Consider the following 56,127-nt stretch of genomic DNA (forward strand, 5'->3'; position numbering starts at 1 on the left):
GCAGGCCCAGCGCAAAGAGCACGATGCCGATCGCATACATCATCGGGCGGGCACAACCTCCTGTGCGACGATGCGCCGCGCCCGGTCCCGGGCCCAATCCTGCGCATCGAGTACGTCCTCCACGGTACTGGGTTCGGCGGCCCATTGATCCGCGGCGCCCAGGACGTCAGCAACAGTCCGCACGATCGCCGGGAACCTGATCCGGCCGTCGAGGAACGCTGCCGCGGCCTCTTCGTTGGCGGCGTTGTAGACCGCGGTCAGACAACCGCCGCGGGTACCGGCCTCGCGGGCCAGCCGGACCGCCGGGAAGACATCGTCGTTCAGTGGCTCGAACTCCCAGGTCGAGGCCGTGGTCCAGTCGCACGCCAGGGCGGCGCCCGGGACGCGCGCCGGCCAGCCCAGTGCCAGCGCGATGGGCAGCTTCATGTCGGGCGGGCTGGCCTGCGCGAGCGTCGAGCCGTCGGTGAAGGTGACCATCGAATGCACGATGGACTGCGGGTGCACCACGACGTCGATGCGGTCGTAGTCGATGCCGAACAGCAGGTGGGTTTCGATGAGCTCGAGCCCCTTGTTGACCAGTGACGCCGAGTTCAGGGTGTTCATCGGCCCCATGGACCAGGTGGGGTGGGCACCGGCCTGCTCGGGGGTGACGTCCTCGAGGTCCTTGGCGGCCCAACCGCGGAACGGTCCGCCCGACGCGGTGAGCACCAGCCGGGCCACTTCGTCACTCGTGCCGCCGCGCAGGCACTGGGCCAGCGCCGAATGCTCCGAGTCGACGGGCACGATCTGGCCGGGCTTCGCCGCCTTGAGCACCAGCGGTCCGCCGGCGACCAGCGATTCCTTGTTCGCGAGGGCAAGGCGGGCACCCGAGTGCAGCGCCGCCAGCGTCGGCTTCAGCCCGAGCGCGCCGACCAGGGAGTTGAGGACGACGTCGGCGTCGGTGTCCTCGACCAGCCGAGTGGCGGCGTCGGCGCCCGCGTACGTGACGTCCCCGATGCGCTCGGCCGCGGCAGCGTCAGCCACCGCGATGTTGGTGACGCCCGTCTCGGCACGCTGCCGGGCCAGCAGTTCGGCATTGCCGCCGCCGGCCGCCAGGCCGACGATCTCGAACCGGTCGGGGTTGGCGGCGATCACCTCCAGGGCCTGGGTACCGATCGACCCGGTACTGCCGAGCACCAGGACTCGTAGCCGCTCACTCACGTCTCTATTGTGCCGCCCCGGCCGGGCTTCGGCGCCGGTGGTGGCACATCAGATCAGCAACGACGGGTCGCGGGGACGAGGCACCGCGTCAGGCCGGCACGGTCGTGGCGCGCCGGATGGTGATGTCGCCCGAGGCGGTCCGGGCATGCACGGCCAACCGCCGGTCGTCGTTCTCGGGTCCTGCCGCGGGAGTCAGGTCGCTGCGCACGGTCCCGGACCGGCTGTCCAGATCGAGGTTCGCGGCGGTCCCCTGGGCCACGCCGACCTCGACGTCGCCGCTGGCGGTCGCGGCAGAAATCGATCCCGACTCGGCGCCGGCCACGGTCAGCGATCCGGACGCGGTCCGGCCGTGCACGCTCCCGCGCAAGGTGCCGACGGTCGCCGAGCCACTGGCTGCCTGAAACTTCAGGCCGCCGTCGAGGCCGTCGATCGACAGCTCCCCCGAAGCCGTGGACACGTTGGCATTGCCCAGCACGCGGCGGACTGCCAGGTCACCGGAAGCGGTGGCGGCCTTGATGTTTCCCTCGACAGCGTCGAGGGCGGCGTTGCCACTGGCGGCGTCGAACCGGCAGTCGCCGACTGTTCCGTCGACCCGCAGGTCCGCTGATGACACCGCGACCGCGAGCCTCGACAGCGACGGCAACGCGATGTCGACGTTGACCGCACCGCGCGACAGCGACAGCAGCTTCTTGCCGACGGTCACCGTCAGCGCGCCGTTGGCGAAATCGATGTGCGCCTGTTCGGCCGCCCGGACGTCGGCCGCCCGCAGCGGGTCACGCGGCGTGACACGCACCTCGGTGTCAGCGCGGTCGGCGGCGGTGACGCGCACCGCGCCGGCGCCCAGTTCGATCGTGGCGGTGATGGGGCCGGGCGTGGGAAAAGTTCGCATTGGGGTCTCCGATCGGTGGATGGGTTTTCTTCTGTTCGGCGTCGTCAGCGGACCCAGCCGGTGACGTTGTTGCCGCGCTTTCGATCGCGTGGCGTCGACCCGCCGAGGGCGGCGCCGACCGCGCGGACCAGCCAGGCGTTCACCGACAGCCCGTCGCGTCGGGCGGCAGCATCCACGCCGCCGCGCAGGCCCTCGGGCAACCGGAGGGTGACGCGCCAGGTTCCGCCGTCGTCGCCGGCCGGCACTGCGTCCCCGTCGGGAAGGTCCGTATCGGCAGGGTTCGCACCGCGCGGATCGGCATCGGCCGTCGGCCCGGTCACGGCGAACTCCGGGTCTCGGCCGCGCAGGCGCACGTCGACCGACGCGGGCGCCAGTTCGCGGGTGATGTGCTCGGCCGCTTCGGACAGCGCCTCGAGCAGCGCCAGCCGCAAGGCGGAGTCCAGTGGCGCGGTGAGCCGTTCGGCGAGCTCAGCTGCTTCCTCACCACCGGCCGCCGCGGCGATTTCCAGCTCCAGCCGAACCCCGTCGACATACGGTTGCAGATCCATGACACCAATATGACACCACAGTGGTGTCATCGCAAGTGTCATCTTGACGCCACGCATCGCGGCGAACGCACCGACTACACCTGACCCGCCGCACTCCTCCGCACGAATACGACCGAGCGTCGTATGTAAGAATGTCGGCAATCCATCGGATCGTTAAGGAGTAGCCGTGGCCACCACCGAGGTCGAACGAAGCACCGGCGTCGACGTCGAGGACGTCCCCTCTGCCGAGTGGGGCTGGTCCAAGATGAACCGCGGCGTGATTCAGGCCGGTGGCATCCTGTCTGCCATCTTCTTGCTGGTGATGCTGCGCGGCAACCACGTCGGCCACGTCGAGGACGCCTGGCTGATCGGCTTCGCCATCCTGCTCCTGGTCATCGTCGTGCGTGGCTGGTGGCTGCGGCGCCGCGGCTGGATCCGCTGACCTCAGTCTTTACGAAAAGGCCACGAACTCTTGCGAGTTCGTGGCCTTTTCATTTGCCTTCCATTGCCGCAGTTCGTCAGCTCACGGGCGTCAGGTCCGGACCCTCGGGCGGATACCACGAGCCACAGCTCCGGAACTCCTCCGCCAGGCCGGCCGACGTACACGACGACCCGGACGCGGCAAGGGCATGCGACTTGAACGCCCGGGCGGCCCCGCTCAGCCGGTGCCGGTTGATCGCCAATCGGCCGGCCAGCGCGCCGGCCGGCATGGTCCCCCACACGGTCAACTCCAAACCGCTGCGATCGACCGCCCGTAGCACCTCGGCGCGCAACGCCTCGTTTGCATCGAGGAACTCGGCCGAGATCGCCAGCGCCGCCGACGTCGACCGCACCAATGCGATCAGATCGGTATCCGCCGGCAGCAGGCGCACACCCAGAACCCCAGCGGCCGCGGGCGCCGCGGTGGCGGCGGTGAACATGCCGACCTTCCACCCAGCCAGCACCCGGTCGCACAACCAGCCGCCGGCCGCCCGCACGACATCTTCGGCATCGCTCGCGATGACCGTCAGGTCGTACTCCAAAAGACTTGCCGCAGAACGCCTCACCCCGATCCGGTCTCGATCGGCGATCACGATCGGGCCGTCGATGTCAGCGGTATGTGCGGTCATCGTGTCACTTCCTCCGAATGCGGTTGCTGGGCCGTGGTGCGGGCGTGAGACCTCGGGTGACATCCCGATGGTGTGACGCATCCCTCAACACAGCGTGACACTTTTGCGCAAATCTGTAAAGATCGAATTTTGCCTGCACTGAAACAGCGCCCGCCCCTCGACCACGCCCCATCCCACATTCGAGCCCGACCCCACAACCATCCCCCACCGCCACACAAACGATGGCCGAAGTACCGGAATCTTGTTGACATGCAGCCGGTTTGAGCGAGTATCAGACACTGCGCGGGCCACGCGCCCGCCGCCGGCAGCGCCACCGGCATTCGCCTTCAGAGATCTGAAATTTCCCGTCGGCCATTACATTTGTGAGTTAATCTGTAATGCATGGGTGTCGTTACCACCAGCTCACAGAACACGTTTCAGCACCGGGCAGAAACCATCTATGACTTCGTGACCGACCCGGCCAACTGGACCAAGACCTATCCCGGCAGCAAGTACGTCGGCAACCTGCACGACCTGCCCCTGAAGGTCGGTGACACCTGGGAAGAAGGCGGACCGGACGGCGACCGCATCTTCACCTGGCACCTCGCCATGGCCTATCGACCGACGCTGTGGATGTTCACCTCCGTCGGCCGGCTCGGGCACGACCGCTCCGGCGAAGGCGGCATGGCCGGGCGCATCACGGTCGAGTACCGGTTCAGCCAGCCGACGGAGGGCCTGACGCTGTTCACCCGCACCATGACCGTCGAAGCCCCGAGAGATTCCCCCATGCCGGACAACTTCTTTCGAATTGTCAACCCGGCCAACATCGATCGCTATCACGACGCCATCGCACGGGAACTCGGCGCTACTCAGCGGCCGGGCCGATAGCACGGCACCCGCCCTAGCGGCACAGGGCGCGCCGCAATGCACCGGCGTGCAGCGCCAACAGGTCCCGGCTGGTCTGCCAGTCCGGCAGGAATGACTCAAACCCGTGGCACGTGCCCGGATACACATGCAGTTCCGTGGTGACACCGGCCCACATGAGCCGCAGCGCGTAGTCGACGGCTTCATCGCGCAGTGGGTCCAGTTCCGCGCAGGTGATCAGAGCCGTTGGCACACCGGCCAATTCGGCCGTCCGCCCGGGTACTGCCCCCGCCGGCACCGGCGCACCGGCCAGGTAGTGCTGCCACATCAGTTCGACCGCCGGACCGTCGAATCCGGGCGTAGTCGAGAAATCGGCCTTCGACGGTGTCGGCCGGTCATCGAGCACCGGCTGATGCAGCAGCTGGAAGACCACCGGCGGCAACGCCCCCACAGCCGACGCCTGGGCCACCAACGCGGCCAACCCACCGCCGGCGCTGTTGCCCGCCACCGCAATCCGCTGTGCATCCACGTCCAGCGCCGCGGCATGGTCCGCAATCCACTCGAGCACCGCCGCGACGTCATCGAACGCGGCCGGATAGGGGTGTTCGGGAGCCAGGCGGTAGTCCACCGAAACCACCGCGCAGCCGACGGCCCTGGCCAGTTCCAGACACCAGCGGTGATCGGTGTCCAGGTTGCCCAGCACAAAGCCACCGGAATGGCAGAAGAGCACCGCGGGGACAGCCCGGCCGCCGGCCCGGTATATCCGAACCGGAATCACCCGCCCGGCTGCCGCAACCTGGGCATCGGCGACGTCGACGCCCGTGACATCGACCGCGGCGGCAGCGAGACGCCGCCGGCTATCAAGAGATTCACGTAGCTGGACAAGGGTTTCCGCTGCCAGGTCGATCCGCGCGCCAACCAGGTGCCGCAGCGCGGGATCCAACCGGCGTTCGATGGACACCTACCGGTCCCCGAAATCGTAGTCGGCCGGGCGGAATCGACGAGTCATCGCCCAGAACGTCCGGGCGCTGCGCGGCCATTGCGTCACCACACGTCCACCTGCCACCCGGAAGTAGTTGTTGCACCGTGTCGTCCACACCGTGCCGACCATCCACCGGTCGACCTTGGCCAGGAAGTCCTGCATCACCGGCTCCCGCACCGCGATGTACCGCTTCCGCTTGCGCCGCAGATATTTCAGCGCACGCACCACGTAGTGCGCCTGCGCTTCCAGCATGAAGATGACGCTGTTCGACCCGACGTTGGTATTGGGCCCGTACAGCATGAAGAAGTTCGGGAAGCCGGGCACGGCCATGCCGAGATAGGCGTGCGCACCGTCGCGCCATCGCTCGCTCAGCGGCCGGCCACCTTCTCCGGTCACCTCGATCTGCCCCAAATAGTCGGCCGCTGCATACCCCGTGGCGCACACGACGACGTCGACCTCGAATTCGTCTCCTTCGGCGGTGACCAGTGACCGCGACCGCAGTGCCCGGGCCGGGCTGGACACCACGTCGACGTTCGAACGGGTCAGCGCGGGAAGGAAATCCGACGAGAACACCAGCCTCTTGCAGCCCAGCGGGGTATCCGGGGTCAGCCGGCGCCGCAGTTCTCGGTCCGCGACCGTGGACTCCAACATGTTGACCGCAACCGCCTTGAACTGCTGGGTCTTGTCGCTGCCGTTCTCGATCACCGCGATGTTCGACTCGCTGCGCAGCCACAGGCGGGTGCGGTAGATCTTCTTCGCCAACGGCACGCGCCGGAACAGCCAGCGTTCGCGGTCGGTGTAGGGCCGGTCCGGTTTCGGCAGAATCCACGTCGGCGAACGCTGGATCGAATAGACGTGTTCGGCGGTCTTGGCCAGCTCCGGAAGCAGCTGCGCGGCAGTCGATCCCGTTCCGAGGACGGCGACCCGGCGGCCGTCGATGGGTACCGAGGGATCCCACCGCGCGGTATGCATGACCGTGCCGAGGAACGGTTCTTCCTCGGACAATTCAGGCAGCACCGGCCGGGTGAACAAGCCGATGGCAGACACCACGACATCGAAGCGATGCCGTTCCCCCGTCGCGGTGGTCAGTTCCCAGTCGCCGGTCTCGGCATCCCACCGCGCTGCCGCGATCTCGGTGCCCAGTCGTAAATGCGGTCCCAATTCGTAACGTTCAGCACAGTTTTCGAAGTACGCCAGAATCTCTGCCTGGCCGGACCACATCCGGGACCAGTCCGGGTTGAGGTCGAATGAGTACGAGTAGAGATGCGACTTCACATCACAGGCCAGCCCCGGGTAGGTGTTGATGCGCCAGGTGCCGCCGACACCGTCCTCCCGGTCGAAAATGGTGAAGTCACGAAAGCCGGCTTTCTTCAGGAAGATTCCGAGCGCCAGTCCGCCGGGGCCGGCGCCGATGATGCCGACCGACAGGTCACGAGTCACCGCCGTCATCCGATCTGCAGGCATTGGCCACCATCCACCACCAGCTCGGCACCGGTGATGAACGAGGCCTGGTCGGAGACGAGAAATGCGACCGCATCGGCGATCTCACCCGGCCGCCCCAGACGGCCGAGCGGGGACCGTTCGGCCAACCGGGCCTGCGTGACATCGTCGAGCATCGGGGTCTGCACCGGTCCCGGGAACACGGCATTGACCCGAATACCCGACGGGGCCAGCTCGGCCGCCGCAACCTGGGTCAACCCACGCAGCGCCCACTTGGACGATCCGTATGCGGCATGGCCCGGGAACGGCCGCACCGCGCCGGTGCTGCAGGTGTTCACGACGGCCGCACCGTCGGCCGCCCGCAGCGGCTCCAGGCACGCTTGGATGCCCAGGAACGGGCCGAGGCAGTTGACCCGCCAGCTGTCTTCGAAGCCCGCTGCGCCCTCCTTGCTCAGCGACGCACGGTGCAGCACACCGGCGTTGTTGACCAGAGCGTTGAGCCCACCGAAACGGTCGACGATCTGGTCCACGGCGGCGTGCCATTGATCTGCCGACGTGACGTCGAGCCCGATCGGCAGGACACCGGCGTCGTCGCCGGCCACCACGGCAAGTTCATCGACCAACACGTCACACGCCGCGATCTGGAATCCGTCCCGGCGCAATCGAGCGACGATGGCGGCACCTTGGCCACGGGCAGCGCCGGTGACCAGTGCCACCGGCTGTGCTGTGGTGGTCATCGGTAGCCTCCCGTCTGCCGGCTGCCGGTGTCCGGCGCCGCACCCGTTGCCTCCCTGAGGTTTTCGGCCGCACCCCGCCGCAATGCCTGGGATTCGGACGCCAGGGTCAACATTCGGAACCCGAGGCCGGCGGCGGTATGACCCACCAGGCCCGCACCCGCGTGCGCAGCGGCCACCAGACCGGCGGCGGTGGTGACCGCGCAGATGCCGCTCATCTGTTCCAGCACCGCGGGATCCCGCCACGAATCCGCGACGGTTCGGCCCATCGACACCGCAAGATCGGCAGGTCCGACATACACCCCCGCGATTCCGGGCACGGCAAGGATCTCCGGCAGCGCCGCGGCGCCCGCCACCGTTTCGACCATCGGGAAAACGCCGACCCGATCCTGCAGGGCGCCGATGTCATGGCCCAGCGAGGCCCGTAGCGGTCCGAAGCTGCGAATCCCCTCCGGCGCAAAGCGGGCCGCGGCGACCGCTGCGGCCGCCTGCTCGGCGGATTCCACCATCGCGATGATGACGGCATCCGCTCCGGCGTCCAGCACCCGGCCGATCGGGGCCGGATCCGCCGATGGCAACCGCACCGCCGTCGCGATCGGCACGTGTTCGAGGCGGCGCAGGATGAGGGCGACAGCGGCATCGTCCAGATAGCCGTGTTGCAGGTCGAACCCGACGTAGTCGTATCCCGCCGCGGCGAATTCCTCCGGGCCCAGGATGGTCGGGCCGGTCACCCAGCCGCCCCAGATCCGGTCTTTGGCGGCCAGCAGGTCCTGCAGTCGTGATGTCATGCGGTGATCGCGATCTTCACGCGACCCGGGCTGGGCCGGGCAGCCAGTTCGAACGCCTCCTGCACCTGATCCGCGGTGAAGGTGTGGGTCAGATATCGCGGCAGCAGCTCCGGATGCGCGCGCGCAAACTGGCCGGCTGCCGTCAACACCCGCCGACGATCCAGTGTCACACCGGATTTCAGTGTCAGGTTGTTGCGCAGCAGGGTCCGCATACTGATCGGGTAGCTGTCGTCATCGGGCACGCCGAAGTAGAAGACGGTGCCGCCGAAGGCCGCCGCGTCGAGTGCGTGGTTGAGCGTCGCGACCTGATGCCCCACCGCCTCGATCACCACATCCGCCTTGTCGCCGGGATCGAGATGACTGATCCACCGGTCACTGGTCGCCCGCACCACGGTGTCGACCCCGAACGCCGGCGCGACGGCCGAACGGTCCACCGGGTCGACACCAGTGACATGCCCGGCCCCGGCTGCCTTCGCCAGATACGCGAACAAGAGGCCGATCGACCCGAGGCCGATCACGGCGACCCGCTTGCCCGTGAGGTCCGGCAACTGCTCCACGGTGTACAGCACGCAGGCCAGCGGCTGCAGCCCGACGGCGAGTTCGGGTGTCAGCGCCGGATCGTATGCGGCCAAACCGTTTCCGTCGGCCACTACCGTGTCCATCAGCCCGTCGAACCCGGATGCCCAGCCGACCACGAGGTCCCCGATCCGGTGGCCCGGGTGTCTGCTGGCCAACACCTCGCCCGCGATCTCGTGTACCGGGAAGCCGTTCATCTCGGCGGCGCAGGGACCGGTGTCGCCCGGCAGTTTGCCCTTGGTGCCGCGGAATCCGGGAATGTCGCTGCCGCAGATGCCCGCGGCGCCGAACTTCAACAACACCTGACCGTCGGTCAACACTTCGGCGGTCGGCCGGGGAATGTCGATGCGCTCGAAGGTGTACGGCGCGACCAGTCGGTAGCACCACATGCTTACACCTCCACCGGGACGCGGTTCCAGCCCCACTGGAAGCTCGACGGCGGCCGCGACGCACCGTTGGTGTCGATGTCGTACTCCCCCACCCGTTTCAGCCACTCGGTCACCAGGATGGTGATCTCCAGGCGGGCCAGATGGACACCGAGGCAGAAGTGCTGTCCCCGGCCGAATGCCAGCAGACGCTCGATCGGCCGGTTCCAGATGAATGTCTCGGGGTCCGGGTATTCGCGTTCGTCTCGGTTCGCGGACCCGAGCAAGGTGATGATCCGCTGCCCCGGTTCGACGGTGGTGTCGTGAATGGTGAACGGGCGCCGTACGGTTCGCGCGAACCATTGTGCGGGTGCGCAGTACCGGATCATCTCCTCACGCGCCACGGGCACGTGGGCCGCGAGATCGCCACGCACGGCCGTCATCTGGTCGGGATGCCTCAGTAGTTCCCACAGTCCGTGCGCGACGATCTTGGGGACGGTCTCGGTGCCGCCGATGAACACGCCCAGCAGCTGGACTGCGGCTTCGGTATCGGTGAGTTCGGAGCCGTCGGGCAACCGGTAACCCAGCAGCGCATCGACGATCTGCAGATCGCCCTGACCCGATCCGGACCGTCGACCGCTGACCAACGGCGTCAGATACTCCAGGTAGCCCGGCCGGGCGTTGCCGACCTCGACGCCGCTCCCCGGCTCGGCCAGGCTGCCGGCGTTGACCGTGGCGAGCACCTCGGACGCCAATTCTGTTGGTAGTCCCAGTAGTTCACACACGACCGAAGCCGCGACGATGCCGCCGTAGTCTTGCGTCAGGTCGAAGGTGCCCTGTGGCAGCAGCACGTCCAGTCGTTCGTTGGCCAGCACGCGGATCCGGTCGGCGAGCCGGCCGACCGACTTGGGCCGGAATTGTGCCGCGGTACAGCGACGGACGTCCTCGTAGATCGGGGAATCGAAGTTGGCGTGGAACGGCATCGGGTGCAGGGCCGGGTCCGGTACCGCACCGGCGTTGTGTACGGCAAGCACATTCGCAGCGGGGAGGGTGCCCTCGGATGCGACGAACGTGCCGTCGTTCACCTCCAGGACGCGCCAGATGTCTTCGAACCGCGACAGCGCGTAGGTATCCCATGCCTCGACGAAATAGACCGGATACCGATCACGCAGCACCCGGTAATACGGCCGCGGGTCGGCCATCACGGCGGGGTCGAACGGATCGTACGAGAAGTCTTGCATCACAGTGTTTTTCATCGGATGGTTCCGGATCATTTGAGCGGTGACGGCGGCAGGGCGGACAGAACGGAATCTTCCCAACCGTCGCGTAGCGCGGGAGCCACGCTCATCCAGGTGACGATCTCGGCCGGCGGGTCGCCCTTCCACGACGGGTAGTGGTTCTCGAAGCAGTCCCAGCCCCCGTCGAGCGCCCAGTAGTGGATCACTTCGTTGAACCGGAAGGTGGTGATGAACGAGCCGAGCCAGCGCTTGCCGGTCGACTCCGACCACGGCACGTAAAGCCGCTCCAGTTCGCGGATGTAGTCGTCCTGCTTACCGGGTTTGGTTTCCATGATCTCCTGGATCACCAGCCCGGCTCCGAAGTCGGCTTCCGTCAGTTGCGCCAGCGTCCGGTTGTACTTGCCCGCGTACATGATTCGGCCCTCACCGCGAGCATTCAGTCCGGCCAGGGCCGAGGCCCACCGCAGAGCCGGCGCCTCGTGGCTCCCACCACGGCCCTGCGCCCGGCCGACCCGGGCGTAGTCGGCGAACGTGTCGATCTCCCAGATGATCGTGGCCTGCGGCCAGTGCCCGTTGTACCGCGTGGTCTCCCAGATCGCGAACAACCTGGCCCCGAGCTCTTCCATCATCGGCTGATAGATGTCACCGAAGACCTCCAGGAAGGCGTCGATCGTGCCCGGACCGGAGCCGTTGTCGCGTCCGCTCCCGAAGTCGATGGTCTCGTGCAGGTACAACAGGGTGTGGCCGTGGAACTTCTTCATCGCGGCGTCCCCGCGGTTGACAGTGACACCACGAGAGCGTGACACTTTAGGCGTGTTTTGTAAAGGTATGCCACGGTGACGGTCGAAGCTGAACCCACCATGACGACTGCTCTCGCGGACGGCTTCTGCTTCGGCGAAGGACCCCGCTGGTTCGAAGGCCTGCTCTGGTTCTCCGACATGCTCGGCGAGGCGGTGCACACGGTGAACCTGGCCGGCGACGGCACGACCCTCCCGTTGCCCGGACATCGCCCGTCCGGCTTGGGTTTTCGGCCCGACGGCGCGCTGCTCATCGTCTCCATTGCCGCGCGGCAGATCCTGCACTACGACGGCGACAGCGTGGAATTGCTGGCGGACCTGAGCGATCTGGTTCCGGCCGACCTCGGCGACCTCGTCGTCGACCGGGTGGGTCGCGCCTACGTCGGCGCGCAGGCCCGCGGCAACGGGGTGATCGCGCGGGTAGACCTCGACGGCTCCGTCCGCGTGGTTGCCGGCGATCTCGACTTCCCGAACGGCATGGCTATCTCCCCCGACGGCGGGACGCTGATCGTCGCCGAATCCACCGGCCGTCGGCTGAGCGCGTTCACCATCGATACCGACGGCGATCTTTCCGGTCGGCGAGTCTTCGCCGACCATCTCGACGGCCCGCCGGACGGCATCGCCATCGACGCCGACGGCGGCGTGTGGGCGGCCATGACCCTGGCACACCAATTCGAGCGCATCGAAGATGGCGGAGCGGTCACCGACCGGGTCCACGTCGGTGACCGCATGGCCATCGCGTGCGCCCTCGGTGGCCCCGAGGGCAAGACCTTGTTCCTGGTCACCACACACGACGCCTACCCCGATCGGATGATCGGCACCAACCTGTCCACCGTCGCGGCGCTGACGGTCAGCGTGCCAGCCCCCGGCGACTTCGGCCACCACCACTGACAGGACGAAATGTCTGACTGCTATTACGAATTGCTGGACGCCTGCGGACCCGACGGTGACAGGTTCAGGGCCACGGACCTGGTGCGGGGCACCTGGTCCGCCGATATCCAGCACGCGGCACCGGCGTCGGCCCTACTGGTCCGGGCCCTCGAGAACTGCGAACGCCGCGACGACACCCGGCTCAGCCGCGTCTCGATCGACCTGATGGGTGGCGTGCCGTCCGACGGCGATCTCTGGGTGCGTGCACACGTGGAGCGACCCGGCCGACAGATCGAATTGGTCAGCGCCGAGATGCTGGCCCCGGGCCCGGACGGCGCGACCCGGGCCGTCGCGCGGGCCAGCGGTTGGCGCATGCTGCAGATCGATACCACGGCCATCGCGAAAGCCCCGGCGGTGCCACTGCCGCCGCTGCAGCAGGCCCGCAGCCGGGACATGGCGAAGAACTGGGAACCCAACTATGTGCACAGCGTGGACTGGCGCTGGCTGACCGTGCCGCAGGCCGCCGGCCCCGGCGAATCCTGGCTGCGCCCGACGGTCGACCTGGTCAAGGGTGAATCGATGACGCCGCTGCAGCGGCTGTTCGCGGTGGCCGACAATGCCAACGGCATCGGTTCCAAGATCGACATTCGCAGGTTCACGTTCCTGAACACCGATTTGGTGGTGCACATCCACCGTGTCCCCGACGGCGACTGGATCGGCATCCGGTCGGACACCAACTACGGGCCGGACGGCATCGCCGCTACCGTGGGCACCCTGTTCGACGAGGCAGGCTCCGTCGCACACATCCAGCAGTCGGTTCTGGTGCGGCCGCGTCCGCCCAGAACGACCTGAGCGCGGGACCTGCGGGGCTACTCGACCGCCGACCCGTGGCGCCGGTCGGTATGGAAGAACGTGACGAGTGTGGTTGCGCCGCAGATCAATCCGACGGTACCGATCAGCTGTGGGCCGGTGAGACGGTCGGCCAGCCCGCCGCCCACACCGGCGCCGATCATGAACGACCCCAGCAGGGCGAGATATCCGAGCCAGTCATAGACGGTGCCCTTGCCGCAGATGTGGCGTTCCAGCCCCTGCCCCAGCTTGACGACCGTACCGGTGACATAGCTGAGCGGTACCGCCACTTCACCGTTCTTGACGAAGCTGGTGTTCAGCGCGCCCACCGAGAAACAGATGATCAGGATTCCGGTGAAGTTGACGTCCTCGTAGTACCAGCCGTCCTCGTAGAGCTCGACCACGGACGCCACCAACAATCCGACGGTCACCAGGGCCGTGGCGCCGTGCGGATGGTTCTGCCAGTACCTGCGCCGCAGGAATGACGCCACGAAGACGCCCGCCAGGAAGCAGGCCATCAACCACAACGCCGCCTGCGGCCCGGCCCCTGACACTTTCTGCCGTTCGGCGACGTCGAACCACCCGAGCACTGCTCGTTCGGTGTTGCCCGTCATGAAGGTGACGAAGTATCCGGCACTGTGCAGGAACGCGACCGCGCCGATCATGCCGGCCAACCACGACAACAGCCACGACAACCGTGCCTCCGGTCCGATGGCGGCTTCCTTGCTCACAACCCTGTCGGGCGACTGCTGATCCACCGGCCCATTATGTAGGGCAGCGATCGGCGAACAGCTCAGATCAGTCGCGGCGCGGTCAGCGGTCCTGCGGCTGGCAGGTGAAGGTCAGGCGGAACTTGCCGATCTGGATTTCGTCACCGCTGGTGAGCGGGAGGGACTGGACCTGGGTCCCGTTGACGTAGGTGCCGTTCAGGCTGCCGGTGTCGACGATCCAGTATTCGTCATCGAGCCAACGGATTTCAGCATGGTTGCGGCTGACGGTGATGTCGTCGAGAAACACCGCGCTGTCGGGGTGCCGACCGGCGGCGACGACGTCGTCGGCCAGCAGGAACCGTCCGGCCGAGCCGGGGCCGCGGCTGATCACCAGCACACCCGAGCCCGGACGCACCTCAGACCCGCGCCGGCGCACGGCATGGCCTTGGGCGGGTGCGCCGATGACGCGGTGTGCGGCGGTGGCGTCAACGGTGACGTCATCGCCGAGACGTGCGTCGTTTGTCAGACTCATATCGATTTCCTTTGCCTGGATGGGTTTTCGAAGCGCTACCGGGTGGTGTGACTGCGGGCGTGGGCGATGGCGTCGTCCAAGTTCTCGATGAGGTGGTTCTCGTGACGCAGGGAGTCGATGATGCCGACACCTTCGAGGAGGTCCCGATGCTCGGGCCGGACACCTTTGATGATCACGGTGATGCCCCGCGCCTCGAGATCTTCGACGATTTGCGTCAGGGTGTGCGCACCGGTGGCGTCGAGCATGCCGAGTTGCGACAACCTGATGATCACCACCGACGTCTCGGGATGATTGCCGTCGGTGATGGCGGCGGAAAGCCGTTCGGCCGCACCGAAGAACATCGCCCCGTCGAGCCGTAGCAAGGCGATGCGCTCATCGCCGGGCACGTAGGAACCCGGCAACTCCTCGCGGGTGACGCTGCTGCGCCGGGCCAGCGCGCGCAGGGCGAACACTGCCGTGGCCGCGATGCCGATCTCGACAGCCTGGATCAGATCGAAACAGACCGTGACCGTCGCGGTCAGCAGGAACGTCACCGCATCCGAACGCGTGGACCGCAGAATCCGCATGACCGTGTGCGGCGAGATCATCCGGAACGCCGTGACCATCAAGACCGCCGAGAGCGCCGCCAGTGGGATGGTCCCGACGAGTCCGCTGACGAGATACACCACAGCCAGCAGCACCAGCGCGTGCACGATCGCCGCGACGCGGGTCCGCGCGCCGGACCGCACGTTGACCGCGGTACGGGCTATCGCCCCCGTGGCCGGCATGCCGCCGAACAGCCCGGAAGCGACCGACGCCAGCCCCTGTCCGACGAGTTCCCGGTTCGGGTCGTACGGCCCGGTCGGGGACATCGTCGCCGCGACCCGTGCCGACAGCAGCGATTCGATGGCGGCCAGTGCGGCGATCGCCAGCGCCGCGCCGAACAGCGAGTGCAGCACGGCCAGGTCGGCGTGCGGCCACACGGGCGCGGGCAGCCGCGACGGCAGCACCCCGATCCGGGGCGCCGACAATCCGGTACCCGCCACCAGTGCCGTCGCGGCGACAACGGCCACCAGCGAGGCCGGCACCGCGGGGTGCAGCCTGGGCAGCACGATCATCAGGACCGCCACCAGCGCCGTGACGACGAGGGCCGGCCGTGCCGCACCCACCTCGATGTGCGACAGGACCATGCCCGCGGCCACCAGCGGGGACCGTCCGGCGGGTGTCGCCTGTCCGAATGCGGCCGGGATCTGCTGTAGGAAGATGATGACGGCGATGCCGAGGGTGAATCCTTCGATGACCGGCCACGGTATGAAGGTCACCGCGCGCCCCACCCCGGTGATGCCGGCGACGACGACGATGACGCCGGCCAGGATGGTCACCGCGGCGACGCTGCCCAGTCCGTACTGGGCCACGATCGGCGCCAGGACCACCGTCATCGCCCCGGTCGGCCCCGACACCTGGACGTGCGACCCGCCGAACACCGCGGCCACCAGCCCCGCCACGACCGCGGTGACCAAACCGGCCGCAGCACCGACGCCCGAGCTGATCCCGAATGCCAGCGCGAGCGGCAACGCGACCACCCCGACCGTCACCCCGGCGAGGACATCGCGTCGCCACGAGCGGCTCAGGCCCGCGTAGTCGGTGCGCGACGGCAGCAGCCGGGCGATGCGGTCACCGGCGACCGTGGTCATCTGTTGGTGCCGATCGGCGGCAGTGCGCCGACGGCGTCGAGCTGATCACGTTGCGCGGCAAGGGTATCGGCGAGGAAGGTCCGCGCGATGAGGAGCAGTTCGGCGATCTTCGGATGTGCCAGTGTGTAGTACACCGCGTTGCCGGCCCGATACCCACTGACCACGTGATGGCGTTTGAGCACGGCCAGATGCTGTGAAAGCAACGTCGGTTCGATGTCGCTGGCCGCGAGGATGTCGCTCACCGGCGTCGGCCCCTCAGAGGTCGACAGAATCTCCAGCACCCGGATGCGGGCCGGATGGGCCAGCGCTTTGAAGAGGTTCGCCTTGATTTCGTACAGCGGCCGTTCGGGACCGTCGAGCACGCTGTCGACCATGTGCCGCACCCCTAATTGATGGATTGAGGAAATTCTCAATCCATAGTAGCGCGTCCGGCACACCCGACCGATTCACAGGATGAGCCTCCCCCAGACAACTCACAGGCTCGCGCAGCGAAATATTGTGGGCTGGGTAACATTCGCGACATGACCGTAGCCGACAACACGATCGACCTGGGAGATCAAGCCTCCTTCACCGGCTTACGGGCGCTGGGTCGCGGCCCGCTCATCCAGTACACCTGGATCTACGAACACCCCGTCGACATCGAGGGCCTGCGCCGGCTGCACCGCAATCTGGGTAGCGGCGGCCTGCTGGGCCGCCGGATCGAACGGTCGCCGCTGCCGTTCGGCCGCCACCGGTGGGTCCGCTCCACCGGACCGGTGGACCTCGACGTCTCCCCTGGAACGCGGCCCGTCTCCGAGCTGAACGACTGGGTCAATGAACGCGGTTACCTCCCGGTCGACCCGGAACACGGCCCGCCGTGGCACCTCGGTGTGCAACAGCTCGAGGGCGGCGGCGCGGCCGTGTCTCTCGTGGTGTCCCACACCGTCGGTGACGGCCTGGCCATCGCCGAAGCCGTCGCCGACGCGGTCAACGGGTCGCCGCGCGATCTCGGCTACCCGATAGCCGGCGCCCGGACCCGGCGTGAGGCACTGCGCGAAGACCTCCGCCAGACGGTCCGCTCGGTCCCCAGTTGGTTCAAGGCCGTGGTCGGCGCCGCCAAGATCGCCCGCGACCAGAAGGGCGACCTGGCGGCGTCAGCCAAATCGGTGAGCGCGCCGGTGTCCAGCGGGATCACCACGCCGGTGACGCCGCCGTTCGTCGTCGTGCATGTCGACATCGACGAGTGGTACCAGCGCGCGAAAGCCCTTGGCGGCACCAGCAATGTCCTGTTCGCCGCGCTCGCCGCCCGGGTCGGGCAGGTGGTGGGACGGTTGGGCGACGACGGCCGGGCGATGCTCTCGTTCCCGGTCAACATCCGCACCGAGGGCGACACCCGGGGCAATGCGCTCAGCACCATCACCGTGATGGCGGACCCAGAGAAGGTCAGCACCGACCTGTCCGAGTTGCGGGCCGACGTCAAGCGCGAACTGGCCGGTGTCGACGAGTGGACCCGGATGATGCTCACGCCCCTGCCACTGACTCCCCTGGTGCCCAAGTTCGCGGTGCGACGGCTCGAGAAGATGGTGCTCAAGGTCGGCAAGCCGATCGGTTGCTCCAACCTCGGGCAGTTCCCGCCGGCGTTCAACCGGCCCGACGGGACCGACGCCGACAATTTCCACGCCCGCCTGGTCGAGCCGGGACTGACCCCGGTGGACCTCGAGCGACTGAACGGTCACCTGTTCCTGGTGCTGTGCCAGACACCGACGTCGATGATCGTCACGGTCACCGCGTGGGAACCGGGCGACACGAACACCAAAGCGGCACTGGAAGAATCCACCCGCAAAGCGCTGGCCGAACTCGGCCTCAACGGAACGGTCGAGTAGTCGGGCGCCGCGCGATCTCGACCCCGTCGTGACTCAGCGATCCACGAAGATGTCCACGATGGGGTCGGCGCCCCCGCCGTACCGCGAGAGGTCTATGACCCCGCGTTCGGCCAGCACGTCGGTGTCGATATAGCACTTGCCGTTGGCTTCCCGCGCCGGTCCGGTCAGAATGGCCACCGCGGCATCGGCCATGATCTCGGGACTGCGCGAGCGCGCCATCATGTCCGCCAAATCCGCCGAGTTGGCGACCGCGCTGGTCGCAATGTAGGTCTCCGGCCACAGACAGCTGAATCCGATTCCCGCACTTGAGTATTCAGCGGCCCATCCCAGCGACAGCAGCGTCATTCCGTATTTCGACACCGTGTAGGCCGGATGCGCGCCGAGCCAATACGGGTTCATGTTGAGGGGCGGGGCCACTGTCAGAACGTGGGCGTTCGTCGACTTCCGCAGGTACGGCAGTGCGGCTTTCGTCAGCAGGAAAGTGCCGCGGACATTGATGTCCATCATCAGGTCGAATTTTTTGGCGGGCAGCGTCTCGGTTGGTTCGGTGGCGATGGCGCTGGCGTTGTTGACGACGATGTCGATGCCCCCGAAACGCTCGACCGCCGCGTCGACCGCACGCTGCACGTCGGCCTCGTTGCGGACGTCGCCCACCACGGCCAGTCCCTTGCCGCTGGCAGCCTCCACTTCCGCGACGGCCGTATGGACCGTTCCCGGCAACTTCGGATGCGGCTCGCTGGTCTTGGCCAGCAGCACGACGTTGGCGCCGAGCCGGGCCGCCCCGATTCCGATGGCCAGGCCGACGCCCCGGCTGCCACCGGAGACCACCATGGTGCGGTCTGCCAACGATGCCGAATTGTTGTTCATGAGTGGGCCTTTCGTCGACAGCGCAGAGGGTGATCCCGGCGACGTGCTGTCATCGCCGGACCCGCAGGGGCACGTTCTCGTAGCCGTTGACGCTCGTCATCGCGACGCGGCTCAAGCCCTCCTCGTGCACCTCGAACGCCGGCATGAGGTCGAGCAGATACTCCAGCGCGATCTTGCTCTCCATCCGCGCCAGCGCCGCACCGAGACAGCTGTGAATGCCGTATCCGAAGGCGAGGTTCTGCGCCTCGGTGCGGTCCCGATTGATGTCGAACACGTCGGCATCGGTGAATGCCCGCTCGTCCCGGTTGGCCGCCGCACCGAGCAGCATCACCGCGCGGCCCTGCGGAATCGTGGTGCCGTGCAGGTGCACATCGGTCATGGTGAATCGGCAGTCGTATTGGACGGGTCCCTCGTAGCGCAGGACTTCTTCGACGGCGGACGGGACGAGGCCCGAATTGTCCTGCAGTAGCTGCCATTGGTCCGGATGGCGGCCGAACAGGACGGCCGCCGTACCGACGAGTTTGGCCACGGTCTCGGCCCCCGCGCCACCCAGGAGGGTGCAGAAGCCCGCTATCTCGACGTCGTTGAGGGAAGTGCGGGTGCCGTCTTCACGCTCGACCTCGACTTCGATCAGGGCACTGATCATGTCGTCCTGCGGATCGGCGCGGCGCTGCTGAATCAACTTGTAGTAGAGGAGGCCGATCTCGGCCATCGCCTCGGCACCACGGCGGCTCATGCGCATCTGCCCCGGCTGACGCCGCAACGCGACGTCCTGCAGAACGCGGACTTTCTGCCGATCCTCCTCGGGCACCCCGAGCATCGTGGTGATGACCTCGACGGGGAACAGTGCCGAGAACTGCGCCACCACATCGAAATTCGTGCGGTCCAACCGGGACAGGTGGTATTCGATGCGCTCGCGAACGACGATCTCTTGAGCTTGGATCGCGCGCGGTGTGAACACCTTGTTGACCAGGCTGCGCATTCGGCGGTGCGCCGGCGGATCCATCCAGATGATGGATTGATCGTGCCCGTGTTCGCCGGAGTGGATTTCGTCGAGCGTCACGCCCCGACTCGACGAGTATGTCGCGAAGTCCTTGAACGCCGGCGCGACGTCCGCGTGGCGACTCAGCGCGTAGAAGTCGTACTGATCGCTGTAGTAGACGGGCGCCTCATCCCGCAACAACCTGTAGGTGTCGTAGGGGTCGTTGTAGTGGCGTTCGGAGAACGGATCAAAGATCAATTTCGACGTGGTCATCGCGGCCTCCAGTCGCTCAGTCGACGAGTCGCAGCGCCGCAGCGGGGCACTGCGTCACCGCCTGTTGCATGCGGTCCCGGTCCGATTCCGGCCGCGATCCGCCGATGATCCGCACGCTGCCGTCGTCTTGAACCTCGAAGACGTCGTCGGCGAGGGATTCGCAGATTCCGTGCCCGGTGCATTTGTCGAGGCTGACTTCGATCTCCATCGACCCCACTTCCTCTCTCGCCGGGCAGCGCACACTCCCCGACCCGGTTAGGTTGTCCGACAGCGGTTTTGCGGCCCGCTACCGCCCACCCCTATTGGCAGCCGGCCCGGCCACCGATGCGGCGAAGACTTTTCCAAGAGTGACAGTTTTGAGCATTTTTGTAAAGCCTCCACCCCGCCGACCGGGCCGCCGATCGGCACACCGCAGGTCACGTCGGCGGTTGTCAGGCCACGTACGCCGGCAAGTGTTTGATGCCGTGGACGAAGCTGCTGTACAGCAGGTCGGGCTCGCCGAGCTCGATACGCTTGAGGCGAGTCAGCAACTCCCGGAACAGGTTTCGCAGTTCGACCTTGGCCAGCTGGTTGCCGAGACAAAAATGCGGGCCGCCGCCACCGAAGCCGAAGTGCGGGTTGGGGGTCCTGCGCAAGTTGAAGGCGCCGGGCGCGTCGAACACCGCCTCATCCCGGTTTGCCGAGCAGTAGAACAGCCCCACCTTGTCGCCGGCGGTGATGCGCTGCCCGGCCAACTCGGTGTCCTGGGTGGCGAAGCGGGCGAACTGCAGGACAGGTGTGGACCACCGCACGAACTCCTCGACGGCGATGTCGATACGGGACTCGAAATCCTCCAACAGCCAGGCCAATTGGTCGGGATGCTGCTGCAGCGCGAGCATCGCGTGTGTCGTGGTCTGCTTGGTCGTGTCGTTACCGGCCGATGCCAGCAGGATCAAGAACGCACCGATCTCATCGTCGGTCAGGCGGTGCCCATCGACCTCGACATCGACCATGGCGGTCATCAGATCGTCGCCGGGGTTGGCCCGGCGATACTTGGCCAGCTCAACCCCGGTGCCGGACAACAGCATGATCTCGTTGATGGTGTCCGCCGCACGTTCCTCCAATGAGGAGTACTCGTCGTCGCTCATGCTGAACAGCTTCTCGGCGGCCTTGGCCAGCGCTTCACGCTCGGACGGCACCACCCCGAGCATCTCGGAGATCGTCATCATCGGCAGCCGCGACGAGCAGGCCGCCACGAAGTCGACGTCGCCGGCGCCGACGAGCTCGTCGACCACCCGCACCGCGTTGTCGTGGATCTGCTGCTCGATCCTCCGGACATTGCGCGGCGTGAAGGCCGAACTGATGAGCCGGCGGTATCTGGTGTGCTCGGGTGGGTCCATGGTCAGGAAGAACGACGCGAACCGCTGCACCTCGGCGGGCATCGGGTCCAGGGCGACGCCCCGCACCGAGGTGAACAGCTCGGGGTGCTGACTGACGTAGCCGATATCGGCGCGGCGGGTGACAGCCCAGAAACCGGGCTCCTCCATGGGGAACAGCGACGGCAGCGGCCGGTGCCAGGTCAGCCCGTCCGCCGCCCGCAATGCGGCAAAAGTCTTGTCGCGCTGGGCAAAAGGCTGTTCCCAGAATGCGTGCGAGGTGATGTCATGCGGGCTGTACGGGCGCTTCTGCGGCTCACTGACCACGCTCACCGGCGCTCCTTCCCACTGCGGTCGGCTACCCCGACGCAGCCGACTCAGCGTGACACTTGATGTAAATTTTGTAAAGTAGTCACATGTCCGCCGCCGACGACACCGATACCACGCGCGAGCGCCTCCTGGTCGCCACCGCCGCCGTACTCGGCCGTCAGGGCATGACCAAACTCAGCCTCTCCGAGGTCGCCGCCCAGGCCGGCGTGTCACGCCCCACGCTGTACCGCTGGTTCGCCTCCAAACAGGAACTGCTGGCGGCATTCGTGGAGTGGGAGCGCGGCTTCTACGAGCGCGGCGTGGCCAAGGCCATCGCCGGACTGCCGCCGGAGGACCGGCTCGACGCGGCGTTGCGCGTCATCGTCGATTACCAGCGGTCATATCCGGGATTCCGGATGGTCGACATCGAACCCGAGCAGGTGATCGCCCGCCTGGGCAGTGCGCTGCCGGTGATGCGAGCGCGCCTCGAGCGGCTGATCCCCGGCCCGCACTCGGCAGAGATCGCAGCCACAGTGGTGCGCGTCGCGGCGTCGCACTACCTGGTCCGCAGCGACGACGAAGATCAATTCCTCGAGCAACTGCGCTACGCCGCACGGGTGCGCGGGCCGGGTTAGATCGAGCCGGTCCCACCGTTGGTCCTCGTCCCCATTTACAATTTCAGTGCTTTTTGTAAACTTGCGTGATGCTTCCGGTCGCCCCTGTCCTCAACCTGACGGCCCACCTCGGTCACGGCGTACAACGCATCGCGACGGACACCGCTATCGGATGGACACGCGCGCTGCCGCGCGAAATCGCCGATCTGGACGCCACTTATCTGTCGGCACTGCTCCGCAAACCGGTCACCTCAGTACAGGTGATCGGAGGCGACGCCGGCACCTCGTCCCGCGCCCGGCTGCGCATCACCGGAACCGACGTACCCGAGACCGTCTTCGTGAAGATGGCCGCCAAAACCGCCGCGACGCGGCTGATGGGCGAACTGGGCCGACTGGCGTCCACCGAGGTGCACTTCTATCGCGAGCTGGCGCCCCACCTGTCCGACGTCCCGGCCTGCCACGGCAGCGCGTTCGACGGGCTCACCGGCCGATTCGTCCTGGTGCTGGAAGACCTGGCGGCGTCCGGACCGTGCGAATTCCCCGACACCTTGCATCCGTTGACCGCCGACCAGGCCGCTCTGGTCGTCGAACTGCTCGCGCGGCTGCACGCGACCTTCTGGGGCCGGGCCGACGGGTACCCGTGGGTGTACTCGGCCTCGAAAGACGCCACGTCACTGCTGACCGGCACACTGGCAGCGGCCTCTGTGCGCAAACTGGCCGGCCGCACCGACATCCCGGTACACAACGGCCAATTCATCATCGACAATTACCGGGCCGCGGCCACCCTGATCGACCGCGACCCGAACACCGTCATGCACGGCGACGCACATCCGGGCAACGTGTACTTCCGCGACGGAAAGGCCGGCCTGCTCGACTGGCAGGCGGTCCGTCGCGGACACCCCGGCCGGGAATTGGCCTACACCCTGGTCACCGGCATGACCACCCGGGACCGGCGCGCCCACGAACGCGACCTGCTGGACGTCTACCGGAAGGCGCTCACCGCCGCCGGCGGGCCCGAACTCGACGGCGACGACCTGCTGCGCCGTTACCGGCAGGGCGCGTCGTACGCCTACATCGCGACACTCATCACCTCGGGAATGGGCGGCATGCAGGACGACACCATCGCGATGACCGGCCTGGCCCGTTCGGTGGCCGCCCTGGACGATCTCGACACCGTCACAGAACTTCAGCGATGTTTGTGACCCGACAGGAATTACCATCGGTACCGTGAACAGTCCCCTGAGCAACCAGACCGGCTCCGTCGACGACACCTCGACCCGCAACCGGATTCTGGTCGCTACAGCGGAAGTGCTTGCCAGCCACGGACAAACGAAACTCAGCTTGTCCGAGGTGGCGACGCATGCCGGAGTGTCGCGCCCGACGCTCTATCGGTGGTTCGCCTCCAAGGAGGAGTTGCTCGCATCGTTCGGGCGATATGAGCGCCAGTTGTTCGACAGCGGCATGAGTGCGGTCACGCAGGGGTTGCGCGGCAACGAAAAGCTCGATGCCGCACTTCAATTCATCGTCAACTACCAGCAGTCCTACTCCGGGGTGCGAGTGATCGACATCGAGCCGGAGGTGGTGATCGCACAGCTGAACGATGTGATCCCGATCATGCGGGCCCGGTTGCAGAAGCTCCTCACCGGACCCAACGCCGAGCTCAAGGCCGCGACCGCCATCCGCGTCGCGGTGTCGCACTACATCGTCCCCAGCGATGACGGCGACCAGTTCCTGGCTCAGCTCCGCCACGCCGTCGGCCTGCGGTAGCCGGCTAGCCCTCGGCCGCCAATTGCCCACAGGCAGCGGCGATTTCCCGGCCACGCGTGTCACGGACCGTGCACGACACCCCGGCCGCCTGCACCCGGCGCACGAACTCCCGCTCGACCGGTTTGGGACTCGCGTCCCACTCGCTGCCCGGGGTCGGGTTCAGCGGAATCAGGTTCACGTGCACCAGCGGACCGAGCGCGCGGTGCAGCTTCTTGCCCAAAAGGTCTGCGCGCCAAGGCTGATCGTTGACATCGCGGATCAGTGCGTACTCCACCGACACCCGGCGACCGGTGACGTCGGCGTAATACCGTGCGGCGTCGAGTACTTCGGCGACCTTCCACCGGTTGTTCACCGGGACCAGCGTGTCGCGCAGCTCGTCGTCGGGGGTGTGCAATGACAGCGCCAGCGTCACCCCCAGCTTCTCGTCGGCGAGTTTGCGGATCGCCGGAGCCAGGCCGACGGTCGAGACCGTCACCGACCGGGCGCTGATCCCGAAGCCCTCCGGCGGCGCCGCCGTGATCCGGCGGACGGCGGCCACCACCCGGTTGTAGTTGGCCAGCGGCTCGCCCATGCCCATGAAGACGATGTTGGACAGCCGGCCGTCATGCTCGTTGCGCATCGCCGCCGACGCGGCCCGGACCTGCTCCAGGATTTCGGCGGTCGAGAGGTTCCGCTTCAGGCCGCCCTGGCCGGTGGCGCAGAACGGGCACGCCATACCGCAGCCGGCCTGCGACGAGATGCAGACGGTGTTGCGCTGCGGATAGCGCATCAGCACCGATTCGAACGTCGTGCCGTCCACCGCGCGCCACAGGGTCTTGCGGGTCTCGCCGGCGTCGCACTGAATCTGCTTCGCGGGGGTGATCAGGTCGGGGAACAGCGCCGAGGCCACCTGGTCACGCACCGAGGCCGGCAGATCGGTCATCTCGTGCGGGTCGGCGATCAGCCGGCCGTAGTACTGGTTCGCCAGCTGCTTGGCCCGGAACTTCGGCAATCCCAGCTCGGTGACGGCCTCGACCCGGCCGTCGGCGTCGAGGTCGGCCAAGTGCCGCGGCGGCATGCCGCGGCGCGGTGCATCGAACACCAGAGGAAGGGAAACGGCCATAACGGGCTTCAGTATCGCACCGACGGCACCCCCGGGACGAAATCACAGCCGAAAATCGTTGGACTCAGCGCCTATGACCACTCACCATGAGCCCATGCCACCCCGTCCCGCGTCACTCCTGGCCTTCGTCTACGCGCTAGGTTATCCCATTGGGGCCCTTGCCGTTTCGGCCCTGGCGCCGATGGCGACGCTGGTGTTCCGGTTCGGTCTGGCGGCTGCCATCCTGTCCACGTGGGCGCTGGTGGCGCGTGTGAAATGGCCCACTGGTACCAAGCTCGTGCACGTCGTGATCAGTGGTCTGCTCACGCAGGCCGTGCAGTTCATCTGCCTGTACCTGGCGTTGCTGCACGGCGCTCCGGCGGTGCTGGGCGCCGTCGTCATCTCGATGAACCCGGTCGCCACCGCGTTGTTGGCCGCGGTGTTCCTGGGCGAACGGCTGACCGCCATGCGCGTCGTCGCCCTGGTCCTGGGTGCGCTGGCGGTGCTGGCCGCGTGCGCCCAGCGGCTACTGATGGTCGGTGGCGTCGACGCGGTGATCGTGTTGCTGGTCGTCTCCCTGCTGGCCCTGGCCTCGGGCGGCGTCTACCAGCAGCGGTTCTGCCGCGGCGTCGATTTCCGCGCCACCGCGGCCGTGCAGAACGCGGCGTCACTGGTGCCGGTGGCGATCCTGGCCGCCTTCATGCCGTGGACGGTGACCAACCTGCACACCGCCGTCCTCGCGGTCGGAGCCGTGGTGCTGCTCAACGCGACGCTGTGCATGACGATGTACGTGCGGGCGATCGATCGCTACGGCGCCGCTGCGGTGGCCATGCTGTTCGCGGTCATCCCGGCGATCGCCGGCGTGCTGTCGTGGCTGCTGCTGGGCCAGCGCCCGGACCTGGGTGTGGTGGTCGGCCTGGTGCTCGGCGCACTGGCCTGCTGGCTCAACTCGCGAGCCGTGGCGCGGACCGTCAGGCCAGCAACTCCAGCACCAGCCATGCCGCCACTCCAGACGGCAGAATCGAGTCGATCCGGTCCATCAGACCGCCGTGACCGGGCAACAGAGTGCCCATGTCCTTGATCCCGAGGTCGCGCTTGACCTGCGACTCCACCAGGTCGCCCAGGGTGCCGGTGATGACGAGCATGATGCCGAGCGGCACGCCGACCCACAGCGGCCGGCCGGCCAGGTAGTGCACCGACAGCACCGAGACGACGATGCTGAACAGCAGTGACCCGCTGAAGCCCTCCCAGGACTTCTTCGGGCTGATCGCCGGCACCATCGGGTGCTTACCGAACAGCACACCCGCGGTGTAGCCGCCGATATCGGAGGCCACGACGCCCAGCATCATGCAGAACACCTGCATGGCGCCTTCGTGGTAGCCGCCCTGGTGCGGGTAGATCAGCAGCGCCGTGAAGGCGCCGAACAGCGGCACCCAGGACGCCAGGAAGATCGTCACCGACACGTCGCGGGTGTAGTTGACCGGCGCGGCCTTGAGCCCGCCCGACAACAACCGCCAGATCATGCACAACGCGACGGTGGCGCCGAACGCCCCGAGGGCGCCGGCTTCCCGGTAGGGCCAGGTCAGCCAGATCATCGCCTGGCCGCCGATGAGCAGCGGGATCACCGGGACGGCGTAGCCGCCCTCCCGCAGCCGGCGCACCACCTCGTGCGTGGCCAGCGCAACCGCGAGGGCCACCAGCGCCACCCACAGCTGCGGGACGAACAGCAGAGTGGCGATGACGGTGCCGCCCAGGAGGACGCCGACGGAGATGGCCGCGGGCAGGTTGCGCCCGGCGCGCGATGTCTTCTTGGGCTCCCCGGTCGGGGTTGTTTCGGTGGCCACGAATGTGCGGATGCGGACGACTGGACGGTCCTCAGACCTCCAGCAGCTCGCCTTCCTTGTGCTTGACCAGATCGTCGATCTGAGCCGTGTAAGTGGCGGTGGTCTTGTCCAGATCCTTCTCGGCGCGCGCGACCTCGTCCTCGCCGGCCTCGCCGTCCTTCTTGATCCGGGACAGCTCGTCCATCGCCTTGCGACGGATGTTGCGCACCGACACCTTGGCGTCCTCGCCCTTGCCCTTGGCCTGCTTGACCAGTTCCTTGCGGCGTTCCTCGGTCAGCTGCGGGATCGAGATGCGGATGACGCTGCCGTCGTTGCTCGGGTTGACGCCCAGGTCCGAGTTCCGGATGGAGTCCTCGATGGCCTTGAGCTGGTTGGCCTCGTACGGCTTGATGACGACCAAGCGCGCCTCGGGGACGTTGATGCTCGCCAGCTGGGTGATGGGCGTCATCGAGCCGTAGTACTCGATGTTGATCCGGTTGAACATGCCCGGGTTGGCCCGGCCGGTGCGGATCGACCCGAGGTCGTCGCGGGCCACCGAGACGGCCTTGTCCATCTTCTCTTCGGCATCGAAGAGGGTTTCCTCGATCACTTCATCTTCTCCCGTCAGTCCCGCTCGCCCGGCCCCCAGCTCTAGCTGGAGACCAGCGTTCCGATCTTCTCACCCGCGACCGCGCGCGCGATATTGCCTTCGGTCAGCAGATTGAAGACCAGCATCGGCATGCCATTGTCCATGCAGAGGCTGAACGCAGTGGCATCGGCGACCTTCAAGTCGCGTTCCAACACCTCACGGTGGGTGATGCTGGTGATCATCTGGGCGTCGGGCACCTCACGCGGGTCCGCGGTGAACACGCCGTCGACGGCCTTGGCCATCAGGACCACCTCGGCGCCGATCTCCAGCGCGCGCTGCGCGGCGGTGGTGTCGGTGGAGAAGTACGGCAGGCCCATGCCGGCGCCGAAGATGACCACGCGGCCCTTCTCGAGGTGCCGGCGCGCCCGCAGCGGGATGTACGGCTCGGCGACCTGTCCCATGGTGATGGCGGTCTGCACGCGGGTGTCGATGCCTTCCTTCTGCAGGAAGTCTTGCAGCGCAAGGCTGTTCATCACAGTGCCGAGCATGCCCATGTAGTCGCTGCGGGTCCGCTCCATGCCGCGCTGCTGCAGCTGCGCACCGCGGAAGAAGTTGCCGCCACCGATTACGACGGCGACCTGGGCGCCGGCGCGCACGACCTCGGCGATCTGCCGGGCGACCAGAGCGACGACGTCGGGGTCCAGACCCACCGCGCCGCCGCCGAACATCTCACCACCGAGCTTGAGCAGCACCCGCTGGTAGGCCGGCCGGATCAAACCCTGGCCACCGTTGTCTGCCTCGTTGTCTGGGCTGGCCATCAGACTCCTTCGGTCCCCACACGTCACAGCTGCCCCGGCGATCGGCAGCGGCTCCATCCTGCCTCATGGCGATCGAGCCGGAGGCAAGGAGGGTGGAACCCGATGGGCGGGCGGCTACCCGGCGGACTACCCCAGGTGCGCCTGCAACAACCACGCGCGAACCGACTTGAGTCCGTTCGGCTCGTCCCTGACGTCGACGTCGGCGAATCCCGTGCCGGGCGCTCCCGTCGCCCCGAAGCCCGCGGGCATGTTGCCGTGGATGCGGGCCGGCGAGATGTCGTCGATCACCCAGTACTTGCCGACGACCTCGCGCAGCTCGTCCTCTGTCACCGGGTTGGCCGGGCCGGCGGGCATGCCGCCGCGGTCGAAGACGAGGACGATGTAGGTGGCGCCGGGCGCGGCGGCCCGCACGATCGAGCGCTGGTAGCCGTCCCGGAGTTCGACGGGCATGGAGTGGAACAGCGTGCTGTCGATGATGGTGCCGAAGCGGCCGTCATATCCGGTGAAGTCGCTGATGTCGGCGACCGCGAAGCTGGCGTTGTGCGCGCCGCGGCGGGCGGCCTCGGCCCGGGCCAGTTCGATGGCGGTGGCCGACTGGTCCAGACCCACGGTGGTGAAGCCGTGCTCGGCCAGGTAGATCGCGGTGGCGGCCTCGCCGCAACCGGCGTCGAGCACGTCGCCGTGCACCTTGCCGGCGTCGATCAGCGCGGCGATCTCGGGCTGCGGCCGGCCGATGCTCCACGGCGGCCGGGCACCCATCTCGGGAGCCTCGCCGCGGTACGCGCTTTCGAACAGGGCATCTGTGGGTCTGGTCATACCTCCGGTTTATCAATGCACTTGATATATGTCAATATAATTGACATGTTCGAAGGTGAAGACGCTCCCCTGGGCTATCTGCTCAACCGGGTCGCCACTGCCCTGCGCGCCGAGATCACCGCCAATGTTCTTGACCCGCTTGGCCTGACGTTCCCACAGTTCGTCTGCCTGCGCATGGTGGACAACCGCCCCGGCATGTCCAACGCCGAGATGGCGCGGTTCGTCGGGGTATCGCCCCAGGCGATGAACATCGTGGTGCGTGCGCTGCAGGACCGCGAGCTCATCACCCGGCCGTCGACCGTCGCCGCCGGGCGGTCCCGGCCCACCGAACTGACCCGGTCCGGCCGCACCCTGCTGGGCAAGACCGTCGCCGGCATCCGCGCCGCGGACGACGCCCTGCTGGCCGACCTGAGTCCCGCCCAGCGCCGGCAGTTCCGCGAGACGCTGACCAGCCTGGTACCGCCGGAATAGCGGCGATCAGAGAATTGCGGCGGCGACGATCAGGCCGAACGCCAGGTACGAGGCCGCCACGTCCAGCACGACCGGGGAGAACTTCTCCTCGTGGAGCATCTCGCCGATGTCGAGGCCCTTGACCGCGCCGATCATGCGCACCGAGAGCGCCTGTGCGGCAATGCCGACGAGGCCGAACACCAGTGTCTTGATCAGGCCGGCCGCCAGGTCACCCGACGAGCTGTAGATGGCGAGCACCACGATGAAGGCCATGGACACCACACCGGAGGCCGCCACCGCCGCGGCGTTGGGCCGGCCCGAGCGGACCAGCTCGCGCAGTGGCCCCGGCGTGGTCCAGTCGATCACGAAGAAGCCGAGGATCATCAGCGCGCCGCCGACGATCGCGTACAGCGCGATGGCCGACGCGCCGTGCCCGACGATGGACCAGTAGTCGTTGCCAAGAGCGGTCAGGGTCATGAAGTTCGTTTCCTTCCGGTCACTGCGGGATGCGGTGGGGCACAAAGGCTGCGCCGTTGTCGGTGACCAGACCCGAGGTCTCGCGGATACCGAGGCCGGCCGATTCGTCGCCGACGATCCAGGCGCCCAGGGCGGGACGCATGTCGTCGAACTGCGGTAGCGGATCGAGCAACTGGTACACGTAGCCCTCTTCGCCGTACACGCCGCCGGTCTGCGTCTCGTAGCCCGCGCCGACGATCGTCACGTTCGCCCCCTCGCGGCCGAGCTTGGGCTTGCGGACGTATTCGGTCAGCTCGTGCGGATCATCGATGTACGCCGGAAGCAGGTTGGGGTGTCCCGGGTACATCTCCCACAGCACCGCCAGGATGGCCTTGTTGCTCAGCAGCGATTTCCACAGCGGCTCGATCCACATGGTCTCCGGCAGGGATTCGGCTGCGTACTTGCCGAATTCGTCGTCGAGCACCCATTCCCAGGGGTAGAGCTTGAACAGCGTCGAGATCGGGGCGTCTTCCAGATCGACGAACCGATTCAGGTCCCGGTCCCAACCGAGTTGCTCGATGGCCAGGCCGACGGTGTTCATGCCGGCCTCGGCGGCGCACTCCTGCAGGTAGGCCAGCGTCACGTTGTCCTCACCGCTGGTGTCGGCAGAGGACCAGGTGAAGTGGGCTTCGTTGCCGGGCAACCGATCCTGGATTTCCTTCCACCGCTCCACCAGCTTCTCGTGCAACGAGTTCCACTGGTCGTCGGCGGGAAAGACATCGGTCTTCCAGTACCACTGCAGGATCGCGGCTTCGAGCAGCGACGTCGGGGTGTCGGCGTTGTACTCCAGCAGAACCGGGGGCCGGCGGCCGTCGTAGCGCAGGTCGAAGCGGCCGTACAGGTGCGGATCGCTACGGCGCCATGACTTTTCGATGTGCGGCCAGCTCCACTCCGGCAACCCGAAGTCGCGGTAGCGCTCGGTCAGCACGATGTTCTCGACGGCTTCCAGGCACATCGAGTGCAGCACCTCGACCGAGGCCTCGATCGAGAGCACCTCGTCCATGTCGAACACGTAGTGCACCGACTCGTCCCAGTACGGACGGTCATTCCCGTGTGCGTCGGTGGCCGGGGTGTCGAAACACATGCCCTGGCTGGCAACGATCTGCTGCCACCCCGGTCGCGGGGCGTGACGTTCGCGCCGCATCAGCTACCGGAGCTTCCGTGGCTCGACGAACCGAAGCCGCCGCGCGACACCGACGACCCGGACTTGGAGATGGAGGTGCCGGATTTCGTTGTGGCCGTAGTGCCTTTCGGCAGGGTCAGGGTGCCACCGTGGGCGATGCTGCCCACGCCGGAGTTGGAGCCGCCGTAGTAGTAGCGGTACGGCGATCCCATGTACAAGAACGTGCTGCCGCCGCCGTAGTTGGTGCCGCTGCTGCAGTAGCTGTCCGGCACCACTTCGTTGGTGCCGTCCTTGACGCAGGAAGCGCTGATCTGATCGTCGCGATGGAAGATCGCATAGCCGGCGGCGACGACTGCCACCACACCGACGCCGACCGCCGAACCGATGAGGACCTTCTTGCCGGTCGCCGCGCGCTTGCGGGCCTTCTCGGCCTTCACGCGCTCGATCTCTTCCTCGGCTTCGCGCGCCCGCTTGGCTTTGTCCCGGGCCCGTGCCTCACCGACCGTCGGCTGCCGCGGCTTGGCCGTGGCCGGGTCCTGCCAGCGGACGGAGCCCTGCGGTTCTGCCGGGGGTGCCGGCGGCGTGAATTCCGGGGTCGGATTCGGGGTGGGACCCGCCGGAGGCACCGGCGGCGAACTCGGCTCGGACCCGGGCGCAGGGTCCGACCCGCCGCCTTGAGCCGACGATTTCCACGGCTGCCTTTCAGCCCCGTTCTCGGGCCCGACAGTCATGCACACCCCCAATTGACGCAACCTGTGAGACAGCATAAGGCTGGCCGCGCGACAAAGCGGTCGTTGACGCTGCTTCCGTGGAGCAAAAGTGGCCGCCGTCGGCCGGGCTGCGTCAACGCGCCGCGAGCGACGGCCAGCCGATCTCCCGCTCGAGCTCGAAGGCCAGCGCCAGGAGCGTCGCCTCCTGCCCCGCCGCCGCGCCGAACATCATGCCGACCGGCAGTCCCGACGCGGACTGGGCCAGCGGCAGCGAAACCGCCGGTGCTCCACTGGCGTTCTGCAGCGGGGTGAATCCAACCCAGTCGATGAGCCGCGACATCACCTGGTCGAAGTCGGCGGTCGGGTCCAGGTGCCCGATCGGCGGGGTGACCTCGCTGAGGGTCGGGGTGAGCACCACGTCGTAATCGCGGGCCAGGCGCGCCGGAATGCGCCGCGACGCGGCCAGCCGGGCGATGGCGGCCGGCACGCGGTGCAGATTGCGGGCCGCCTTCGCTTCCAGTCCCAGGGTCAGGTTGTCCAACCTGCTGCGATCGAAGCTGGGGCCGAAGGTGCGCTTTCCGCCGCGAACCAGCGCGAAGGCCAGGAAGGACCAGTAGAGCAGGAAGTCGTCGCGGAACCGCTCCGGTGCCGGGTTGCCGATCTCGGTGACGCGATGGCCGAGCTCCTCGAGCCGGGCCGCGGCCTGCATCGTCAGCTCCCGGATTTCGGGGGCCGCGTCGCGGCCGATGGAGCTGGTGCACACCGCGATGCGCAGCCGCCGCGGTCCGGGCGCGGTGACGTCGCCGATCGGCGCCAGCTTCGGGTTCCGGTAGACACGCTCGGCCTCGCGGTAGAACGCCGCGGTGTCCCGGACGCTGCGGGTGAGGACGCCGTTGGCGACGATCTGCAGCGGCATCCGGGTCTCGCGGTCGAGTGGCAACCGGCCGCGGGTGGGCTTGAGACCGACCAATCCGTTGCAGGAAGCCGGGATTCGGATGGAACCGCCGCCGTCGTTCGCGTGGGCGATGGGCACCACGCCGGCCGCGACGAACGCGCCCGACCCGGACGACGACGCCCCCGCGGTCACCATGGTGTCCCACGGGTTGCGCACCGGGCCCAGCCGCGGGTGCTCGGCCGAGGCGCTGAAACCGAACTCGGACAGCTGCGTCTTGCCCAGCGCCACCAGGCCCGTCGACAGGTACAGGCGCGCCCACTCCCCGTCCGCCGGCAGCGGCCTGGGCGTCCAGGCATCGGCGCCCTGCATGGTCGGCCAGCCGCCGACCGCGACGTTGTCCTTGATGAAGGTCGGGACACCGTCGAAGAATCCGCCGAAAGACCTTGGTGCGCTGGCCTTTTCGACCGCCTGGTCAAAGGCTTCGTATGCCATGCCGTTCAGTTCGGGCTGCGCCTTCTCGGCGCGGGCGATCGCCGCCTGCACCACCTCGGCCGCCGACACCTCGCCGCTGCGGATCGCGTCGGCGACACCGACCGCGTCGAGGTCACCGAGGGCGTCGTCACCGAATGTGCTGATCCGTGTCATAGGAGCCACGGTACCAAGCAGTACCACCGGCCCGCCTTACCCCCAGATTTCACGATGTGAGTCCGGACACCGACTTCCGGCGCCATTGAACGCGCTGCGTAAACGCCTAGTTTCCCCGGCGTAACTTTCCATTTGAACTAGTGCCATATGGAAGTAACTGGTGCTAATTTCCGTTCACCCGGCTGCTGCAGGTCGCGGACCGGTCCGGTCATTGGCGCCCGCATCCGACCTGCCTGCCTGATGCATTGCATCACTGGCGATTACGACGGATTCGACAGGAAACGCGTTCATGACAACCGAGCAATCCCAAGACGAAGTGCACGGCCAGCCGATGGCCGCAGCACGCGTCGGCCCCTGGTCCCGCTTCGTCACCTGGGCGAACCAGGACACCATCGAGGACTTCTCACTTCGCTACGCGCCCAAGTCTTTTCGCAAATGGTCACCGATGGCATGCGCCGTGGCCGCACTGGGCGGCATCGCGTATCTCGCCGACTACTCCATCGGCGCCTCGATCGCCGTCACCCACGGCGCGGCCAGCGCGGTCGTCGCGATCCTGGTCGCCGCGGTCACCATCTTTCTCACCGGTATCCCGATTGCCTACTACGCCGCCAAGTACAACATCGACATGGATCTGCTCACGCGCGGAGCGGGTTTCGGATACTTCGGCTCGACGCTGACGAGCCTCATCTACGCCAGCTTCTGCTTCATCTTCTTCGCGCTCGAGGGCGCGATCATGGCGCAGGCGATGAAGTTGGCGTTCGGCATTCCACTGGCGCTCGGCTACATCATCGGCTCCCTGATCATCATTCCGCTCGTGCTCTACGGCATGACGGCCCTGGCCAAGTTCCAGGTCTGGACCCAGCCGTTGTGGCTGATCCTGTTCGTCGCGCCCATCGCCTTCATCGCCACCGCGGATCCGGCGGGCTTCCACGGGTTCCTGAGCTGGGCGGGCAACGGCGGCAGCGAACAGGTGACGGCCATCGGAGTCGGCGCGGGCGCCGGCGTGGCACTGTCGCTCATCGCCCAGATCGGTGAACAGGTCGACTACCTGCGCTTCATGCCAGAGAAGTCGGAAACACCGCCACTGCGGTGGTGGGCCGCGGTACTCGCCGCGGGCCCCGGTTGGGTGATCCTCGGTGCGGCCAAGCAGATTTGCGGCGCCTTCCTGGCCTTCTACGTCGCGGGCAAGGTCGGTTTCGCGGCCGCCACCGAACCCATCGAGCAGTTCCTCGGCGGTTTCGGCTCGGTGATCCACAACGACGCCCTCGCGCTCGGATTGGCCACCCTCATGGTGTTGCTGTCGCAGGTGAAAATCAATGTGACGAACGCCTATTCGGGCTCGCTGTCCTGGTCGAACTTCTTCAGCCGGGTGCTGCACGTACACCCGGGCCGGGTGGTGTACCTCGGTCTGCACATCGCCATCGCGCTGGCGCTGATGCTCAGCAACATGTTCGCCGTGCTCAACACCATCCTGGGGTTCTACTCCAACGTCGCGATCGCCTGGATCGGTGCGATCGTCGCCGACCTGGTGATCAACAAGCCACTGCTCAAGCTCAGTCCGTCCTACGTCGAGTTCAAGCGGGCCTACCTCTACAGCATCAATCCGGTCGGATTCGTCTCCATGCTGGTGGGTTCGGTGTTCTCGATCTTGGCCTTCTACCACGCTTTCGGGGATTTCCTCGCGGCCTGGTCGCCGTACCTGGCGCTGACGCTGGCATTCGTGCTGTCCCCGGTGATGTGCATCGCGACCAAGGGCAAGTACTACCTGGCGCGGCGCAATCCACTTCGCGAGGAGATCGAGAAGGAGCCCCTGTGGGCGGGGCAGACGCTGCTGGACGTCGTCGACCAGAAGCGGTACGAACTGCCGGACATGGTGCACGACTGCCCGTTCCACAACGGCACCGTGTCCTCGCTGACGTGCACTCTCACGAAGGACTGCCATGACATGTGCAAGAAGGACGGATACACCGATTCCACCAGCGCGGAGCTACTGAAAACCGCGGTGGCACCGCAGTCGAGCTGATGAACCGTCATGGCTTCGCCCAGAACGCCGGGCGGGGCCATGGCCGTCCGTCAAGGGGTGAGCTCGGCGATCACATCGAATTCGAGTTGGTCCGCGCTGGCGAGGTACACGGGTTGACGAGTATGAGCACCACGCATGACGACCTCGCCGCGCGGACCCTGGTACGCGACATTGGCGCGCGCCCGGTCGATCGCGGCCACCTCCAGGCTGCGGGCCGTCTGTGCGAGCGCCGTGAGCAACAGCAGCCCCTCGTAACAGGATTCACCGATGTTGTTGAGCGCGGGGGCCGCACTGCCGAACCGTCGCAGATAGTGCGAGCCGAACCCCATGTTCACCTCGGTGGGCAGGCTCTCGAAGTAGCCGCACGCAGTGTACAGACCCGTCGTCGCCCCACTTCCGCTGGCGCACAACACATCCTCACCGATCATCAGCGACAGGCGCACGACGCTCTGGTCCAGGCCGGCGCGGGCGAACGCGCGGTTGAACGCCGCGTTGTCCGCACCCACCATCAACACCAGCACCCCGTCGGCGTCCGAGCTCGCGATGACGTCGAGCATCGTCCGGAAATCGCGCCCGCCCAGCGGCACGAACGCCTCACCGACGAATTCGAGGCCCGATCGCCACATGTACTCCTTGGTCACGCGGGCGGTCTGCCGCGGCCAGATGTAGTCGTTGCCGACGATGCACCAGCGCTTCAGCCCGAGGTGCTCACGCAACCACATCAACGCCGGAAACAGTTGCTGCTCCGGCGTTTCCCCCACCATGTACACGCCGTCGGTGCTCTCGCCACCCTCGTAGAACGTGGTGTACACGTAGGGCACCCGCCCGGCCGTCTGCGGCGTGATGACACGCCGGGCATTCGACAGGTGCCAGCCCACCACGGCGTCGATCTGCTGCTGGGCGACGAGGCGGCCCAGCTCGTCCGCAAGCTCGCTCAACGGTGCTCCGGCGTCGACCGGATGAATCCGGACGGGCCGGTCCAGGATGCCGCCGGCGGCGTTGATGTCCTCGGCGGCCAGTTCAGCGCTCGCCTCGCACGACGGTCCGAACATCCCGGCGGGCCCGCTCAACGGCACCACGAGCGCAATGTCGACCACATCCCGGTCGGGGCGCGCGGGAGTCGTCGCAGGTTTCGGATTCACCATCACCTCACCTTGGGACACCGGCCCAGCCATGCCACACCAATCGCGACGACCACGACGTCCGTCGCCCGGGTGACCAGAATTCAATTTGAAGATACCTGCCGATCAGCGCTGTTTCACGGCGAGATGCAAGGTCCGACCACGGTAGGCTGGTCGCCACCATGGAAATGAAGCCCGGCGCCCGTGCAGACACCATCGAGGAGCTCGCTCGATTGGTGAAGTCGGTCGCCTTCGAACTGGACCGCGTCGTGACCGATCACCTGGGCGGTTTGACGGTGCGTCAGTGGCACGTGCTGGCCGCACTCGAGGGCGGTGCCGGAAAGCCGATGACGGCACTGGCCGAGGTGACGCTGCTGCCCGGGCCGAGCCTGACCAGGCTCGTCGACGGGATGGTCGACGACAATCTGGTGTTGCGCAAGGCCGATGTGGTCGATCGCCGACGGGTGTTGGTGTACCAGACCCGGCGGGGCAGCGCGCTGTACCGCCAGATCCGGGAGCGGCTCAACAAGTCCGAACAGCTGGCCGCGCTGTGCACGTCAGCGTCGCTGCAGCCCGAAACACTGACCGAACTCCTGGGCGTCCTGCAGGGTTCGACCTCCCCGGCAGATCTGCGCGGCTGACCACCACACCCGCCAAACAGCCAGTCCCCCAAGGAAATCGGGGAACTGGCTGCCGGCTGCGGGATCAGAAACTGGCGTGTGGCGCGCCCATTCCGGGATCGATCTGGTACGGCCCGGACGCCGACGGCGCCACCGGGAAGTCGAAGATCGCCGTCGGGATGTACACCGTCGCACAGGAATTCGGGATGTCCACCACGCCGGAGAGCCGGCCCTCGATCGGGGCGGACCCGAGCAGCAGGTAGGCCTGCTCCGGGCTGTAGCCGAACTTCGTCAGGTAGTCGATGGCGTGCAGACATGCGCGCTGGTACGCCAGATCCGAGTCGAGGTACTTCTGCTCGCCATCGAGAGTGACCGAGGTGCCGGAGAACGCCAGCCATTCCGAGTACTGCGGGTCGGTGTTGCCGGGCATGAAGATCGCGTTCTCATGGACGCCGTAGGTTTCCATGCCGCCCTTGATCAGATCCACGTGCAGGTCCATGAACCCGCCCATCTCGATCGCGCCGCAGAACGTGATCTCGCCATCGCCCTGCGAGAAGTGCAGGTCGCCGAACGACAGGTTCGCGCCGTGGACGAACACCGGATAGAACACCCGGCTGCCCTTGGTGAGGTTCTTGATGTCCTGATTTCCGCCGTTCTCGCGGGGCGGCGCGGTGCGGGCGGCCTCGGCGGCAGCCTTGGTGAAGGCGTCGCCGCGCAACGAGCCCAGGATCGCGTCCTGCGGTTCGGGCGGCAATGCCAGCGGCGGCACGCGGTCGGGATCGGTGGCGATCAACGCACCTTCGCGGGCGTTCCATTTGGCCAGCAGGGCCGCCGACGGCGCGGTGCCCATGAGGCCGGGATGCACGATGCCGGTGTACTTCACATGGGGCACGTGGCGTGAGGTGGCCTTCTGGCCGGAGAAATCCCAGATCGCCTTGTAGGCGTCGGGGAACTGGTCGGTGAGGAACCCGCCGCCGTTCTGCTTGGCGAAGATGCCGGTGTATCCCCAGCCCTGCCCTGCCAGCGGCCCCGAGTCTTCCTGCGGAATGGGCCCGACGTCGAGGATGTCGACGATCAGCAGGTCACCCGGCTCGGCGCCTTCGATCGCGAACGGCCCGGACAGGCAGTGCACGCCCTTGAGCGGCGCGTTGAGGATGTCCTCGGCCGAGTCGTCGTTGTGGATGGCGCCGTCGAACCACTCGCGGCAGTGCGCCCGGAAGCTGTCCCCCGGCTTGACGGTGACGGCCGGCGGGATGTCCGGGTGCCATCGGTTGTGACCGACCAACTGTTGGTCGGTGAACTTCTTCGCCGAATCCAAGGGGAACAGCAATTCCGGCACGTTGACCTCCTAGCGACACAAAAACACTTGCTTCCGAATGGAAGTATTCAATAGTGAAGGTGTCTCGTCTGCGGTTCGGGCAAGTTACATCCGGATGACGTTGACGCAGAGGGCTTATGGTGTCGTTGTGCCTACCTACGTATTCCGGTGTGGACAGGGTTGCCCGGACTTCACCGAACAGCATTCGATGGCGTCCGCGCCCGCCGATACCCCGTGTCCGAGCTGCAGCGGCGCGGCCAAGCGCCGCATCGGCGCGCCTGCGCTGGGTGCCGGCAGCTCGCCGGGCATGCGGGCGCAGGACGCCACCCGCGCCACGGCGGATCGCCCCGATGTCGTCCAGAGCCTGCCCACGAGTCGCCGCCGCGCGCCGGTGACCACGAATCCGTTGCACCGCAAGCTCCCCCGGCCCTAGCCGGACAAAGCAAAACCCCGCGCACTCCGGGATCGCCGGGTTTGTGCGCGGGGTTTTGTCAGTGAGCGGCGACGGCGAGCCGTCATTCCTGGGTGTGGTGTGCCGCCCAAACTCTGTTACTGCTGGCCGACCTCGAACCGCACGAAGCGGGTCACGGTGACGCCGGCCTCGTCCAGCAGGGCCTTCACGGTCTTCTTGTTGTCGGACACCGACGGCTGGTCGAGCAGCACGACGTCCTTGTAGAAGCCGGTGACGCGGCCTTCGACGATCTTCGGCAGTGCGGCCTCGGGCTTGCCCTCTTCCTTGGCGGTCTCCTCGGCGATGCGACGCTCGTTGGCGACCAGGTCGGCGGGCACGTCCTCACGGGTGAGGTACTTGGCCTTCAGCGCGGCGATCTGCAGCGCGACCGCGTGAGCGGCCTCTTCCGAAGCACCGTTGTACTCGACCAGCACACCCACGGCCGGCGGCAGGTCCGCGGCACGCTTGTGCAGGTAGGTCTCGACGGTGCCGTCGAAGTAGGCGACCCGGCGCAGTTCGAGCTTCTCGCCGATCTTCGCGGACAGGTCCGCGACCAGCTGCTCGACGGTGGTGCCGTCGACGGTGGCGGCCTTGAGGGTCTCCACGTCGTTGGCCTTGGCCGCGACAGCAGCGGTGAGGATCTGGTCCGCGAGAGCCTGGAATTCGGCGTTCTTGGCGACGAAGTCGGTCTCGGAGTTCAGCTCGATGAGGGCGCCGTCCTTGGCGGCGACCAGGCCCTCGGCGGTGGCGCGCTCAGCGCGCTTGCCGACGTCCTTGGCGCCCTTGATGCGCAGGACCTCGACGGCCTTGTCGAAGTCACCCTCGGTCTCAACCAGTGCGTTCTTGCAGTCGAGCATGCCGGAGCCGGTGAGCTCCCGCAGTCGCTTTACGTCAGCAGCGGTGTAGTTAGCCATCTCAGCTTTCTGTGGTGGTGGTTTCGGTGGCGGCTTCCGGAGAAGACGCGGTCTCGGTTCCTGCCGTGGCCCCGGCGAGCAGTTCCTGCTCCCACTCAGCGAGCGGCTCGGCGCCTTCGGCCTCGGTCTTGGCACCCGAGCGGGCCTGCAGACCCTCGGCAACCGCGGAAGCGATCACCTTGGTCAGCAGCGCGGCGCTGCGGATGGCGTCGTCGTTACCCGGGATCGGGTAGTTGACCTGGTCGGGGTCGCAGTTGGTGTCCAGGATCGCGATGACCGGGATGCCGAGCTTGATGGCCTCGGAAACGGCCAGGTGCTCCTTGTTGGTGTCGACGACCCAGATGGCCGACGGAACCTTCTGCATGTCCCGGATACCGCCGAGGCTGCGCTCGAGCTTGTTCTTCTCACGCGTCAGCATGAGGATTTCCTTCTTGGTGCGACCCTCGAAGCCACCGGTCTGCTCCATGGACTCGAGTTCCTTCAGGCGCTGCAGGCGCTTGTGAACGGTCGAGAAGTTGGTGAGCATGCCGCCCAGCCAGCGCTGGTTCACGAAGGGCATGCCGACGCGGGTGGCCTCGTCAGCGATGGACTCCTGCGCCTGCTTCTTGGTACCGACGAAGAGGACGGTGCCGCCGTGGGCAACGGTCTCCTTGACGAATTCGTACGCCTTGTCGATGTAGGTCAGCGTCTGCTGCAAGTCGATGATGTAGATGCCGTTGCGGTCGGTGAAGATGAACCGCTTCATCTTGGGGTTCCAGCGACGGGTCTGGTGCCCGAAGTGTGCGCCGCTGTCAAGCAGCTGCTTCATGGTCACTACGGCCATGTTGGTGCCTCACTTAGTTATCGGTTGTCGTCCGGTATCGGGTGATTCCGGACCCTGGCGTCTGCTGCGTGCCGGACCCAACTCGGTTGTCCGAGGTGGGACCGCCCGGCATGCGGTGGCGACCCGAAATCGAGCCGCTGTGCAGGCGCGCGAAGTCAACCCACGAATGCGGATTGCAACGGGAAGTTTACACGCTTCCCAGGGGTGCTTTTGTCCACAGTGCGCCGGTTATCCACAGATCGGGTTTCCGGGGGTGCCGAAACCGCCGCCGAAGCGCTGAACTGGCCTGATGCGGACCCTGGTGGTGCTCCTGATCGTCGGACTGTGCTCGACCGGCGTGGCGCACGCCACCGACGGCCGGCTGGACTGGCCGCTGCGGCCGCGACCGGCCGTCGTGCGCACGTTCGACGCGCCGCGGCCGAACTGGCAGCGCGGGCACCGGGGCGTCGACCTCGCCGGCGCCGCCGGCCAGACGGTGTACGCCGCGGCCCCGGGCACCGTGGTGTTCGCCGGGGAGCTCGCGGGCCGGCCGGTGGTGTCGGTCGCCCATCCGGGCGGGCTGCGGACCAGCTACGAGCCGGTCCGCGCCGCGGTCCGGCCCGGCGCCGTCGTCGCCGCGGGTGCGCCGCTGGGCACGCTGCTGGCGGGGCACCCCGGGTGCGCGAGCTGTCTGCACTGGGGCGCGATGTGGGGTGCGTCGTCCGATGCCGACTACGTCGATCCCCTCGGTCTGCTCGCCGAGACCCCGATCCGCCTGAAACCCGACTCCCCCTAACCGCGAGCGGCCGTGTTTGTACGGCGACACGCCGCTATTCGCGTGCACAATGTGCACCCTCGCCGGCCGCGAGCGGCCCCAAACTACACACCTGGCCCCGCGTGTCGCTGTGCAGACACGGCCGCTCGCGCGGAGAGGAGTGGAGTGGCACCGGGTGAATCAGGCGCGGGGGTGGGCCTGGTCGTGGACGGCACGCAGCCGGGCGACGGTCACGTGCGTGTAGAGCTGGGTGGTCGCGAGCGACGAATGCCCCAGCAGCTCCTGCACCACCCGCAGGTCGGCGCCGCCTTCCAGCAGGTGGGTGGCCGCGCTGTGGCGCAGCCCGTGCGGCCCGATGTCGGGGGCACCGTCCACGGCCGAGATCGTCTGGTGCACGACGGTCCTCGCCTGGCGGGGGTCGAGCCGTCGCCCTCGCGCCCCGAGCAGCAGTGCCGGGCCTGACGTTGCGACTGCCAGTGCCGGGCGGCCGTCGGACAGCCAGGCCCGAAGCGCTTTGGATGCCGGCTCACCGAAGGGCACGGTGCGCTCCTTGTCGCCTTTACCGAGCACGCGCAGCAACCGGCGGCTCTGGTCGACGTCGTCGATGTCGAGGCCACACAGCTCACTGACGCGGATGCCGGTGGCGTACAGCATCTCGACGATCAGCCGGTCGCGCAGTGCCATCGGATCGCCTTGTTCCGCACCGGAATTCGCCGCCGACATGGCATCGACGGCCTGGTCCTGACGCAGCACGGCAGGCAGTGAGCGATGCGCCTTGGGGGTCTGCAGCCGCACGGCGGGGTCGGTCTCGAGCAGGCCCCGCCGCACGGCCCAGGCAGTGAAGGTCTTGACCGCCGACGTCCGGCGGGACAGCGTCGTCCGGGCGGCGCCCCTGCCGGCCTGCTCGGCGAGCCACGACCGCAGCGTCATGAGGTCCAGGTCGGCGATGGTTGCGTCGTCGCCGAGGAATTCCCCCAACGACCGCAGATCACCGAGATAGGCACGCCGGGTGTGCTCGGAACGGCCGCATTCGAGTTCGAGGTACTGATCGAACTCATCGAGAACCGCCTGGTGCACTCCCCTACGTTCGCAGAACGCTCGGCCGATCGCCCGTCACGCCACCCGTCGGTGGCCGAGCTGTGACCTCAGACGTCGACGCGGCGCAAGGCATCCGGCGTCAGGTCGGCTAGCGAGCGGTAGCCGTCGATGGCCATGGTCAGGTCGGTCTCCGCCAGCAGCGACCGCACCACGTGAACGACGCCGGCGGTGCCGGCCAGTGCCATGCCGTACGCGTACGGCCGGCCGATGCCGACCGCGGTCGCCCCCAGCGCCAGTGCCTTGACGACGTCGGCGCCGCTGCGGACGCCGGAGTCGAACAGCACCGGCATGCCGTCGGCCGCCGCGACGACGCCGGGCAGACAGTCGATGGCCGGGATTCCGCCGTTGGCCTGTCGGCCGCCATGGTTGGAGCAGTAGATGCCGTCGACCCCGGCGTCACGCACACGACGGGCGTCGTCGGGATGACAGATGCCTTTGACCAGCAGTGGCAGCTTCGTCAGCGAGCGCAGCCAGGCCAGGTCGTCCCAGGTCAGCGAGTTCCCGAAGTCCTGCACCCACTGCATCACCACGCCCTGCGGGTTCTGCTCCGGCGGCGCCGGCAGCTTGGCCCGGAACACCGGGTCGCTGGTGTAGTTGGACAGGCAGTGGCCACGCAACTGCGGGAAATTGGCCGTCGATAGGTCGCGGGGACGCCAGCCGGGCACCCACGTGTCGAGGGTGACGACGATGCCCTGGTAACCGGCGGCTTCGGCGCGGCTGACCAGGCTGGCCGCCAAGTCGCGGTCTTTCGGGGTGTACAGCTGGAAAAAGCCTGGGGTGTCACCGAATTCGGCGGCGACGTCCTCCAGCGGATCACTGGTGAGCGTCGAGACCATCATCGGCACCCCGGTCTGGGCCGCCGCGCGTGCGGCGTGCAGGTCGCCGTGGCCGTCGCGGGCGCAGATGCCCATGACGCCGATGGGCGCCAGGAACAGCGGCGACGGCAGCTTCAGGCCGAACAGGTCGATGGTCAGGTCCCGCTCGGTGGCCCCGACCAGCATCCGCGGCATCAGGCCCCAGCGCTCGAAGGCGCTGACGTTGACGCGCTGCGTCCGCTCGTCACCGGCGCCGCCGGCGACGTACGACCAGATCGACGGCGGCATCGCGGCCTCGGCGCGCTCCTCGAGTTCCGCGAACGAGATCGGCAGCGTCGGCACGACACCGCCCAACCCCTGCAGATAGATCTCGAGTTGGTAGTCACCGAACGCCATCAGGCCCGCCTTTCCGTTGCCACTTCGGCTGAGGATCGCACATTAGCGTCGGCCCGCGCCGTTGCTTCGGGCTATGCGCGTCGACCTACGCCTCGGCTTCGGCCTTGGCCAGCTCCGCCTTCCACTGCCGGAAGGTCTCCTCGGTACGGCCGCGGCGCCAGTAGCCGGAGATGGACGCCCATTCGGCGCCGACGCCGCGTTCCTTGCGCAGGTAGGGCCGCAGGTTGTGCATGACCGCCTGCGCCTCGCCGTGCACGAACACCTGGACCTGCCCGGGCAGCCAGTCGGCCGCGCGGACCGCCGCGATGAGCGGCGCGTTGTCGCCGGCCCGGTCGTCTGGCACCAGGTCGGCGCGGCCGCCGCGGTGAATCCATTGGATCTTCACGCCGGCGGGCGCGGGCAGGTCGAGCTCGTCGTCGGGGCCGTCGACCTCGATGAAGGCGTGGCCTATCGCGTTGGGCGGCAACGCTTCCAGCGCGGTACTCAGCGCAGGCAGCCCGGCTTCGTCGCCGGCCAGCAGGTGCCAGTCGGCGGCCGGGTTCGGGCTGTACGCCCCGTTGGGCCCCATGAGGTACGCCGGGTCGCCGGGTGCCAGCGACGCCGCCCACGGCCCCGCCACGCCGGTATCGCCGTGGACCACGAAGTCGACGGTGAGTTCGCGCTGCTCGACGTCGACGCCGCGCACGGTGTAGGTCCGCACCGTCGGACGCTGATCGGCCGGCAGCTCCTCGAAGCTGTCCAGCGTCAGCGGCTGCGCGAGACCGGCGACCTCGACGCCCGCGGGCACGATGACGAACTTGACGTAGGAATCTGTGAATTCCTTGGGAGTGAAGGTGTCGAACCCGTTGCCGCCGAACACAACACGAATCATGTGCGGGGTCAGGCGCTGGGTGCGGAGTACTTCGAACGTATGAATCGGACGGCCTGCCACGCCTCGACTATACGAGCGGCGCCGCCGCCGTGGTGGGCTACCGAGCCAGCACCGCAGCCGTGAACTTGGGCTTCCAGTCCGACGTCAGCAACGCGCCGAAGTTGGATTCGAGATCGTCACGTTTGGCGGTGTCGGTGTCGCGCACCGCAAAAATGAATGCCGGGCCGCTCCAACCGGCCCCTGCCACACCCGACAGCACCTGCAGGATCTGACGCGCCTGCTCGTCCTGGCTGACACCGCGGGCCTGCGGAGCGCAGGTCGAGGCGCCCAGTTCCGTCATCCAGACCTTCTTGTCACCGTCACCGTTGACGGTCATCAGATCGTGCACGCGCACCAGATCCGACCACCCGTTGTCACCGTCTTCGGCGATGCCGCCCGGGAACACATACGGGTGCATCGCGGTGGCATCGAAGAACTTCCGCGCACCATTGGCATACATGTCGGCGAGGAATTTCGTCGGCGCGTCCGAGCCGGTGGCGCGGCTCAGCCCGGCGGCGATGACCGTGGCGTCGGGCTGAATGGCCTTGATCGCCGGATACGCCGCCTTGAGCAGTTCGGTGTAGACCGCGGCGCGGTTGTCGGTGAATCCGAAGAACAGCGGCAGGTTCGGCTCGTTCCAGATCTCCCAATGGGCGACCCGGTCGCCGTAGCGTTGCACGACGGCCATGACGAACGCGGCGTAGTCGGCCGGATTCACCGGTGGCGCACTGAAATACGAGCCCGGTGCCCGAGCCCACGTGGGGCTGTACGCGATCAGGCCGAGCACCTTCAGACCCCGCTTCTTGGAGCCGTTCACCCAGTGGTCGACGTAGTGCCAATTGTATTGCCCCTTAACGGGTTCCACGATGTGCCAGTCGATCAGCACCCGCATCCACTCGGCCCGGGTTCGGGCGACGGCATCGAGTTCACGGTCGGCGTCGGCGTCGCTCATCCAGGACTGGGGCGCGCCGACGCTGAATCCGTAACCGGCGTCGGGCACCACAGGCATCGCGACGAGCGAGGGACGCACCCAGAGACAAGTACCTACCGTCAGCACGCCGACCAGCCCGACGACCACGGCGAGTCGACGGAACAAGCTGCTGACATGGTGGGTCACCGCGGGGGTCACGTGCTCCGGCCGAGATCGAAACTCATGCTGTGCCGGCGATCTGGCCGGCTCATGCAAACGGCGCCACGCCATCGAGATCGGGAAGTGGCCGCTGACAGATTTGATGCGCTTCGTCGGCGGGCAGACCGAACAGTCGTAGCAGGTCTTCGGTCACCCGATCGGTCGCTCCCGCGTCGTCGCGTTCAGGCTCTTGTTGCAGGAGCTTGCCGAGCCCGAGGAGTGCCCCGGCGGCAAGGGCCATGGCCAGTTTGGGGTCGTCGACGGTGAACCGGCCAGCGGTGGCGGCGGCCGTGATGTCCCGTAATGCGCGCGGCCCCAGGCCACGATCCGACGTCATGAGATTGAGGCCGTTGGCGAGCAGGATCCGACTCTCCTGCGGGCGGCGCCGGAACAGGCGACCGGTCAGCCGGTAGCTGCAGGCAAATGTTTCGGCCGGGTCGTCGATCGACGAAGCGGTGAGCTGGTCAAGCAGCGCGCCATAGTTATCGAGCACATCGGCCACCGCCGCCTCGAACAACTCCTCCTTGCTGTCGAAGTGGTTGTAGAACGAGCCCATTCCGACGTCTGCCGCTTGGGTGATCTCCAGGACCGGGACGTTCAGTTTTCCTTCTGCGATCAGCGCCTGCGCGGCCTGGATCAGCGCCGCGCGGGTGCGCTGTTTCCGGCGTTCGAGGCGGTTGACCGGCTCGTCCTGCAATGCGCTCACCGACTCAGAATAGCAGCGCTTATCAGTTTTGATGATTTCGTCAGAAACACTTGACTGAGCGTCACGTCGTATGTGACGATTTCGTCAGAATGAAAGGGGTCAGGCGATGAACGACCTGGTCGGCGCACACAACGATCTCCACAGCGAGCAGGGTGCCTTGGAAGGCGAGCATTGCGGGCGCTCCCGCAACCCCTTGATCAAGGTGACGGACGTCGCCTGGCTGGAATTCGACAAACCCGACCTGGCGCGCGCCGAGGCCTTTGCCCATGCGTTCGGCTTCGGCACAGCGCTGCGCACCGATACCGAATTGCATTTGCGCGGCAGCGATCCCGACGCCCCGTGCGTCCTCATCCGGCGTGGCCCGCAGACGCGTTTCCGCGGCATGGCGTTCGCCGCCGGCGACGACGCAGACCTGGTGCGACTGGCCGACAAGACCGGCGCGCCGGTCGCTGCGCTACCCGAATCGATCGGCGGCTCGGGTGTGCAATTGACCGACCCCAGCGGCATCCCGGTACGTGTGGTGTCCGGCACCCATCCGCTGACCCCGCTGCCGGCCCAGGCCCCGCACACCTTCAACGTCGGCCACGACGTCGAACGGATCAACGCGACCCAGCGGCCGCCCCGGGTGCCGACGACGGTGCAACGCCTCGGCCACGTCGTCGTCCAGTCCACCAAATACCGTGCGGCACTGGACTGGTACCTCGATACGCTCGGCTTGATCGTCAGCGACTTCCTGTATTTCCCGGGGCAACGCCAACGCGGCCCGACGATGAGCTTCATCCGATGCGACCGCGGCTCGATCCCAACCGACCATCACACGCTGGCGCTGGCGCTGGGACCGGCGAACCGCTACGTCCACTCGGCCTATCAAGTCAGTGACCTCGACGCTCTCGCCGCCGGCGGCGAATACCTCAAAGACCATGGCTACCAACGTTCCTGGGGTATCGGTCGGCACATCCAGGGCAGCCAGATCTTCGACTACTGGCGCGACCCCGACGGATTCATGGTCGAGCATTTCACCGACGGCGACATGTTCGACAACACACTCGAACCCGGATGGGCGGAGTTCACCGCCTCCGGCCTCGCGCAATGGGGACCGCCGGCCACCTCAGACTTCCTGGGCACCAGTCCCCGGCACGCGCGCGGCGAGGTGCGAGAACTGCTCACCGCACTGCGCAGCCACAACGAATTCGACGTCAACCGCCTCATCGGCCTACTGAAAGCAGCCAAATCATGACCATCTCCGTTCTGCGCACCGCCGACGCTTGGTGGGTGTACACCGCCACCGGAGCAGCCAAGATCGCCACCGACGCGACCACCACGGGCGCCCTGCTCGGCGACCGCGCCGCCATCGAAGCCGCTGCCGCCGACACCGCCACGGTGCCGGTCGACAGCCTCGAACTCGTGTCACCCGTGACCGCACCCTGCCGGGTGGTCGCCCAGATGACGAACTTCGCCTCGCATGTCAAAGACGCGGGGATGGAGCCGGCCTCGATCCCGTTGACCTTCTTCCGTAAATCGTCGGCGTCGATCACCGGCCCATCGGACGCGATCGTCAAACCCAGCCACGTGCGGTTCCTGGACTATGAAGTGGAGATCGGTCTGGTCATCGGTACCGACATCCCGGTGGGCAGCACCATCACCGAGTCCAACCTCGCCGACTACGTGGCCGGACTGGTGGTCACCAACGACGTCTCCGCCCGCGACATCCAGCTGCCCCAGACACAGTTCTACGAGGCCAAGTCCTACCCCACCTTCACGCCCGTCGGCCCGGCCCTGGTGCTGTTGACCGCGGCCGAGCTCAAGCGCTTCGGCGAGCTGAGACTGCAGCTGCGCGTGAACGGCGAACTGCGGCAAGACATGCGCGTTGCCGGCGACATGATCTACCCGCCGCTGCAGGCCCTGCAATCGCTGACCCGCTTTCAGGACCTCAGTGCCGGCGACCTGATCCTGACCGGCACGCCCCTCGGCACCGCGCTGAGTGCGCCGCCCAAGGCCGTCGCCTTCATCGGGTCGCTGCTGCCGCCCGCCGTGAAATGGAAGGCCTTCTTCAAGAGCCAGGCACGCAACCCGAAATACCTGCACGACGGTGACATCGTCGAGACGACCATCGCCACCGATGACGGCGCCATCGACCTTGGCGCCCAGCGCAACATCGTGAAGTACGCATGAGCGCGAACCTGTTGTGGCCCAGGTACTCCAGCCCGACCGACCTGGCCGACATCGAAGCCGTCCCGCTGTCCGAGCGGGGATTGCCGGCCTCCACCTACGCGCTGCTGGCACGCGCCGCGCAGATGTGGCCGGACCGGATCGCCATCAGCGTCCTGCCCGACGGCGAACGTTGGGAGAAGCCCGTCGAGCGCACCTTCGGCCAACTGCTGCACCACGTGCACCAGAGCGCAAACCTACTGCGCGACTTGGGTGTTCAGCGCCATGATGCGGTTGCGCTCATCGCCCCGAACTGCGATGACCTGATCACCGCGACCCTGGCGGCCCAACTGACCGGCATCGCCGCGCCCATCAACGGCGCACTCTCCCCGGAGCACGTCAGTGAACTGGTGCGGCGATCCGGCGCCCGGGTCCTCATCACGGCGGACGCTCAGCTCGACGCCTCGGCATCGGCGGTGGCAGACCGCCTCGTCGGTGCCGGCTTGATCGACACCATCCTGCTGATCGGACCGACCGGCGCCACGCCGATCGACGTCCCTACCGTAGCCGGGGCGAACGTCGACTACCTGACCCGACTGTCCGCGGCACACGACGGCACCCGATTCCACGGGGCCGCAATGGAATCCACCGATCTGGCCGCGTTGTTCCACACCGGCGGAACCACCGGCGCGCCGAAACTGGCCGCACACACGCACGCCAACGAGGTGGCCGATGCATGGATGATCGCCGCCAACACCTTGCTCGATGAAACCTCGGTGTTGTTCGCCGCGTTGCCACTGTTCCACGTCAACGCACTCGTGGTGACGCTACTGGCGCCGCTGCTGCGCGGACAGCAGGTGCTGTGGGCCGGCCCGCTCGGCTACCGGGACATGGGGCTGTACGGCAACTTCTGGAAAATCGTTGAGCGCTACCGAATCTCGACTATGAGCGCGGTACCCACGGTGTACTCGGTGCTCAGCCAGATCCCAGTCGACGCCGACATCTCCAGCATGGAAATGGCCATTGTCGGCGCCTCCGCACTGCCAGATGCGGTGCGCCACGACTTCCAGTCGCACACCGGCGTCCCGCTGCTGGAAGGCTACGGATTGACGGAGGCAACCTGCGCCAGCGCGCGCAGCTTCCCCGGCCATCCCCGGCCCGGTTCGGTAGGCCAGCGACTGCCCTACCAGCAGGTCAAGACGGTCGACATCGACGACCATGGCGTCTGGCACGAACTGCCGTCCGGCCAGATCGGCACCCTCGCGATCGGTGGCCCCACCGTGTTCGCGGGCTATGTCACCGGCCGCAACACCGACGGTTTCGTACTCGACGGCAACGGCAAACTGGTCGACGGCTGGCTCGACACCGGCGACCTCGCATGGGTCGACGACGACGGCTTCGTGCATTTGTGCGGGCGCGCGAAGGACCTGATCATCCGCGGCGGGCACAACATCGACCCGGCGATGATCGAAGATGCGCTGCTGGCCCATCCCGACGTCACCGGTGTCGCCGCGGTCGGCCGTCCCGACGTGCACGCCGGTGAGGTACCGGTCGCGTATGTCACATTGCGGCCCGACGCTGCCACGACTCCGGATTTGTTGCGGCAGTGGGCCGTTGAGCACGTCGCCGAGAGCGCGGCTGCTCCAAGATCGGTGATCGCGATCGACGCCATCCCGGTCACCGCCGTCGGTAAACCGTACAAACTGCCGCTGCGGGCCGACGCCACCCGCAACGCGGTCCGTGACGCACTGGCCGCTGTACCCGGCGTCGCCGACGTCGAAGCAGCCGTCGACGACGGTGCCATCGCCGTGACGGTTGTGGTCGGCGCCGATGCCGACACCGACGCCATTGCCGCGACCCTGGGTCGCTACGCGCTCGCATGGGACATCAAGGAACGACCATGACCGACCCCTCCTCGACAGCATCGGCGCTCAAGTCCGTCATGCGCGTGGCGGTGCCGAACTATCTGCGGTGGTACCACCGCCACGAAATCCACATCGACGCCGAGATTCCCGAGCCTGCATTGCTTGTCGCCAATCACGGCTTCGGCGGCCTCGTGGACCTGAACGTCCTCGCCATGATCGCCGTGCGCGAAAAAGCGGCGCTGAGGCGGCCGACCACCGCGCTCGTTCACCAGGTGGCGTGGACGGTCGGCGCCGGCCGCATCGCCGAGTTTCTCGACGGCCGGCCCGCAAGCCAGGAATCGGCAGACGCCGCCTTCGCCGCCGGGCACAACGTGCTCGTGTTTCCCGGTGGTGACGTCGACGCCGGGAAGTCTTGGTGGGATCGCAATCAGGTGCATTTCGACGCGCGCTGCGGGTTCGCCCGGCTGGCCATGAGCCACGGCGTACCGGTGGTCCCCGTCGTGACGGCAGGCGCCGGTGATTCGTTGTTCGTCGTGTCCGACGGTCGACGGCTCGCACAACAGCTGGGCCTGCCGCGGCGCCTGCGCATGAAGGCACTGCCGATCAGCGTCACCATCCCGTGGGGACTCAACATCGGCGTCGCCGGCATGCTCCCCTACGTCGCATTGCCGACCAAGCTGGTGACCGCCGTCCTGCCCCCGATGACGCCACATGCCGGGGAAACCGCCGAGGACTTCGCAGCCAGAATCGAGGCCGCCATGCAGGCCCGCCTCGACACTCTCGTCGCCAACCGCAAGCCGATCATCGGCTGATCCGAGTCGAGGACCGAAATGCCTGACCCTGTAACGCAATCCGTGCCCGTTGTCGTCGTCGGCGCGGGACCGACCGGTGTCACCGCGGCGACGTTGCTCGCCGACCACGGTGTGCCCACGCTGGTTCTCGACCGCTGGGAATCGGTCTATCCCCAGCCACGCGCGGTGCACCTCGATGACGAGATTCATCGCATCCTCGCCCGGCTCGGTGTCGCCGAAGAATTCGCCGCGATTTCGCGGCCGGCGCTCGGCTTGCGGCTGCTCGACCAGAACCACCACACGCTGGCCCAGTTCGACCGCGACCCCGCCCGCAGCAAGCACGGCTTCCCGCAGGCCAACATGTTCGACCAGCCGGTACTGGAAGAGCTGTTGCGCGCCAACCTGGCCAAGCGCCCAAATGTTGAGCTGCGCGGCAATTCCGAGGTCACCGGCATCACCCAGCACGAACCTGGCCGCGTGCGGGTGACCTACGCCGACCGTGCCACCGGAACAGAGCACGTCGTCGAAACCGGCTACGTGCTGGGCTGCGATGGCGCCAACAGCATCGTGCGAGCTGCCATCGGTGCCGCCATGGAAGACCTGCGTTTCGAGCAGCGCTGGCTGGTCGCAGACGTTGTCACCGAGGCCGAGCTCGATCAGTGGGATGGTGTGCATCAGGTGTGCGATCCCGTTCGGGCTGCGACGTACATGCGGATCGGTCCCGACCGCTACCGCTGGGAATTTCGGCTGCTGCCTTCGGAAACCACGGCCGACTTCAGCACCATGGCGACCCTACGGCCCCTGGTGGCCCCCTGGATCGGCGATGTCGCCGACGCTGAGCTCGACCTCGTGCGCGTCACTGAGTACACCTTTCGCGCACAGATTGCCGACAGCTGGCGCGAACGCAACGTGTTCCTCCTCGGCGACGCCGCCCACCTCACTCCGCCATTCATCGGGCAAGGCATGGGCGCGGGCCTGCGCGACGCGATGAACCTGGCGTGGAAACTCGCCGGCGTGATCAACGGAGAGCTACCCGAGGCCCTGCTGGCAACTTACGAACAAGAACGGAAGCCCCACGCGCGCAGCATGATCGGCCTGGCACTGGGCATGGGATGGGCGATGACAGCCGGTGGACATGCCGGAAACATCGTGCGACGCACCGTCGCCCCCAGGCTGGGGTTGATACCCGGCCTGCGCGACAAGCTCACCGACGGCACCACCCCGCGGCTGCATGAGTCGGCGCTGGTCATCAAAAGCCGTAGACCCCGTCGCCTTGCCGGATCGTTGTGCCCCAACCCGGTACTGGCCGATGGACAGCGCCTGGACACGTTGCTGGGCAATGGCTTCGCGCTCGTCACCACGACCCGTCCACTCGCGTTCCACTGCGCCGCGCTCGCTGAGCAAGGCATTGTGGTCCATGTCGCCGAACCCGGCGGTGAATTGGAACGGTGGCTCCGCCGTGGCCACGCCACCGCCGCTGTCATCCGGCCTGATCGCACGGTCATGTGCGCGGGCCGCGACGTGTGGAAACTCTGCGCGGCCATACCGGGATTTGCGACGATCGTTCAGCGCAGTAGTTCACACGCCACCGCATCCACCTAGACCAGTCAGGCGATCGGCATGTCGTCCTTCCTCTACCAATTGGGCCAGCTGCTGGTGCGCCGGCGCCGCTGGGTCATCGTCGCCTGGCTGCTCGTGCTCGCCATCGCCGTCGGCCTCGCCGGCTTCAACAAAGGCACCGACGACACCTTCGCTGTCCCCGGCACCCAATCGCAGGACGCCCTGGACTACCTCGGGCGCGTATTCCCCGAGACCAGCGGCTCCTCGGCCCAACTGGTCATCGTCGCCCCGGCCGGCCAGAACGTCACTGCCCTGGGCGCCGCACCCACCGCCACTGCCGTTGACCAGCTCACCAAACTGCACCAGGTCGCTTCGGTGATCAACCCGTTCGATCCCGCCCCGAAGACCGACACCCCACCAGGCAGCCCACAACCCCGAATCCAGGCGCCCATCTCAACCGATCATCGCGCCGCGATCCTCACCGCTCAGCTGACGGTCGCCCTCGCCGATGTCACACCCGAGACCCGCGACCAGATCACCCGCATCGGACAACAGCTGGCAACCGACATCGGCCACGGCGTCAGCGTGCATGTCGGCGGGCCCGCCTTCAGTAATCCCGTCCCCAAACTCAGTCCCACCGAAGGCATCGGTCTGCTGATCGCGCTCCTGGTGCTCCTGGTAGTCTTCGGCTCCCTGATCGCCGCTGGCATGCCGCTACTGACCGCGATCCTCGGCGTCGCGATCTCGGTGGCCCTCATCTACTCCGCCACCGTATTCACTCCCGTGTCCTCGACCGCGCCGATGCTCGCGGTGATGCTGGGGCTGGCGGTCGGCATCGACTATGCACTGTTCCTGCTGTCGCGGCACCGCGATCAGCTTGCCGACGGGCTCGAGGTCGGGGAATCCGTGGCCCGCGCCACCGCCACCGCCGGATCGGCCGTGACGTTCGCGGGTCTGACGGTCATCATCGCGCTACTGGGCCTGTTCGTCGGCGGTATCCCGTTCCTGACCACGATGGGTCTGGCAGCCGCTTCCGCCGTGGCCGTCGCCGTCGCGATCGCCGTCACCCTGATCCCGGCGCTGATGGCTCTCGCCGGTGAACGCCTGCGACCCAAAACCAAACCGACGCAGGCCAAAACTACCGCCACGACGCGACTGCGCCGCATCGAATGGAGTCGGCTCTGGGTGCAGACGGCCACCCGCAAGCCGGTGGTGACGGTCGTCGTCATCGTCGCCGGACTGGCCGTGTGCGCACTACCGGCGACTGAGCTGCGACTTGCTCTGCCGGACAACGGATCCGAAGAACACGGCAGCCCCGCCCGCGACACCTACGATGTCATCGACGAGCACTTCGGCCCCGGCTACAACGGCCCACTCATCGTCACCGCCGACATCATCGCCAGCACCGACCCGATCGGTGTGGTCAACAAGATCGCCGAAGACATCGCCCACCTACCCGGGGTGGCCAGCGTCCCGCTCGCCACGCCGAACCCCAAGGCAGACACCGGCATCATCCAAGTCGTCCCCACCACAGCACCGGACTCGGCGCAAACCGAGACCCTGGTGAACACACTGCGCGCCCAGCGCGAGCACTTCCAAAAGGCCTATGGCACCGACACCGCGGTCACCGGCATCACCGCCGTCGGTGTCGACGTGTCTGCCCAACTCGGGGCCGCACTGTTGCCCTTCGGGGTACTGGTCGTCGGGCTGTCACTGGTTCTCCTCGCGATGGTGTTCCGCTCAGTCTGGGTACCGGTCAAGGCCACCGCCGGATACTTGCTGTCGGTCGGAGCTGCCTTCGGAGCGACGTCCTTCGTCTTTCAGCAAGGCCACTTCGCCACCATGCTCGGGGTGGATCGCGTCGGCAGTGTGGTCAGCTTCCTGCCGATCATTCTCATGGGTGTGCTGTTCGGTCTGGCCATGGACTACGAAGTGTTCCTGGTATCGCGGATACGGGAAAGCTATGTGCACCAGGGTGATCCGCAGCAGGCCATCGAGTCCGGATTCATCTCGGCGTCGCGGGTGGTGGTAGCCGCGGCAGTCATCATGTTCGCCGTGTTCGCCGCCTTCGTCCCGGAGGGCAGCGCCGTCATCAAACCGATCGCGTTCAGCCTCGCCATCGGCGTCTTCGTCGACGCGTTCCTGGTTCGCATGACCCTGGTACCGGCAGTGCTGGCACTGCTTGGCCGGCGGGCCTGGTATCTGCCCGGCGCCATCGACCGCCGCCTGCCGATCTTCGACGCCGAAGGCGACGGCCTCATGCATGAGCTACGGCTGGCGGACTGGCCAGAACCTGGTTGCGACGACGCGATCGATGCCACCGGTCTAACTCGCACCGACGACCGCGGCCGCAACGTCTACGCCGGCATCAATCTGGCCGTGCCACGCGGTTCCGTCGTCGTGCTGCACGGCCCCGGGCCGGCCGGAAAGACCGCACTGCTGTACACCCTGGCGGGCCGTGTCGGCCGTATCGCCGGTGACCTCAAAGTTCTCGGACACGTGCTGCCGCAACATATGCGAACCGTCCGCCGGCAGGTCGCCGTGGTCACCTGCCACGACACCGCCGCGCCGGAAGCCGCGCTCGACGAGGCGCTCGCGAACGACATAGAGCTGATACTCATCGACGACGCCGACATCGTCATCCGCACCACCTCGCGTGACCGTGTGCGCGAAGTGCTCGCGGACCGCCGCAGCGCATCCGGACGCCCTGTCACCTTCGTGGTGACCTGCCAGGACCTCGCCCGCATCGCCGACCTGCTACCCGACGACACCGACAGTATCCACACCGTGGACCTCAACCCTGCAACCGCCGGAGCGAGCAAATGATCGCCTCTCTCGCAAGCCCGACTCACGACTCAGGCGCGCGCGGAAAGCTGCTGTGGCGCAGTTGGTTCGGACTACTGTTGCTACCGGTTCTGGTTATGGTCCTGTTCTTGTGGGCGTTCTGGGCTCCCGAATCGAACCACGGCGCCGCCAAAGCTGCCGTGGTCAACAACGACAAGCCGGTCACCGTCAATGGCCAGACCATCCCGCTGGGACGGCAATTGGCCAGCAACCTCACCACATCA

59 protein-coding genes (2 of these 59 cut by a window edge) are annotated in these 56,127 nt (G+C 67.2%); 21 read left to right on the forward strand and 38 right to left on the reverse strand.

All coding sequences use genetic code 11. The annotated features are described in order from the left end of the window. From H289_RS0116855 to H289_RS0116870, 4 genes are all read right to left on the reverse strand, one after another. On the reverse strand, positions 1–43 hold the 5' end (the start) of the coding sequence (locus H289_RS0116855) for a M50 family metallopeptidase (RefSeq protein ID WP_020101984.1). Its footprint begins 1,193 nt before the window's first position; the window shows 43 of its 1,236 coding nt (coding positions 1–43); it begins with the start codon at positions 41–43; its stop codon lies beyond the left edge, outside the window. Further along, a complete protein-coding gene (gene dxr / locus H289_RS0116860; protein ID WP_020101985.1) occupies positions 40–1,200 on the reverse strand; it encodes a 1-deoxy-D-xylulose-5-phosphate reductoisomerase in 1,161 nt (386 codons plus the stop codon). Before dxr ends, H289_RS0116855 begins: the two co-directional genes overlap by 4 nt. 88 nt (positions 1,201–1,288) lie before the next feature. Continuing rightward, positions 1,289–2,089 (reverse strand): DUF4097 family beta strand repeat-containing protein, encoded by an 801-nt coding sequence (locus H289_RS0116865; RefSeq protein WP_020101986.1) that lies wholly within the window; start codon positions 2,087–2,089, stop codon positions 1,289–1,291. A gap of 44 nt (positions 2,090–2,133) precedes the next feature. Then, the gene (locus H289_RS0116870; RefSeq protein WP_020101987.1) at positions 2,134–2,637 is read right to left on the reverse strand and encodes a hypothetical protein; all 504 of its coding nucleotides are present in this window, start codon (positions 2,635–2,637) and stop codon (positions 2,134–2,136) included. Between the two features lie 166 nt (positions 2,638–2,803). Here H289_RS0116870 and H289_RS0116875 point away from each other — a divergent pair, with 166 nt between their 5' ends. Next, positions 2,804–3,058 carry a DUF2631 domain-containing protein gene (locus tag H289_RS0116875; protein ID WP_020101988.1) on the forward strand — a complete coding sequence of 85 codons (255 nt, stop codon included), beginning with the start codon at positions 2,804–2,806 and terminating at the stop codon, positions 3,056–3,058. Between the two features lie 76 nt (positions 3,059–3,134). Here the strand turns inward: H289_RS0116875 and H289_RS0116880 are convergent, their stop codons facing one another. Next, positions 3,135–3,725: a hypothetical protein gene (locus H289_RS0116880; RefSeq protein WP_020101989.1), complete on the reverse strand. Its 591-nt coding sequence runs from the start codon at positions 3,723–3,725 to the stop codon at positions 3,135–3,137. 381 nt (positions 3,726–4,106) lie between these two features. Here H289_RS0116880 and H289_RS0116885 point away from each other — a divergent pair, with 381 nt between their 5' ends. Beyond that, complete coding sequence (locus H289_RS0116885) at positions 4,107–4,592, forward strand: SRPBCC family protein (protein WP_020101990.1); 486 nt, start codon at positions 4,107–4,109, stop codon at positions 4,590–4,592. Positions 4,593–4,605: 13 nt separating this feature from the next. On the opposite strand, the gene H289_RS0116890 is transcribed toward H289_RS0116885, so the two are convergent. From H289_RS0116890 to H289_RS0116920, 7 genes are read right to left on the reverse strand one after another with little or no spacing between them, the layout of a single operon-like run. Continuing rightward, positions 4,606–5,529, reverse strand: coding sequence for an alpha/beta hydrolase (locus H289_RS0116890; protein WP_029105353.1), 924 nt, complete (start codon positions 5,527–5,529; stop codon positions 4,606–4,608). After that, positions 5,530–7,014: a flavin-containing monooxygenase gene (locus tag H289_RS30695; protein ID WP_051128511.1), complete on the reverse strand. Its 1,485-nt coding sequence runs from the start codon at positions 7,012–7,014 to the stop codon at positions 5,530–5,532. Further along, positions 6,996–7,727: an SDR family NAD(P)-dependent oxidoreductase gene (locus tag H289_RS0116900; RefSeq protein WP_020101994.1), complete on the reverse strand. Its 732-nt coding sequence runs from the start codon at positions 7,725–7,727 to the stop codon at positions 6,996–6,998. Before H289_RS0116900 ends, H289_RS30695 begins: the two co-directional genes overlap by 19 nt. After that, on the reverse strand, positions 7,724–8,512 hold the full coding sequence (locus tag H289_RS0116905) for an HpcH/HpaI aldolase family protein (RefSeq protein WP_020101995.1): 789 nt from the start codon (positions 8,510–8,512) through the stop codon (positions 7,724–7,726). Before H289_RS0116905 ends, H289_RS0116900 begins: the two co-directional genes overlap by 4 nt. Continuing rightward, complete coding sequence (locus H289_RS0116910; protein WP_020101996.1) at positions 8,509–9,477, reverse strand: zinc-binding dehydrogenase; 969 nt, start codon at positions 9,475–9,477, stop codon at positions 8,509–8,511. Before H289_RS0116910 ends, H289_RS0116905 begins: the two co-directional genes overlap by 4 nt. A 2-nt stretch (positions 9,478–9,479) precedes the next feature. Further along, positions 9,480–10,709 (reverse strand): cytochrome P450, encoded by a 1,230-nt coding sequence (locus H289_RS0116915; RefSeq protein WP_036420753.1) that lies wholly within the window; start codon positions 10,707–10,709, stop codon positions 9,480–9,482. Between the two features lie 14 nt (positions 10,710–10,723). Then, entirely contained in the window at positions 10,724–11,452 is a 729-nt protein-coding gene (locus tag H289_RS0116920) for a hypothetical protein (RefSeq protein WP_020101998.1), read from the reverse strand. 99 nt (positions 11,453–11,551) lie between these two features. Between H289_RS0116920 and H289_RS0116925 the strand changes: the two genes are divergently transcribed. Together H289_RS0116925 and H289_RS0116930 are read left to right on the forward strand one after the other, a co-directional pair. Then, a complete protein-coding gene (locus H289_RS0116925) occupies positions 11,552–12,379 on the forward strand; it encodes an SMP-30/gluconolactonase/LRE family protein (protein ID WP_029105355.1) in 828 nt (275 codons plus the stop codon). A 9-nt stretch (positions 12,380–12,388) separates the two neighbouring features. Next, positions 12,389–13,210: a thioesterase family protein gene (locus tag H289_RS0116930; RefSeq protein WP_020102000.1), complete on the forward strand. Its 822-nt coding sequence runs from the start codon at positions 12,389–12,391 to the stop codon at positions 13,208–13,210. Between the two features lie 17 nt (positions 13,211–13,227). On the opposite strand, the gene H289_RS0116935 is transcribed toward H289_RS0116930, so the two are convergent. From H289_RS0116935 to H289_RS0116950, 4 genes are read right to left on the reverse strand one after another with little or no spacing between them, the layout of a single operon-like run. Further along, positions 13,228–13,965 carry a YoaK family protein gene (locus H289_RS0116935; protein ID WP_020102001.1) on the reverse strand — a complete coding sequence of 246 codons (738 nt, stop codon included), beginning with the start codon at positions 13,963–13,965 and terminating at the stop codon, positions 13,228–13,230. 55 nt (positions 13,966–14,020) lie between these two features. After that, positions 14,021–14,449, reverse strand: a complete 429-nt coding sequence (locus H289_RS0116940) for an FHA domain-containing protein (protein WP_020102002.1) — start codon at positions 14,447–14,449, stop codon at positions 14,021–14,023. 35 nt (positions 14,450–14,484) lie between these two features. Further along, positions 14,485–16,122, reverse strand: a complete 1,638-nt coding sequence (locus H289_RS0116945) for a SulP family inorganic anion transporter (protein ID WP_020102003.1) — start codon at positions 16,120–16,122, stop codon at positions 14,485–14,487. Next, positions 16,119–16,496, reverse strand: a complete 378-nt coding sequence (locus H289_RS0116950; protein WP_020102004.1) for an ArsR/SmtB family transcription factor — start codon at positions 16,494–16,496, stop codon at positions 16,119–16,121. Before H289_RS0116950 ends, H289_RS0116945 begins: the two co-directional genes overlap by 4 nt. A gap of 147 nt (positions 16,497–16,643) precedes the next feature. Between H289_RS0116950 and H289_RS0116955 the strand changes: the two genes are divergently transcribed. Beyond that, on the forward strand, positions 16,644–17,984 hold the full coding sequence (locus H289_RS0116955; RefSeq protein WP_020102005.1) for a condensation domain-containing protein: 1,341 nt from the start codon (positions 16,644–16,646) through the stop codon (positions 17,982–17,984). Between the two features lie 33 nt (positions 17,985–18,017). On the opposite strand, the gene H289_RS0116960 is transcribed toward H289_RS0116955, so the two are convergent. The 4 genes from H289_RS0116960 to H289_RS0116975 all read right to left on the reverse strand — a co-directional run bounded on the left by H289_RS0116960 (position 18,018) and on the right by H289_RS0116975 (position 21,794). Beyond that, entirely contained in the window at positions 18,018–18,851 is an 834-nt protein-coding gene (locus H289_RS0116960; RefSeq protein WP_020102006.1) for an SDR family oxidoreductase, read from the reverse strand. Between the two features lie 49 nt (positions 18,852–18,900). After that, positions 18,901–20,106, reverse strand: coding sequence for a cytochrome P450 (locus H289_RS0116965; RefSeq protein ID WP_020102007.1), 1,206 nt, complete (start codon positions 20,104–20,106; stop codon positions 18,901–18,903). A gap of 16 nt (positions 20,107–20,122) precedes the next feature. Beyond that, positions 20,123–20,314 (reverse strand): ferredoxin, encoded by a 192-nt coding sequence (locus tag H289_RS0116970; protein WP_020102008.1) that lies wholly within the window; start codon positions 20,312–20,314, stop codon positions 20,123–20,125. A gap of 223 nt (positions 20,315–20,537) precedes the next feature. After that, positions 20,538–21,794: a cytochrome P450 gene (locus tag H289_RS0116975; RefSeq protein ID WP_020102009.1), complete on the reverse strand. Its 1,257-nt coding sequence runs from the start codon at positions 21,792–21,794 to the stop codon at positions 20,538–20,540. An 83-nt stretch (positions 21,795–21,877) separates the two neighbouring features. Here H289_RS0116975 and H289_RS0116980 point away from each other — a divergent pair, with 83 nt between their 5' ends. The 3 genes from H289_RS0116980 (at position 21,878) to H289_RS0116990 (ending at position 24,151) form a co-directional block, all read left to right on the forward strand. Beyond that, the gene (locus H289_RS0116980; protein ID WP_020102010.1) at positions 21,878–22,405 is read left to right on the forward strand and encodes a TetR/AcrR family transcriptional regulator; all 528 of its coding nucleotides are present in this window, start codon (positions 21,878–21,880) and stop codon (positions 22,403–22,405) included. A gap of 68 nt (positions 22,406–22,473) precedes the next feature. After that, entirely contained in the window at positions 22,474–23,586 is a 1,113-nt protein-coding gene (locus H289_RS0116985; protein ID WP_020102011.1) for a phosphotransferase, read from the forward strand. A 25-nt stretch (positions 23,587–23,611) separates the two neighbouring features. After that, entirely contained in the window at positions 23,612–24,151 is a 540-nt protein-coding gene (locus H289_RS0116990; RefSeq protein ID WP_020102012.1) for a TetR/AcrR family transcriptional regulator, read from the forward strand. A 4-nt stretch (positions 24,152–24,155) separates the two neighbouring features. On the opposite strand, the gene rlmN is transcribed toward H289_RS0116990, so the two are convergent. Further along, entirely contained in the window at positions 24,156–25,253 is a 1,098-nt protein-coding gene (gene rlmN, locus H289_RS0116995) for a dual-specificity RNA methyltransferase RlmN (RefSeq protein ID WP_029105356.1), read from the reverse strand. A gap of 94 nt (positions 25,254–25,347) precedes the next feature. Here rlmN and H289_RS0117000 point away from each other — a divergent pair, with 94 nt between their 5' ends. Then, complete coding sequence (locus tag H289_RS0117000) at positions 25,348–26,313, forward strand: DMT family transporter (RefSeq protein WP_081633439.1); 966 nt, start codon at positions 25,348–25,350, stop codon at positions 26,311–26,313. On the opposite strand, the gene H289_RS0117005 is transcribed toward H289_RS0117000, so the two are convergent. From H289_RS0117005 to H289_RS0117020, 4 genes are all read right to left on the reverse strand, one after another. Further along, on the reverse strand, positions 26,204–27,076 hold the full coding sequence (locus H289_RS0117005) for a phosphatidate cytidylyltransferase (protein ID WP_020102016.1): 873 nt from the start codon (positions 27,074–27,076) through the stop codon (positions 26,204–26,206). The two genes, H289_RS0117000 and H289_RS0117005, sit on opposite strands and share 110 nt — an antisense overlap. Positions 27,077–27,107: 31 nt before the next feature. Next, positions 27,108–27,665 carry a ribosome recycling factor gene (gene frr, locus H289_RS0117010; protein WP_020102017.1) on the reverse strand — a complete coding sequence of 186 codons (558 nt, stop codon included), beginning with the start codon at positions 27,663–27,665 and terminating at the stop codon, positions 27,108–27,110. 41 nt (positions 27,666–27,706) lie between these two features. After that, a complete protein-coding gene (gene pyrH, locus H289_RS0117015; protein WP_020102018.1) occupies positions 27,707–28,462 on the reverse strand; it encodes a UMP kinase in 756 nt (251 codons plus the stop codon). A gap of 126 nt (positions 28,463–28,588) precedes the next feature. Further along, entirely contained in the window at positions 28,589–29,278 is a 690-nt protein-coding gene (locus H289_RS0117020) for a class I SAM-dependent methyltransferase (RefSeq protein WP_020102019.1), read from the reverse strand. Between the two features lie 45 nt (positions 29,279–29,323). Here H289_RS0117020 and H289_RS0117025 point away from each other — a divergent pair, with 45 nt between their 5' ends. Next, positions 29,324–29,749: a MarR family winged helix-turn-helix transcriptional regulator gene (locus tag H289_RS0117025; RefSeq protein WP_020102020.1), complete on the forward strand. Its 426-nt coding sequence runs from the start codon at positions 29,324–29,326 to the stop codon at positions 29,747–29,749. Positions 29,750–29,755: 6 nt separating this feature from the next. Here H289_RS0117025 and H289_RS0117030 read toward each other — a convergent pair whose 3' ends face one another. The 4 genes from H289_RS0117030 to H289_RS0117045 all read right to left on the reverse strand — a co-directional run bounded on the left by H289_RS0117030 (position 29,756) and on the right by H289_RS0117045 (position 33,617). Further along, complete coding sequence (locus tag H289_RS0117030; RefSeq protein ID WP_020102021.1) at positions 29,756–30,205, reverse strand: DUF350 domain-containing protein; 450 nt, start codon at positions 30,203–30,205, stop codon at positions 29,756–29,758. Between the two features lie 19 nt (positions 30,206–30,224). Next, positions 30,225–31,388: a glutathionylspermidine synthase family protein gene (locus tag H289_RS0117035; RefSeq protein WP_020102022.1), complete on the reverse strand. Its 1,164-nt coding sequence runs from the start codon at positions 31,386–31,388 to the stop codon at positions 30,225–30,227. Then, positions 31,388–31,993 carry a hypothetical protein gene (locus H289_RS0117040; RefSeq protein WP_020102023.1) on the reverse strand — a complete coding sequence of 202 codons (606 nt, stop codon included), beginning with the start codon at positions 31,991–31,993 and terminating at the stop codon, positions 31,388–31,390. The genes H289_RS0117035 and H289_RS0117040 overlap by 1 nt, the downstream gene beginning before the upstream one ends. 217 nt (positions 31,994–32,210) lie before the next feature. Continuing rightward, a complete protein-coding gene (locus H289_RS0117045) occupies positions 32,211–33,617 on the reverse strand; it encodes an amidase (protein ID WP_020102024.1) in 1,407 nt (468 codons plus the stop codon). A gap of 289 nt (positions 33,618–33,906) precedes the next feature. Between H289_RS0117045 and H289_RS0117050 the strand changes: the two genes are divergently transcribed. Further along, positions 33,907–35,640 carry a purine-cytosine permease family protein gene (locus H289_RS0117050; protein WP_020102025.1) on the forward strand — a complete coding sequence of 578 codons (1,734 nt, stop codon included), beginning with the start codon at positions 33,907–33,909 and terminating at the stop codon, positions 35,638–35,640. Positions 35,641–35,690: 50 nt separating this feature from the next. Here the strand turns inward: H289_RS0117050 and H289_RS0117055 are convergent, their stop codons facing one another. Beyond that, positions 35,691–36,785: a substrate-binding domain-containing protein gene (locus H289_RS0117055; RefSeq protein WP_036420757.1), complete on the reverse strand. Its 1,095-nt coding sequence runs from the start codon at positions 36,783–36,785 to the stop codon at positions 35,691–35,693. 158 nt (positions 36,786–36,943) lie between these two features. Here H289_RS0117055 and H289_RS30700 point away from each other — a divergent pair, with 158 nt between their 5' ends. After that, positions 36,944–37,402, forward strand: a complete 459-nt coding sequence (locus H289_RS30700; protein ID WP_196810043.1) for a MarR family winged helix-turn-helix transcriptional regulator — start codon at positions 36,944–36,946, stop codon at positions 37,400–37,402. Positions 37,403–37,466: 64 nt separating this feature from the next. On the opposite strand, the gene fmdA is transcribed toward H289_RS30700, so the two are convergent. Further along, positions 37,467–38,720, reverse strand: coding sequence for a formamidase (gene fmdA, locus H289_RS0117065; RefSeq protein WP_020102028.1), 1,254 nt, complete (start codon positions 38,718–38,720; stop codon positions 37,467–37,469). 127 nt (positions 38,721–38,847) lie between these two features. On the opposite strand from fmdA, the gene H289_RS0117070 reads away from it, so the two are divergent. Beyond that, a complete protein-coding gene (locus tag H289_RS0117070) occupies positions 38,848–39,132 on the forward strand; it encodes an FmdB family zinc ribbon protein (protein WP_029105360.1) in 285 nt (94 codons plus the stop codon). 116 nt (positions 39,133–39,248) lie between these two features. Here H289_RS0117070 and tsf read toward each other — a convergent pair whose 3' ends face one another. Together tsf and rpsB are read right to left on the reverse strand one after the other, a co-directional pair. Then, positions 39,249–40,064, reverse strand: a complete 816-nt coding sequence (gene tsf, locus H289_RS0117075) for a translation elongation factor Ts (RefSeq protein WP_020102030.1) — start codon at positions 40,062–40,064, stop codon at positions 39,249–39,251. Between the two features lies 1 nt (position 40,065). Next, a complete protein-coding gene (gene rpsB, locus H289_RS0117080) occupies positions 40,066–40,887 on the reverse strand; it encodes a 30S ribosomal protein S2 (RefSeq protein WP_020102031.1) in 822 nt (273 codons plus the stop codon). Between the two features lie 289 nt (positions 40,888–41,176). Between rpsB and H289_RS0117085 the strand changes: the two genes are divergently transcribed. Continuing rightward, entirely contained in the window at positions 41,177–41,662 is a 486-nt protein-coding gene (locus tag H289_RS0117085) for a M23 family metallopeptidase (protein WP_020102032.1), read from the forward strand. A gap of 159 nt (positions 41,663–41,821) precedes the next feature. Here H289_RS0117085 and H289_RS0117090 read toward each other — a convergent pair whose 3' ends face one another. The 5 genes from H289_RS0117090 to H289_RS0117110 all read right to left on the reverse strand — a co-directional run bounded on the left by H289_RS0117090 (position 41,822) and on the right by H289_RS0117110 (position 46,695). Then, a complete protein-coding gene (locus H289_RS0117090; RefSeq protein ID WP_020102033.1) occupies positions 41,822–42,718 on the reverse strand; it encodes a tyrosine recombinase XerC in 897 nt (298 codons plus the stop codon). A 68-nt stretch (positions 42,719–42,786) separates the two neighbouring features. Next, complete coding sequence (locus tag H289_RS0117095) at positions 42,787–43,950, reverse strand: lactate 2-monooxygenase (protein WP_020102034.1); 1,164 nt, start codon at positions 43,948–43,950, stop codon at positions 42,787–42,789. Between the two features lie 85 nt (positions 43,951–44,035). Further along, the gene (locus H289_RS0117100; protein WP_029105361.1) at positions 44,036–44,881 is read right to left on the reverse strand and encodes a siderophore-interacting protein; all 846 of its coding nucleotides are present in this window, start codon (positions 44,879–44,881) and stop codon (positions 44,036–44,038) included. Positions 44,882–44,918: 37 nt separating this feature from the next. Next, positions 44,919–45,989, reverse strand: a complete 1,071-nt coding sequence (locus H289_RS0117105; RefSeq protein WP_020102036.1) for a glycoside hydrolase 5 family protein — start codon at positions 45,987–45,989, stop codon at positions 44,919–44,921. Positions 45,990–46,038: 49 nt separating this feature from the next. After that, entirely contained in the window at positions 46,039–46,695 is a 657-nt protein-coding gene (locus H289_RS0117110; protein ID WP_020102037.1) for a TetR/AcrR family transcriptional regulator, read from the reverse strand. 106 nt (positions 46,696–46,801) lie between these two features. Between H289_RS0117110 and H289_RS0117115 the strand changes: the two genes are divergently transcribed. The 7 genes in view from H289_RS0117115 to H289_RS33700 are tightly spaced (at most 18 nt apart) and all read left to right on the forward strand, a layout consistent with a single transcriptional unit that may run on beyond the window. Further along, complete coding sequence (locus H289_RS0117115; protein ID WP_020102038.1) at positions 46,802–47,932, forward strand: VOC family protein; 1,131 nt, start codon at positions 46,802–46,804, stop codon at positions 47,930–47,932. Next, the gene (locus tag H289_RS0117120; RefSeq protein WP_020102039.1) at positions 47,929–48,867 is read left to right on the forward strand and encodes a fumarylacetoacetate hydrolase family protein; all 939 of its coding nucleotides are present in this window, start codon (positions 47,929–47,931) and stop codon (positions 48,865–48,867) included. Before H289_RS0117115 ends, H289_RS0117120 begins: the two co-directional genes overlap by 4 nt. Beyond that, complete coding sequence (locus H289_RS0117125) at positions 48,864–50,747, forward strand: acyl-CoA synthetase (protein ID WP_020102040.1); 1,884 nt, start codon at positions 48,864–48,866, stop codon at positions 50,745–50,747. Before H289_RS0117120 ends, H289_RS0117125 begins: the two co-directional genes overlap by 4 nt. Next, on the forward strand, positions 50,744–51,520 hold the full coding sequence (locus tag H289_RS0117130) for a 1-acyl-sn-glycerol-3-phosphate acyltransferase (RefSeq protein WP_020102041.1): 777 nt from the start codon (positions 50,744–50,746) through the stop codon (positions 51,518–51,520). Before H289_RS0117125 ends, H289_RS0117130 begins: the two co-directional genes overlap by 4 nt. Before the next feature lie 18 nt (positions 51,521–51,538). Next, positions 51,539–53,101, forward strand: a complete 1,563-nt coding sequence (gene mhpA, locus H289_RS0117135) for a bifunctional 3-(3-hydroxy-phenyl)propionate/3-hydroxycinnamic acid hydroxylase MhpA (protein WP_029105362.1) — start codon at positions 51,539–51,541, stop codon at positions 53,099–53,101. An 18-nt stretch (positions 53,102–53,119) separates the two neighbouring features. Next, a complete protein-coding gene (locus H289_RS0117140; protein ID WP_020102043.1) occupies positions 53,120–55,885 on the forward strand; it encodes an MMPL family transporter in 2,766 nt (921 codons plus the stop codon). Further along, positions 55,882–56,127, forward strand: partial view of a YhgE/Pip domain-containing protein gene (locus tag H289_RS33700; RefSeq protein ID WP_231388045.1) — the start only. 360 nt of this gene lie beyond the right edge of the window; 246 of the gene's 606 nt are visible here — the first part of the coding sequence; it begins with the start codon at positions 55,882–55,884; the stop codon falls past the right edge of the window. The genes H289_RS0117140 and H289_RS33700 overlap by 4 nt, the downstream gene beginning before the upstream one ends.

It is taken from the genome of Mycobacterium sp. 360MFTsu5.1, from assembly GCF_000383495.1.
Taxonomy (GTDB): Bacteria; Actinomycetota; Actinomycetes; order Mycobacteriales; family Mycobacteriaceae; genus Mycobacterium; species Mycobacterium mucogenicum_B.

Coding starts and splice junctions, on each gene's coding strand:
- H289_RS0117020 (WP_020102019.1), bottom strand. CDS start 29,278: ATGACCAGACCCACAGATGCCCTGTTCGAAAGCGCGTACCGCGGCGAG.
- H289_RS0116910 (WP_020101996.1), bottom strand. CDS start 9,477: ATGTGGTGCTACCGACTGGTCGCGCCGTACACCTTCGAGCGCATCGAC.
- H289_RS0116970 (WP_020102008.1), bottom strand. CDS start 20,314: ATGGAGATCGAAGTCAGCCTCGACAAATGCACCGGGCACGGAATCTGC.
- H289_RS0116925 (WP_029105355.1), top strand. CDS start 11,552: ATGACGACTGCTCTCGCGGACGGCTTCTGCTTCGGCGAAGGACCCCGC.
- H289_RS0117050 (WP_020102025.1), top strand. CDS start 33,907: ATGACAACCGAGCAATCCCAAGACGAAGTGCACGGCCAGCCGATGGCC.
- rpsB (WP_020102031.1), bottom strand. CDS start 40,887: ATGGCCGTAGTGACCATGAAGCAGCTGCTTGACAGCGGCGCACACTTC.
- H289_RS0117035 (WP_020102022.1), bottom strand. CDS start 31,388: ATGCGGCGCGAACGTCACGCCCCGCGACCGGGGTGGCAGCAGATCGTT.
- H289_RS0116915 (WP_036420753.1), bottom strand. CDS start 10,709: ATGAAAAACACTGTGATGCAAGACTTCTCGTACGATCCGTTCGACCCC.
- H289_RS0116940 (WP_020102002.1), bottom strand. CDS start 14,449: ATGAGTCTGACAAACGACGCACGTCTCGGCGATGACGTCACCGTTGAC.
- H289_RS0117085 (WP_020102032.1), top strand. CDS start 41,177: ATGCGGACCCTGGTGGTGCTCCTGATCGTCGGACTGTGCTCGACCGGC.
- H289_RS0117055 (WP_036420757.1), bottom strand. CDS start 36,785: ATGGTGAATCCGAAACCTGCGACGACTCCCGCGCGCCCCGACCGGGAT.
- H289_RS0117130 (WP_020102041.1), top strand. CDS start 50,744: ATGACCGACCCCTCCTCGACAGCATCGGCGCTCAAGTCCGTCATGCGC.
- rlmN (WP_029105356.1), bottom strand. CDS start 25,253: ATGGCCGTTTCCCTTCCTCTGGTGTTCGATGCACCGCGCCGCGGCATG.
- H289_RS0117000 (WP_081633439.1), top strand. CDS start 25,348: ATGCCACCCCGTCCCGCGTCACTCCTGGCCTTCGTCTACGCGCTAGGT.
- H289_RS30695 (WP_051128511.1), bottom strand. CDS start 7,014: ATGCCTGCAGATCGGATGACGGCGGTGACTCGTGACCTGTCGGTCGGC.
- H289_RS0116955 (WP_020102005.1), top strand. CDS start 16,644: ATGACCGTAGCCGACAACACGATCGACCTGGGAGATCAAGCCTCCTTC.
- tsf (WP_020102030.1), bottom strand. CDS start 40,064: ATGGCTAACTACACCGCTGCTGACGTAAAGCGACTGCGGGAGCTCACC.
- H289_RS0117115 (WP_020102038.1), top strand. CDS start 46,802: ATGAACGACCTGGTCGGCGCACACAACGATCTCCACAGCGAGCAGGGT.
- H289_RS0116980 (WP_020102010.1), top strand. CDS start 21,878: ATGTCCGCCGCCGACGACACCGATACCACGCGCGAGCGCCTCCTGGTC.
- H289_RS0116880 (WP_020101989.1), bottom strand. CDS start 3,725: ATGACCGCACATACCGCTGACATCGACGGCCCGATCGTGATCGCCGAT.
- H289_RS0117140 (WP_020102043.1), top strand. CDS start 53,120: ATGTCGTCCTTCCTCTACCAATTGGGCCAGCTGCTGGTGCGCCGGCGC.
- H289_RS0116865 (WP_020101986.1), bottom strand. CDS start 2,089: ATGCGAACTTTTCCCACGCCCGGCCCCATCACCGCCACGATCGAACTG.
- H289_RS0117045 (WP_020102024.1), bottom strand. CDS start 33,617: ATGACACGGATCAGCACATTCGGTGACGACGCCCTCGGTGACCTCGAC.
- H289_RS0116930 (WP_020102000.1), top strand. CDS start 12,389: ATGTCTGACTGCTATTACGAATTGCTGGACGCCTGCGGACCCGACGGT.
- H289_RS0116920 (WP_020101998.1), bottom strand. CDS start 11,452: ATGAAGAAGTTCCACGGCCACACCCTGTTGTACCTGCACGAGACCATC.
- H289_RS0116900 (WP_020101994.1), bottom strand. CDS start 7,727: ATGACCACCACAGCACAGCCGGTGGCACTGGTCACCGGCGCTGCCCGT.
- H289_RS0116985 (WP_020102011.1), top strand. CDS start 22,474: ATGCTTCCGGTCGCCCCTGTCCTCAACCTGACGGCCCACCTCGGTCAC.
- H289_RS0116905 (WP_020101995.1), bottom strand. CDS start 8,512: ATGACATCACGACTGCAGGACCTGCTGGCCGCCAAAGACCGGATCTGG.
- H289_RS0116950 (WP_020102004.1), bottom strand. CDS start 16,496: ATGGTCGACAGCGTGCTCGACGGTCCCGAACGGCCGCTGTACGAAATC.
- H289_RS0117095 (WP_020102034.1), bottom strand. CDS start 43,950: ATGGCGTTCGGTGACTACCAACTCGAGATCTATCTGCAGGGGTTGGGC.
- mhpA (WP_029105362.1), top strand. CDS start 51,539: ATGCCTGACCCTGTAACGCAATCCGTGCCCGTTGTCGTCGTCGGCGCG.
- H289_RS0117120 (WP_020102039.1), top strand. CDS start 47,929: ATGACCATCTCCGTTCTGCGCACCGCCGACGCTTGGTGGGTGTACACC.
- H289_RS0116885 (WP_020101990.1), top strand. CDS start 4,107: ATGGGTGTCGTTACCACCAGCTCACAGAACACGTTTCAGCACCGGGCA.
- H289_RS0117025 (WP_020102020.1), top strand. CDS start 29,324: ATGTTCGAAGGTGAAGACGCTCCCCTGGGCTATCTGCTCAACCGGGTC.
- H289_RS0117030 (WP_020102021.1), bottom strand. CDS start 30,205: ATGACCCTGACCGCTCTTGGCAACGACTACTGGTCCATCGTCGGGCAC.
- H289_RS30700 (WP_196810043.1), top strand. CDS start 36,944: ATGGAAATGAAGCCCGGCGCCCGTGCAGACACCATCGAGGAGCTCGCT.
- H289_RS0116945 (WP_020102003.1), bottom strand. CDS start 16,122: ATGACCACGGTCGCCGGTGACCGCATCGCCCGGCTGCTGCCGTCGCGC.
- H289_RS0116960 (WP_020102006.1), bottom strand. CDS start 18,851: ATGAACAACAATTCGGCATCGTTGGCAGACCGCACCATGGTGGTCTCC.
- pyrH (WP_020102018.1), bottom strand. CDS start 28,462: ATGGCCAGCCCAGACAACGAGGCAGACAACGGTGGCCAGGGTTTGATC.
- H289_RS0116965 (WP_020102007.1), bottom strand. CDS start 20,106: ATGACCACGTCGAAATTGATCTTTGATCCGTTCTCCGAACGCCACTAC.
- H289_RS0117125 (WP_020102040.1), top strand. CDS start 48,864: ATGAGCGCGAACCTGTTGTGGCCCAGGTACTCCAGCCCGACCGACCTG.
- H289_RS0116870 (WP_020101987.1), bottom strand. CDS start 2,637: ATGGATCTGCAACCGTATGTCGACGGGGTTCGGCTGGAGCTGGAAATC.